At 59.5% G+C, this 57,671-nt stretch carries 40 protein-coding genes (1 of these 40 running past the window's edge); 24 read left to right on the top strand and 16 right to left on the bottom strand.

Annotation, left to right across the window (positions count from 1 at the left end; genetic code table 11):
- Positions 1-1,262: the 3' portion of an amidohydrolase family protein gene (locus NW846_RS05000; RefSeq protein ID WP_301427905.1), read on the top strand. Its footprint begins 709 nt before the window's first position; the window shows 1,262 of its 1,971 coding nt (coding positions 710-1,971); the start codon falls outside the window, past its left edge; its stop codon occupies positions 1,260-1,262.
- Positions 1,259-1,915: a dephospho-CoA kinase gene (coaE, locus tag NW846_RS04995; RefSeq protein WP_301427906.1), complete on the top strand. Its 657-nt coding sequence runs from the start codon at positions 1,259-1,261 to the stop codon at positions 1,913-1,915. The genes NW846_RS05000 and coaE overlap by 4 nt, the downstream gene beginning before the upstream one ends.
- Here coaE and NW846_RS04990 read toward each other — a convergent pair.
- Positions 1,903-4,320 carry a transglycosylase domain-containing protein gene (locus tag NW846_RS04990; protein WP_414515474.1) on the bottom strand — a complete coding sequence of 806 codons (2,418 nt, stop codon included), beginning with the start codon at positions 4,318-4,320 and terminating at the stop codon, positions 1,903-1,905. The genes coaE and NW846_RS04990 overlap by 13 nt on opposite strands.
- Positions 4,321-4,732: 412 nt before the next feature.
- Between NW846_RS04990 and NW846_RS04985 the strand changes: the two genes are divergently transcribed.
- Positions 4,733-7,177: a TIM-barrel domain-containing protein gene (locus tag NW846_RS04985; RefSeq protein WP_414515472.1), complete on the top strand. Its 2,445-nt coding sequence runs from the start codon at positions 4,733-4,735 to the stop codon at positions 7,175-7,177.
- A 252-nt stretch (positions 7,178-7,429) separates the two neighbouring features.
- On the opposite strand, the gene NW846_RS04980 is transcribed toward NW846_RS04985, so the two are convergent.
- Complete coding sequence (locus NW846_RS04980) at positions 7,430-7,816, bottom strand: hypothetical protein (RefSeq protein ID WP_414515470.1); 387 nt, start codon at positions 7,814-7,816, stop codon at positions 7,430-7,432.
- 167 nt (positions 7,817-7,983) lie between these two features.
- Between NW846_RS04980 and NW846_RS04975 the strand changes: the two genes are divergently transcribed.
- Positions 7,984-9,174, top strand: coding sequence for an aminotransferase class I/II-fold pyridoxal phosphate-dependent enzyme (locus NW846_RS04975; protein WP_414515468.1), 1,191 nt, complete (start codon positions 7,984-7,986; stop codon positions 9,172-9,174).
- Positions 9,131-10,702 (top strand): carboxypeptidase M32, encoded by a 1,572-nt coding sequence (locus tag NW846_RS04970; protein ID WP_414515466.1) that lies wholly within the window; start codon positions 9,131-9,133, stop codon positions 10,700-10,702. The genes NW846_RS04975 and NW846_RS04970 overlap by 44 nt, the downstream gene beginning before the upstream one ends.
- A gap of 97 nt (positions 10,703-10,799) precedes the next feature.
- Here NW846_RS04970 and NW846_RS04965 read toward each other — a convergent pair whose 3' ends face one another.
- Complete coding sequence (locus NW846_RS04965; protein ID WP_414515464.1) at positions 10,800-11,165, bottom strand: hypothetical protein; 366 nt, start codon at positions 11,163-11,165, stop codon at positions 10,800-10,802.
- 112 nt (positions 11,166-11,277) lie between these two features.
- On the opposite strand from NW846_RS04965, the gene NW846_RS04960 reads away from it, so the two are divergent.
- From NW846_RS04960 to NW846_RS04900, 13 genes are all read left to right on the top strand, one after another.
- On the top strand, positions 11,278-13,104 hold the full coding sequence (locus NW846_RS04960; protein ID WP_414515462.1) for an ABC1 kinase family protein: 1,827 nt from the start codon (positions 11,278-11,280) through the stop codon (positions 13,102-13,104).
- Positions 13,105-13,497: 393 nt separating this feature from the next.
- Entirely contained in the window at positions 13,498-14,868 is a 1,371-nt protein-coding gene (locus NW846_RS04955) for a GH1 family beta-glucosidase (RefSeq protein ID WP_414515460.1), read from the top strand.
- Positions 14,869-14,892: 24 nt separating this feature from the next.
- Positions 14,893-16,176, top strand: coding sequence for an MFS transporter (locus NW846_RS04950; protein ID WP_051871112.1), 1,284 nt, complete (start codon positions 14,893-14,895; stop codon positions 16,174-16,176).
- A gap of 302 nt (positions 16,177-16,478) precedes the next feature.
- The gene (locus NW846_RS04945) at positions 16,479-17,579 is read left to right on the top strand and encodes a site-specific DNA-methyltransferase (RefSeq protein ID WP_414515458.1); all 1,101 of its coding nucleotides are present in this window, start codon (positions 16,479-16,481) and stop codon (positions 17,577-17,579) included.
- Positions 17,580-18,289: 710 nt separating this feature from the next.
- The gene (locus NW846_RS04940) at positions 18,290-19,576 is read left to right on the top strand and encodes a DNA methyltransferase (RefSeq protein WP_414515456.1); all 1,287 of its coding nucleotides are present in this window, start codon (positions 18,290-18,292) and stop codon (positions 19,574-19,576) included.
- Entirely contained in the window at positions 19,573-20,481 is a 909-nt protein-coding gene (locus NW846_RS04935; RefSeq protein WP_414515454.1) for a Bpu10I family restriction endonuclease, read from the top strand. Before NW846_RS04940 ends, NW846_RS04935 begins: the two co-directional genes overlap by 4 nt.
- 642 nt (positions 20,482-21,123) lie before the next feature.
- On the top strand, positions 21,124-22,188 hold the full coding sequence (locus NW846_RS04930; protein WP_414515452.1) for an NADH:flavin oxidoreductase/NADH oxidase: 1,065 nt from the start codon (positions 21,124-21,126) through the stop codon (positions 22,186-22,188).
- A gap of 17 nt (positions 22,189-22,205) precedes the next feature.
- Positions 22,206-22,574, top strand: a complete 369-nt coding sequence (locus tag NW846_RS04925) for a hypothetical protein (RefSeq protein ID WP_414515450.1) — start codon at positions 22,206-22,208, stop codon at positions 22,572-22,574.
- A complete protein-coding gene (locus NW846_RS04920; protein WP_414515491.1) occupies positions 22,575-25,082 on the top strand; it encodes a helicase-related protein in 2,508 nt (835 codons plus the stop codon).
- Between the two features lie 13 nt (positions 25,083-25,095).
- Positions 25,096-27,522: a DNA methyltransferase gene (locus NW846_RS04915; protein WP_414515448.1), complete on the top strand. Its 2,427-nt coding sequence runs from the start codon at positions 25,096-25,098 to the stop codon at positions 27,520-27,522.
- Positions 27,523-27,848: 326 nt separating this feature from the next.
- Positions 27,849-30,446, top strand: coding sequence for an endonuclease domain-containing protein (locus NW846_RS04910; RefSeq protein WP_414515446.1), 2,598 nt, complete (start codon positions 27,849-27,851; stop codon positions 30,444-30,446).
- Positions 30,447-30,476: 30 nt separating this feature from the next.
- Positions 30,477-30,683, top strand: coding sequence for a type II toxin-antitoxin system VapB family antitoxin (locus NW846_RS04905; RefSeq protein ID WP_011429230.1), 207 nt, complete (start codon positions 30,477-30,479; stop codon positions 30,681-30,683).
- Between the two features lie 92 nt (positions 30,684-30,775).
- Complete coding sequence (locus tag NW846_RS04900) at positions 30,776-35,824, top strand: DEAD/DEAH box helicase (protein ID WP_414515445.1); 5,049 nt, start codon at positions 30,776-30,778, stop codon at positions 35,822-35,824.
- Here the strand turns inward: NW846_RS04900 and NW846_RS04895 are convergent.
- The 3 genes from NW846_RS04895 to pds all read right to left on the bottom strand — a co-directional run bounded on the left by NW846_RS04895 (position 35,821) and on the right by pds (position 39,090).
- Entirely contained in the window at positions 35,821-36,636 is an 816-nt protein-coding gene (locus NW846_RS04895; RefSeq protein ID WP_414348579.1) for an ABC transporter permease, read from the bottom strand. The genes NW846_RS04900 and NW846_RS04895 overlap by 4 nt on opposite strands.
- 23 nt (positions 36,637-36,659) lie before the next feature.
- Positions 36,660-37,547: a phytoene synthase gene (locus NW846_RS04890; protein ID WP_041438059.1), complete on the bottom strand. Its 888-nt coding sequence runs from the start codon at positions 37,545-37,547 to the stop codon at positions 36,660-36,662.
- Between the two features lie 124 nt (positions 37,548-37,671).
- Complete coding sequence (pds, locus tag NW846_RS04885) at positions 37,672-39,090, bottom strand: 15-cis-phytoene desaturase (protein ID WP_414515442.1); 1,419 nt, start codon at positions 39,088-39,090, stop codon at positions 37,672-37,674.
- 207 nt (positions 39,091-39,297) lie between these two features.
- Between pds and NW846_RS04880 the strand changes: the two genes are divergently transcribed.
- On the top strand, positions 39,298-40,536 hold the full coding sequence (locus NW846_RS04880; RefSeq protein ID WP_414515440.1) for a phosphoglycerate kinase: 1,239 nt from the start codon (positions 39,298-39,300) through the stop codon (positions 40,534-40,536).
- Positions 40,537-40,654: 118 nt separating this feature from the next.
- Here NW846_RS04880 and NW846_RS04875 read toward each other — a convergent pair whose 3' ends face one another.
- The 3 genes from NW846_RS04875 to NW846_RS04865 all read right to left on the bottom strand — a co-directional run bounded on the left by NW846_RS04875 (position 40,655) and on the right by NW846_RS04865 (position 43,210).
- Positions 40,655-41,005, bottom strand: a complete 351-nt coding sequence (locus NW846_RS04875) for a DUF1257 domain-containing protein (RefSeq protein ID WP_011429224.1) — start codon at positions 41,003-41,005, stop codon at positions 40,655-40,657.
- Between the two features lie 131 nt (positions 41,006-41,136).
- Entirely contained in the window at positions 41,137-42,648 is a 1,512-nt protein-coding gene (locus tag NW846_RS04870) for an AAA family ATPase (RefSeq protein WP_011429223.1), read from the bottom strand.
- Positions 42,649-42,838: 190 nt separating this feature from the next.
- Positions 42,839-43,210, bottom strand: a complete 372-nt coding sequence (locus tag NW846_RS04865) for a hypothetical protein (protein WP_099812529.1) — start codon at positions 43,208-43,210, stop codon at positions 42,839-42,841.
- 176 nt (positions 43,211-43,386) lie between these two features.
- Between NW846_RS04865 and NW846_RS04860 the strand changes: the two genes are divergently transcribed.
- Positions 43,387-43,593 carry a hypothetical protein gene (locus NW846_RS04860; RefSeq protein ID WP_041438058.1) on the top strand — a complete coding sequence of 69 codons (207 nt, stop codon included), beginning with the start codon at positions 43,387-43,389 and terminating at the stop codon, positions 43,591-43,593.
- On the opposite strand, the gene NW846_RS04855 is transcribed toward NW846_RS04860, so the two are convergent.
- The 3 genes from NW846_RS04855 to pheT all read right to left on the bottom strand — a co-directional run bounded on the left by NW846_RS04855 (position 43,590) and on the right by pheT (position 49,221).
- Positions 43,590-45,428, bottom strand: coding sequence for an ABC transporter ATP-binding protein (locus NW846_RS04855; protein ID WP_414515438.1), 1,839 nt, complete (start codon positions 45,426-45,428; stop codon positions 43,590-43,592). The two genes, NW846_RS04860 and NW846_RS04855, sit on opposite strands and share 4 nt — an antisense overlap.
- A gap of 209 nt (positions 45,429-45,637) precedes the next feature.
- Positions 45,638-46,540, bottom strand: coding sequence for an acetylglutamate kinase (gene argB, locus NW846_RS04850; protein WP_011429220.1), 903 nt, complete (start codon positions 46,538-46,540; stop codon positions 45,638-45,640).
- A gap of 203 nt (positions 46,541-46,743) precedes the next feature.
- Entirely contained in the window at positions 46,744-49,221 is a 2,478-nt protein-coding gene (gene pheT, locus NW846_RS04845) for a phenylalanine--tRNA ligase subunit beta (protein ID WP_011429219.1), read from the bottom strand.
- A 96-nt stretch (positions 49,222-49,317) separates the two neighbouring features.
- Here pheT and NW846_RS04840 point away from each other — a divergent pair, with 96 nt between their 5' ends.
- Positions 49,318-51,105 (top strand): DUF3352 domain-containing protein, encoded by a 1,788-nt coding sequence (locus tag NW846_RS04840; RefSeq protein WP_240530349.1) that lies wholly within the window; start codon positions 49,318-49,320, stop codon positions 51,103-51,105.
- 10 nt (positions 51,106-51,115) lie between these two features.
- Here NW846_RS04840 and NW846_RS04835 read toward each other — a convergent pair whose 3' ends face one another.
- A complete protein-coding gene (locus NW846_RS04835; RefSeq protein ID WP_414346628.1) occupies positions 51,116-51,577 on the bottom strand; it encodes an ATP-binding protein in 462 nt (153 codons plus the stop codon).
- A gap of 155 nt (positions 51,578-51,732) precedes the next feature.
- Between NW846_RS04835 and NW846_RS04830 the strand changes: the two genes are divergently transcribed.
- The 3 genes from NW846_RS04830 (at position 51,733) to NW846_RS04820 (ending at position 53,969) form a co-directional block, all read left to right on the top strand.
- A complete protein-coding gene (locus tag NW846_RS04830; RefSeq protein ID WP_414346629.1) occupies positions 51,733-51,930 on the top strand; it encodes a cytochrome b6f subunit family protein in 198 nt (65 codons plus the stop codon).
- Positions 51,931-52,171: 241 nt separating this feature from the next.
- Positions 52,172-52,501, top strand: coding sequence for an HU family DNA-binding protein (locus NW846_RS04825; protein ID WP_240527754.1), 330 nt, complete (start codon positions 52,172-52,174; stop codon positions 52,499-52,501).
- 1 nt (position 52,502) lies between these two features.
- Positions 52,503-53,969 (top strand): DASH family cryptochrome, encoded by a 1,467-nt coding sequence (locus NW846_RS04820; RefSeq protein WP_414346631.1) that lies wholly within the window; start codon positions 52,503-52,505, stop codon positions 53,967-53,969.
- 29 nt (positions 53,970-53,998) lie between these two features.
- Here the strand turns inward: NW846_RS04820 and NW846_RS04815 are convergent, their stop codons facing one another.
- From NW846_RS04815 to NW846_RS04805, 3 genes are all read right to left on the bottom strand, one after another.
- The gene (locus tag NW846_RS04815) at positions 53,999-55,867 is read right to left on the bottom strand and encodes an NHL repeat-containing protein (protein ID WP_414515435.1); all 1,869 of its coding nucleotides are present in this window, start codon (positions 55,865-55,867) and stop codon (positions 53,999-54,001) included.
- 359 nt (positions 55,868-56,226) lie between these two features.
- The gene (locus NW846_RS04810) at positions 56,227-57,495 is read right to left on the bottom strand and encodes a peptidase C39 family protein (RefSeq protein WP_011429212.1); all 1,269 of its coding nucleotides are present in this window, start codon (positions 57,493-57,495) and stop codon (positions 56,227-56,229) included.
- Between the two features lie 16 nt (positions 57,496-57,511).
- Positions 57,512-57,671, bottom strand: a 160-nt coding sequence (locus NW846_RS04805) for a DNA-3-methyladenine glycosylase (protein WP_414515489.1), incomplete at its 5' end; no start/stop codon positions are given.

Genomic DNA, 57,671 nt, shown 5'->3' with positions numbered 1-57,671 from the left:
CTATCCGTTACGCCAAACGAGTCGGTGCGTTTGATGTTCCGTGTATCGCCGCCCACTGTGTCCACGCAACCGAAGACGATCTGCGACTCTTGCGCGAAGCTCGTGCCGGCGCCGTGCCTTGCCCGACCAGTAATCTCAAACTGGCCAGCGGTGTCGCTCCGTTTCGCCGTATGATCGAGACGGGTGTGCGGGTTGGTCTCGGTACCGATGGACCGGCAAGCAATGACGATCAGGATATGTTTACCGAGATTCAGTTGGCGGCGCTACTCCCCAAGGGTCTCAGTGGCGATCCAACGGCAGTACCGGCCCGTGAGGCGTTTGCTCTCGCCACCTGCTGGGGAGCACGGGCAATTCATCTCGATCACCTGATCGGGTCGTTGGAAGTGGGTAAACGTGCCGATATTGTCGTAGTTGAACTGGATCGCCTACACAGTGCACCACGCTACACCTACGCCCCAGATGCCATCTATTCCCATCTCGTGTACAGCAGTCGGGCCGCCGATGTCCGTGATGTGTTGGTCGATGGCAAATTACTCCTCCGCAATCGCCATCTGCTGACGATTGATGAGAATGAGATTATTGATCGCGCCCAGGCTATCGCGACCCGCATCAACGAGTTTCTCGCCACGCGCGAACGGAACCTGCTTGCCAAGATTCTGGCTCTGGGTGGTGTCCAACAGGCCGAAATCTTTGAGATTCAGGTCAAAGCCCGTCTTGATCCAGGTGATGTTGAACGGGTTCTAGCCCTTCTCAACCATCCGGCTATCACGGTAACCAAGACCAGCGAGCGCACGCAGTACGATACCTACTTTATTTTTGCCAATGGCGAGCGCATTCGGATTCGTGAAGATCATCGTACCGATCCAGGAGCACGACCGCAGCCCAAATATACGCTCACGCTGATGGCCGAAGCACGCCGCTTCGATCATCCCAAAGCAATGATGCTCTCACGCGCACGGTATACTGCACCGGCAGACCACACCGTGCGCTTCTACCGCGAGTATTTTCAACCCGACCGAATTGAAGAGTTGGAAAAGCGACGACGACGCTGGCGTATCCTCTACCGTGATCATGATTTCGCGATCAACCTTGACACCCTGGTTGGTCAGGCTGATAGCGGGCAATTTCTCGAAATCAAGAGTCGGACCTGGAGCCGCCGCGATGCCGAGCAGCGGGCACAGTTGATCAGCGAATTGCTCGAATTGGCCGGTATCACCGATGACGCACTGATATTGCAAGAGTATGTGGAGCTTGTGTCATGAAACATCCCGGCATCTTCTTGATCGGCCTGACCGGAGGTATTGCCTGCGGTAAGAGTACGGTGCTGGCAATGCTGGCCGCACTGGGTGCACGCACAATTGACGCTGATCGGGTAACGCATCGCCTGCAACAGCCGGGAACAGCGGTCTACCAGGCGATTGTCGAGGCTTTTGGACCACACATCTTGAGCGCACCTGGCGGTGCTATTGATCGTCGCAAGCTCGGTAATATCGTCTTCAACGATCCGGCAGCGCTCAAGCGGCTGGAGGCAATCATCCATCCGGCAGTACGGGCCGAGATCAGGCGGTTTCTGGCTGAAGTAGCGAACGCTGGTGGCTACGCGACTCGTCTGCGCCCGGTTGAGCGACCGGTGGTGGTGATCGATGCGATTAAACTCATCGAATCGGGATGGGCCGACGAGTGCGATCAGGTGTGGGTCGTTACCTGCTCACCCGAACAGCAGATCGAGCGTTTGATGACGACTCGTGGCATGTCGCTGGCTGAGGCCCAGGCACGTATTGCAGCTCAACCCCCGCAAGAGAGTCGGCTCAGTCGGGCCGATGTCATCATCGACAATAGCGGTTCGCAGGCCAACACTCGTGCTCAGGTCGAAGCGGCATGGCAGCAGGCCCTGCTTGCCAGTCACGGGCGATAGGTAATGCGTCGGCGCTCCTCGATCACCACACCATCGGCCAGAGTCACGCGCAATCGAATGGTGTAATCGCCTGCCGACCAGGAGCCAGCATTCCACATACCGAGTAATCCCTGTTCAACCGGCTGGCTGCTCTGCCCCAGTACCTGCCAGTCGGTTGGATCGGTGCCGCTGCCCACATCGAGAATAAATGGGCCGCGGGCCGTGCCTTTGATAAAGATCAACGTGTTCGTGATCACACTTTGCTCGGCGAGATCGAGCAACGCTATTGCACGCTCCGGTTCACGCGGCGGCGGGCAATAGCTAGTCGGCGCAACTTTCCCATTGCGACGTGCCCATTCGGCAACTTCGGTTGGATATACTGGGAAAGTAACCAGGCGCACCTCCTCTGGCGGTGTGTACGTGGTCGCCAGACACGAGCCATCACCACCCACCCGCACCGTTTGAAAGCTGAGCGCACTTACCGGACCGCTCCCAACCACAAAGCGTTCGGTAATCACCTGCGGGCACTCAGGGTTAGGTGGGCCACCGGTTTCAACACACACAGGCTGCTCGACAATTCCTGTCGGTGGCACAAATGGCCTGGCTACCCGATTAGCGTGATACCGTAACATCAATTCACGCCAGATCAGACCAGCCCCGTTGGCGCCGGCCACTTCAGCCATTGGCTGATTATCATTATTCCCAACCCAAACCCCAATGATTACGGCATCGGTATAGCCAATCGCCCATGAATCGCGGTAATCGTTACTGGTTCCAGTCTTGACCGCTGCCGGAATACCCGGCAATTCCATCACATTATTGCGGCCAAACACCGGCCAGCGTGCAGCATTGTCGCTGAGAATATCACTGATCAGAAAGGCAATTTGCTCACTCTGTGGGCCGAGCAACGGCTTGCCACGAGTCGGCTGCCACGTTTCAAGAACCTCGCCGCGACTGTTTGTCACTCGCAAGATAGCAACCGGACGCACCTGACGGCCACCGGCCCGCAAACCGGCATAGGCGCCGGTCAATTCGAGCAACCGCACCTCGTTACTACCGAGTGCCATCGCCAATCCGTAGCGAGCGGGATCGGTAAACGACGTTACGCCGAACTGGGTCATCAGATCGACAAATGCCTCAACCCCAACAAATTCCAGCGCCTTTACCGCCGGAATATTGAGCGAATTGGCTAGCGCCAGCCGTAACCGTACCGGACCTCGAAAACGACCATCATAATTGCGCGGCTCATACACAACACCGTTGATTTGCCAGCGCGAAGGAATATCCCACAATATGGTTGCCGGTGTCCAACCACGCTGCAACGCGGCAGCGTAGATAAACGGTTTCAGGGTCGAACCGGGTTGACGCAAAGCAAGAGTGACGTTCACCTGTCCGTCAGGCGCGTTGTAATCAACGCTCCCCACCATCGCCAGAATCTGCCCGTCAGGCGACAGCATCACCACTCCCGCGTTGCTTGCCTTCCGTTCGCGTAAAGTAGCCACCTTCTCGGCAGCCACCTGTTCGGCCTGCATCTGCCACGCCGGGTCAAGCGTGGTAATTACCCGCAACCCGCCACGATTGACCATCTCCTCGCCGAAACGCTGGACAAGCAAATCGTAAACGTAGAAGACAAAATGTGGCGCACTGATCGTTACCGTTGGTGTCACCAGCCGGATCGGTTCGGCGAAGATCGCATCAGCTTCGGCAGCGCTGATGAAACCAGCTTTGACCATCTGGTTCAACACGATACGCTGGCGGGCACGGGCCAGCGGCAAATTTTCAAACGGATTGTAGACAGAAGGAGATTGCGGCAAACCGGCGAGAAGGGTTGCTTCACCGCGACTCAATTCCCAGACATGTTTCCCAAAATAACGGCGTGCTGCTGCCTCGACCCCATACGCCTGCGCACCGTAGTACACCTCGTTGAGGTAGAGCGATAAAATCTGATCTTTACTGTACTCTTGCCCAACGCGAATAGCCAGAATCGCCTCACGAATTTTACGCTCAATTGTTTGTTGTCGGGCTTCTTCAGGAGTCAGCAAAATTGTCCGCACCAACTGCATGGTAATCGTGCTCGCCCCTGAAACCGTCTCACCGGCAGTCAGATTTTGCCAGAAAGCGCGAATGACACTCGGTAAATCAACCCCAGGATTAGTATAGAAATTCGCATCTTCAACGGCTACCGTTGCATCGCGCAATATCTGCGGAATCCGGTCAAGCGCCACCGGAACGCGCACCCCCGGCCCGATAACTTCGTAGAGCAGCGTAATCCCATCACGGGCATAAATGCGCGTGTTCTCGAAGCTGCGGTGCTGATCGATCAGTTCTGGCGGGGGGAGATCACGACCGTAATAGAAGTATAGTCCGATCAGACCAATCAAGCCGCACAATACAAGAACAAGCACGGCAAACAGTAGCCGATTCAACCAGCGCCAAACAAACGCCAGGCCGCGAATAAGCCATGGAGTTGGTGGCGGAGACCGCCGACGAAAGCGGGGTAATGGTGGACGAGGCCGACGTGCCATGGTTGATGCACCTATGATATGCAGCCAAATCTATCGTGCAGAGCGACCTTCGCGTAAGATCGTTCTGTATATACTATAGCGTGGTTGCAGGAACATGATCGGTTATTTCACCATCAGCGGTTATATAAGCGATTGTAGTCGAGATAGAAACCAACGCCCGCCCCCGCAGCCCCTTTCCTCGCCGACCACGAGAGGGAAGGATGAACTGCTCCCTCTTTCTGCGCCAAGCAGTGCCCTGCAACAGAATGATCCCATCCATACCCTATGCTACAATCATCCATCAATATTGCCTTGACATCTTGAGGAGGTTGCCATGACGCAAGCCCCGGCCCGGATCGGCTTGACCGATACCCGTTACTTTACGCCATTATCACGCCTGGGGGCGGTACAGCCCATCGAACGCGGGATACTTGCTGCCCTTGATCACGAGTGGTTACGGGTAGAATGGATCCGTGAGGATATTGTTCGTTTCAAGATCAGTCGCGGTGGACGTTTTGATGAACATCCCACTTACGCTGTCTGTATTGACCTGACAACCGTACCAGTGCCGTCGTTCACCCTTACCGAGACGGACACTTCGCTGATCTTACGCAGTACCCGTCTGGAGATAATCATCGGCCGTGATCCGTTTACGCTTACCGTCCGTCGTTCTGACAACAGTCTCGTCTTAAACACAGCAACCGGTCATGATGGGCGGCCATGGGCGTATGCAACGCTGAACGATGCGTTCGCGTTTCATCGGGTATGTGCCCGCGATGACGCATTTCTCGGTCTGGGTGAGAAGACCGGTCGCCTTAATCGTAAGGGGCGTGATTTTATTCTGTGGAATAACGATGTGTTAAGTCCTCAAGGCGAAGCCGAGTTTGCGGTAGGCCGCGATCCCGCCGATCCACGAACAAAGAATACCAGTACTGAGTTCGATCCCTATTACGTCTCTATCCCATTCTTTTATCATCTCGATCAGGCTGGGAATGCGGCTGGTTTCTTTCTTGATAATGCGTATCGGCAGCATGTCGATTTTTCGCCCGCTGAAACTTACGGGGTCTGTGCGTTGGGTGGTCAGTATACCGAATATGTGTTCGCCGGGCCGCGTATTGCCGATATTCTAGAGGGGTTTACCTGGCTGACCGGTCGTCTGGCGCCACCACCCATCTGGGCCCTCGGCTATCATCAGTGCCGCTGGCACCGTTACCGCCAGGAGGATGTCGTAGCGCTCGCTGTTCGTCATCGCGAACGACGTATTCCTTGTGATACGCTGTGGCTCGATATTGAGCACATGGATGGCTATCGCGTTTTTACCTGGAATCACGAGTTGTTCCCCGATCCGGCAGCGCTGGTGCAACAGTTACAACAGTACGGCTTCCGTCTCATCACGATTGTTGATCCCGGTGTCAAGCTTGACCCCGACTTTGCGTTGTTTCGTGAGGGGCAGGCACACAACTTTTTCTGCCGCACGGCAAGCGGTGAGTTGTACATTGGTCAGGTCTGGCCGGGTCGAACGGTATTTCCCGATTTTGTCAAGCCGGAAGTACGGGCCTGGTGGGGGCAACAGAATGCCAACCTTGCCCGTTTGGGTGTGGCCGGTATCTGGAACGATATGAACGAACCCGCCACCGGTGATATTCCGCCCTATGCAATGCGGTTTAACGGTGGGCAAGAACCACACGAGCGTTATCACAATCAATATGCGCTCTTGATGGCGATGGCGACGGTTGAAGGCTTACAGGCTGCGTTCCCTGATCAACGAACGTTCGTGCTCTCACGGGCAGGCTTTGCTGGCATTCAACGCTATGCGGCGAATTGGATGGGCGATAATTGCCCGCGTTGGGATCATCTCTGGATGAGTATGCCAATGGCGATGGGAATGGGCTTGTCTGGACAGGCATTTATCGGAGCCGACATCGGTGGGTTTGCCGGTGATACACAGCCCGAACTCTTTGCCCGTTGGATGCAGTGTGCGGCCTTGACGCCGTTTTGTCGCAATCATAGCGCCTATGGTCATGTTGACCAGTACGTCTGGTCGTTTGGGCCGGCCATCGAGCAGATTGCCCGGGCTGCCCTTGAGTTGCGCTATCGGTTGATACCTTATCTGGTGACGGCGTTTATGCACACGCTGGAAACGGGCGAACCGGTGCAGCAGCCACTGGTATTTGCTTATCAGACCGACCGCTTGACCCGCGATATTGATGACCAGTTTCTGCTCGGTCGTGATCTCCTCGTTGCGCCAGTTTATGCCCCCGGTGCCGTTGCCCGGCAACTTTACTTACCGGCCGGAGCGTGGTATGACTGGTACAGCGATGAGCAGTTTACCGGTGAGCAGTTTATCAGCGTAGCAGCTCCTCTCAATCGAATCCCGCTCTTCGTGCGAGCCGGAGCAGTCATTCCACTCTGGCCAGAAGTGCCGCCGTCAACGATGAACTATTATCCGCGCACGCTAGAGTTACATCTGTTTGTGCCAACGCACGATGGTGTTTACACCTCAGACCTGCACGAAGATGATGGTTTGACGTTTAGATTTGCACAGGGAGCCTGTTACCGCACGACGTTCCGGATCGAGCGACGTGGCCAGCAGGTGACTGTAACGGCAACGGTGCGCGGTGATGGATTCAGGGAGTTTGCCCGTGAGACGTTGACGCTAGTGATCCACGGTGCCACCCCAGCAGCGCTTGTCGTTAATGGGATGACCCAGCCATTGGTCGCCAACCAGCTCACGTTTGCTAACCGAGGGCAGGGGTTTACGGTCTCGTTTACGGTGTGACACCCTGGGGATAATATCAGCAACGCCAGATAATGGTTGGACTCATTTCGGCGATCCCTGTCACAACCAGATGACAACGGTCAAGCGCATGTCGGTAATCGTCGTCGTTTCTCGTGGTCAACGCCGTCGTCTGTTTTCTTTTTTTGTCGAAATGACCACGTCGTGCGACACCCATCCCTCTAGGAAATCGCAGGGGCGGGTTGCGAACCCGCCCCGCACGATATTTAGCACTCTATCCAACGACGCAGCTCATTATGCCTCGTCGTGCTTCTCGACGATCTGCACCTTGCTACTGGTCGGCGGCGTTGTCGGTTGGCGATTCCAGCTCAACAGTTGACCGAGTAGCGCCCACATTCGTTGTTCGACCTCGGCCTCGCGACCACGCAGCAATAGACTGACGCCACCCAGGATAAGAATACCCGGCCAGAGCAATTTGAACAGCGACAGCAGCGCCAGCCCAACTCCCCACAACAGAGCCTGTACTGCCTCATCGATGCGGCCAAGGTTGCGCTGACGGCGATAGATCACGATGCCACCACCGGCCAGCAGAGCAACCGGTACCAGCCACCACAGCCTGAAAATAGCGACCACACCAATCGTGATCAAGATCAGTCCGATCAAGCGTGTTTGATTGTTCATTGTTTATCTCCTCCGTGATGTACGACCTCTTCGTTTCTATCGCTATGACGTAGCCTCAACTGCAAAAGTTGCAGCAGTCTGTGGTACCATAGTTGAAAGGCAATCGGATTTGCAAGCACATACAAGAAACATCTTCACACGCTGACGTTAGCTTTCAGGGGATCACAATGACTACACCACGCAGCGCCGAGCGGGTTCGTCAGTTTGGCACCACCATCTTCGCCGAAATGAGTGCTCTTGCCGTACAATGTGGCGCCGTCAACCTGGGCCAGGGTTTTCCCGATTTTGCCGGGCCAGAATGGGTTAAGCAAGCCGCAATTGACGCTATTTGCGCCGATGCTAATCAGTACGCGCCTTACATCGGTGTGCCACGCCTGCGTGAAGCGATTGCCACAACCTGGCAGGCTCAGGGGTGGCGCACTGTCGATCCGCAGACGGAGGTCACGGTGACCAGTGGCGCGACCGAAGCTCTCTTCGGGGCCGTGCAGGCACTGATCAATCCCGGTGATGAGGTGATTCTGTTCGAGCCGTTTTACGATGCTTACCTGCCCGATGTAACGATGGCCGGTGGTATTCCCCGCTTCGTGCGCTTGCATCCCCCTGCTAACGGTCAACAGAGCTGGTGGTTTGATCCGGCTGAATTGCAGGCTGTATTCTCGCCACATACCCGTCTACTCATGCTCAACACGCCCCACAATCCGACCGGTAAAGTATTTCGACGTCACGAGCTAGAACAGATCGCCGATCTCTGCCAGACTTACGACGTGATCGTGATTGCCGATGAAGTGTACGATCAACTCGTCTTCGCCGGTGCCGAGCACATTCCGATTGCAACACTGCCCGGTATGTGGGAGCGAACGCTCACCATCAACAGTTTGGGCAAGACATTTAGTCTGACCGGGTGGAAGATCGGTTACGCCGTTGGTGCGGCCCCCCTCATCGCCGCGCTACGGGCTGCACATCAGTGGATTACCTTTGCCACTGCAACCCCTTTACAATATGCGGCAGCAGTGGCGCTGGAAGGAGCGTTGCAGAACGGCTACTATGACCGGTTTCGCGCTGAGTATACGGCACGGTATCGCCTGCTCGAAGAGATTCTGATCAGCGCCGGTCTGCCCGTGTTGCCGACCGAAGGCAGCTATTTCCTGATGGCCGACATTTCGCCGACCGGCTTTCGCGACGATGTGACGTTCTGCCGCTACCTGACTACCGAAGTTGGCGTTGCGGCGATCCCACCTTCTGCCTTTTATGCCCGCCAAACCGATCTCCCGCTGCTTGCCCGCTTCTGTTTTGCCAAACGTGAAGAGACGCTGCGTGCTGCACAACAACGCTTGTTGGCCTGGCGACAGCGAAGCTGAAATCAGAAAGCGAGTGTCAACGATGGAACACCGACTGCAAGAACTACGTGCCCGTTTGCAAGAGATTGATGATTTAAACAGTGCTGCTGCTATCCTCAGTTGGGATCAGAGCACCTACATGCCGCCGGGTGGCGCAGCCGCCCGCGCCCGTCAACTCGCTACGCTTTCGCGGCTGGCTCACGAAAAGAGCACCGATCCCGAGCTAGGCAAGCTGCTGGCAGAACTGATGCCTTATGCCGAAACACTACCGTATGATCATCCCGATGCGGCACTGATCAGAGTGGCCCATCGCAACTACGAGCGGATGACGCGCATACCGACCGATTTGGTGAGTGAAATTGCTGCCCACACGGCGGCGAGTTATCACGCCTGGACCAAAGCACGGCCGGAGAATGATTTTGCAACGATGCTGCCCTACCTCGAACGCACCCTCGAGCTGAGCCGACGGGTAGCTGATTGCTTCCCTGGCTACGATCATCCGGCCGATCCATTGATCGATTTCAGCGATTACGGGATGCGCGCAGCAGTGATCCGTGAGCTGTTTGCCCGCTTGCGTGCTGAACTGACTCCGCTCATTCGGGCCATTGTGGCCCAACCGCCGATTGACGATTCGTGTCTGCGTCAGTATTACCCACGCAACGACCAACTGGCCTTCGGCGAGCACATTATCCGACGCTTTGGCTATGATTTTGAACGAGGTCGGCAAGACCTGACGCATCACCCCTTTATGACCAAGTTTTCGGTCGGCGATGTACGGATTACGACCCGCATCAACGAACATGATCTAGGTGACGGTCTGTTTAGCACGCTGCACGAATCAGGCCATGCCATGTACGAACAGGGAATCGATCCCGCCTTCGAGGCGACACCACTCTGTTCAGGGGTTTCGGCCGGCGTCCACGAGAGCCAATCGCGGCTCTGGGAAAATCTGATCGGACGTTCACTGCCATTCTGGGAGTATTTCTATCCTGAACTACAACAGACATTCCCACAACAGTTGGGTCAGGTGCCACTCGACACCTTCTATCGTGCGATTAATCGGGTGCAACCGTCACTGATCCGCACTGACGCCGATGAGGTTACTTACAACCTGCACGTGATGATACGGTTTGATCTGGAACTGGCTTTACTTGAGGGCAACCTGAAGGTGCGCGATCTGCCAGAGGCGTGGAATGCGCGCTACGCCGAAGATTTGGGTGTGACGGTACCGGACTACCGTGACGGCGTGCTGCAAGATGTCCACTGGTTCGGTGGGTTAATTGGCGGCGCATTCCAGGGTTATACGTTGGGCAACATCCTCAGTGCGCAATTCCTGGCTGCTGCCCGGGCAGCACATCCGACGATTGATGAGGAGATCAGGCAGGGCGAATTCGCTACACTGCACGGCTGGCTGCGCGAGAACATTTATCGTTATGGCAGCATCTTCACGCCGAACGAACTGATCGAGCGCGCATCAGGCACTCCTCTGCGGATCGAGCCGTACATGACGTACCTGCGTGAAAAGTACTCGGCGATCTATAACTTATAGTCAGACAATCAGGTCAGTCGGGGGCGACCATCCAGGCCGCCCCTGTGCTGCTGTATCCTATCACCTCAATCCTCGATCTGCGTTCGTCCCGTAGCGTTCAACAGGGATCCCGACTCGGCGGCGAGCTTTCATCGTCAGGTTCAGCTTCATGAAGTGAAGAAAGCTGAACAGCATCCATAATTAATGCCAGTGCTTGCTCGCGTGAGCGAGTGAGCATCTCGAGTTCAGTTAAGAGAAGGGAGAGGCGACGATAATCACGGCGAATGGCCTGTTCATCGGCAGAGGAGAGACCAGGACGTACCGTTGTGAGCCATTCGTCAAACGACGAGCGCTGAATAAGGAGTTCAGGCGAACCAAACTGACTGAGTCGAAGCCACAGTGTTGCCGCACTATTAGTTAGTAAACGAAGGCTATCAATAGTCATATTGTCAGTGATACCATAACCTATCCAACCCTTTTCCATGGGTATAAGGTACCCTCTGTATGGTAATTGGTCTTTCATTCTCTATGGATCGGTCGTGAGATTGAGTTTCACCTCTGGTATAATTTAAACGAAAGAATACTGGTAGGACATTATGCGTGAACCAATCTCAATTCAGGCAACTGACACCACAACCACTGTTCCCAAGCCGACCGAACCGCCCCGCTTCCGTCCGCGTGAGCGTTTCTTGCGCGTTTCATCATTTTTTCTCGGCGTCGTCATCCATATTTACATCTGGGATATTTTTCTCGCCCGCTTCGCCATCTTTCGCTGGTATGTCCAGCGCACCATGATCCGACGTTGGGTAAACATCGCCCGTCGGTTTCGTATGATGGCTGTTGAATTGGGCGGAATGCAGATTAAGCTCGGTCAGTTCCTTTCCTCGCGTGCCGACATCATTCCTGAAGTGGTACGCCGTGAATTAACCGGTCTCCAGGATGAAGTTCCTCCAGCACCTGCTGGGCATGTGCTGGAGGTCATTCTTGAAGAACTCGGCGCCCCACCCAGCGAAATCTTTCGCAGCTTCGAGACCGAATGCGTTGCGGCAGCGTCGCTCGGCCAGGTGCACTACGCTGTGTTGCACGATGGCCGTGAAGTCGCGGTTAAAGTGCAACGCCCCTGGATCGACAAAATTATCGAAGTTGATCTCAGTGCGGTGACGTGGGTGGTGCGGCTGATCAAGAATTATCCGCCCATCCGCCGACGCGCTGATTTAGAGGCTCTCTTAGCTGAGTTCGCCCGTGTCCTGGTGCAGGAACTGGATTATGTGCAGGAAGCCCGTTCGGCGGCTACTTTTCGGCAGAACTTCGCGAACCATCCGGGGATCTACATTCCTGAACCGATCTTCGAGTTAACCACTCGCCGCGTGCTGGTCATGGAACGGATCAGTGGTGTGAAGATCACCGATCTGCACACCCTCGATCAGTTGGGGGTCAGTCGCCTCGAACTGGCTGCCCGCCTCAACAACTGCTATCTCAAGCAATTCTTCATTGATGGCTTCTTCCACGCCGATCCGCATCCAGGGAATCTCTTTGTGCGCGTCGAGACGGGTCTGACGCCGGGGAAACCGACACTGCCGCCAGTATCGGCCAGTAATAATGGATATCACCCTATCGAGGCTGGATTGCCAATTGATACTGCACCGCCAGATGTACCATCCGGTACACCCTTCACCTTGATCTTCGTTGATTTTGGCATGGTCGGTCGGTTACCACCACAAACGATGGAGGTAATGCGGCAGGGCGTCCTGGGGTTGGCAACGAATGATGCCGATAGGATTCTGAATGCACTCGAACAGCTCAACATGATTTTGCCCGGCGCCGACCGTCGTGCGATCAAGAGTGCCATCGAGACGATGCTGCGTTATTCGTTCAATCGTACCGTGCGCGAGCTGACGAATCTCGATGTTGAGGCCATTATGGCCGAAACCAAAGACTTGATCTACGACCTGCCATTCCAGATTCCGCAAGACTTGCTCTATCTAGGGCGAGCGTTGAGTATGGTCGCCGGTCTGGCAACCGAAATCTACCCTGACATCAATCTGTTTGAAGAGTTACGTCCCTTCGCACGTGCGATGTTGGCGCAAGAGCAGCGCAATGGCAACTGGCTAGAGAAGTTCCAACAAGAGATCACCGAACTGGGTCAGATTCTCTTGGCTTTACCTCGTCAGATGGATGCCTACTACCGGGCGGCAAATCGGGGTGAACTGCAAACTCGTTCCGATTTGAGTCGCTTGGAACGGAGCATGAAACGAGTCGAGCGGGCTACTGACCGTCTGATGGGTGGAATGCTGGCAACTGGTCTGTTCCTCGGCGGGGTGCAGCTTCGCACTCGCGGGCTGGAACGCGAAGCGAAGCGAGCCTGGTGGGCAGCCGCGGCGGCTATTCTGTGGGCGCTCTGGCCACGGAATGATCGCTGGTAGGCCGCCCGGCCTGCTCAAACACCCTGTCTCACGTAACAGTGTACAGCAAGTCATTGCGCACCCGTGTCCACCAACCTTGTAGGGGTGAACTGTCCCCACACATGGCGATCACAGCACCAGACCATCCGCACCGTCGGGTTCTACCCGGCGGCACCGCACCCTACCTGTCGGGATTCAATCGTAGCGTAAGGCGTTCTTTTGCCCACAACCGGTTTCATCTGTTAACCCAGGATGAAGAGCCTCTCCTCTGCCAGGCTCTGACGCTCCCCGCTCCTTCTCACTCCGTCTCTTCAGGTCTGGTAAGATGGTATACAGGAGATCAGTACAAGACACCTTTGCCTCCTGCTACCGTTGCGACAACGGTAACACGATGAAGAGATACGGTAACCTTGTATGAACACGCAAGCCCATTTTCCACCCAATTTTCTCTGGGGCGCAGCGACCGCTGCCTATCAGATCGAAGGCGCATGGAACGAAGACGGTAAAGGTGAAAGTATCTGGGATCGCTTCGTGCGACGACCCGGTGCGATTGCCAATGGCGATACCGGCGATGTTGCCTGTGACCATTACCATCGCTACAAAGAGGATATCGATCACATGGCGGCATTAGGACTAAAGGCCTATCGCTTTAGCATCTCGTGGCCGCGCATCTTTCCTACCGGCGCCGGACAACCCAATCAACGCGGCCTCGACTTCTACCGGCGGCTGATTGATGGTCTCCATCAGCGTAACATTCTACCGGTTGCAACCCTCTATCACTGGGACCTGCCACAAGCGCTCGAAGATCGCGGTGGCTGGATGCAGCGCGACACCGCGTTGCGCTTCGCCGAATACGCCGACTACCTGTTTCGCACGATTGGCGGCGACGTTGCATTATGGGCCACCCACAACGAGCCGTTCATTCAGGCATTTTACGGCTACGGCAACGGCGAAAATGCCCCGGGAAAACGTGTCCCCTGGAAGGTACTGGCCGTCGTTCATCATCTGCTGTTATCGCACGGATTGGCTGTAAGCGCCTTTCGTGCTGTCCGTCCTCGACCGGCACGGAGCGATATGCCGTCACCTCAGATCGGCATCGTGTTGATGATATGGCCACAATATCCGGCCAGTGATCGACCTGCCGACCACAAAGCGGCCCAACGGATCGATGGCATCATGAACCGTCTCTTCCTCGAGCCACTGTTTTGTCGCCGCTACCCGGACGACATCATCAAACACTTCGCTCGTCGGTTTGTTTTTGCCCCGATTCGGCCCGGTGATCTTGAGATTATCGGCCAACCAATTGATTTTCTCGGTATCAATACCTACACCCGTCTTTTCAACACGGTGAATTGGCGTGAGCCGTTCGTAATGGCGAAACAGGTACCGGGGCCGTTACCGAAAACAGCAATGGGTTGGGAGATTTACCCTGATTGTATCATCGAGGCATTGCAAAAAGCCCGTCAATATACTTCCTTACCGCTGTACATCACCGAGAACGGTGCTGCATTCGACGACCCGGCGCCGTCGGGAACGGATCAGGTCGTCGAAGACCCGCAACGGGTAGCGTATTTACAGGCGCACATCGAAGCATGTCGGCGTGCGCTGGCCCTTGGCATTGATCTGCGCGGCTACTTCGTCTGGAGTCTGCTCGACAATTTTGAGTGGGCGAAGGGTTATAGTAAACGCTTCGGCATCATCTACACCGACTACGCGACGCAACGGCGAGTGTGGAAGCGCAGTGCATACGTCTACCGCGATATTATTGCGCATAACGGATTGTAGCCAGCGATGATCGCTCGCGCCGGTATGAACACAGCACAGCGCTACCTGTTGACGGTGGCGATGCTCACCGTTGGTTTGACGGTAGGCTGGCTATTTGCCACCATCGCCTACGCCGATCTCGGCTATGCCGGTTACCGTCTGCATGTGCCGTTATTCGGCGATCTGGCGTTGATCGGTCTGCTCAATAGCGTAGCGGTGCTGGCCGGCGGGTTGAGCGGCCCACCGGCATGGCAGGCAGTACGCTCCCTGGGCGCACGAGCGGCGCTGATCCTCGGTTGTCTCTTGCACAGTCTGGCACTGCTGACCTTAAGCCTGGCACCTGCCGCCGACAGGTTATCGCCGCTTACCGCATGGCTCCTGTTGGCCGGTGTGGCACTGAGCGGGCCGGCCAGTGTGCTGTTTAATCTGGCCGGCCCGCCGCTAATGATGCAACTGAGTGGCGCCGCTGGGCCGGATCGCCTCTTTGCCCGCAGTGCGGCACTGACATTGATCACTAACGGCGCCGCGAGTCTGCTCGGTGGTCAACTGACAACAGGATGGCGCTGGCTCTTCAGCGGCAGCACACCGATCCCCCCTTATCAGCTCAATGCGCTCCTAAGTGCGCTCGTCGTGATCCTGGCTGCTCTCCCGCTGGTGGGGTTGCGCGTGCAGCCTTTGCCGACGGCTACTGTCGTTGCCGGGAACAGATCGTTCAACGCCTTCTGGCGCGCAATCCGTCAGGGCCTGGTCTTTGTACCAGGCCCACTGCTGATTTCGCTGGGCGCTGCGCTCTTCATCCCCTATCTCAGTCTCTTCTTCCGCCAACGCTTTGCCGCATCTGATACCATCATCGGCCTGCTCCTGGCCTTGATCAGCCTGACTACCGGCCTGGCTACATTGCTTGGTCCACGGCTGGCCGCCCGATTCGGTAGACTCCCGGCAGTAGTCCTCACGCAGGCGCTGGCGATCCCGTGTCTAGTCGCACTCGCCTTTGCACCGACCTTACCCCTGGCCGCTCTAATAGCTATCGTGCGCGGAATGTTGATGAATATGGCGACACCGTTGTTTGAAGCAGAAGCCCTGGCCCAGGCCCCCCCTGCCCATCACGCGACGGTAACCGGTATGATCCGGGCTGCCGCATCGGTAGGCTACATCGCCGGCCCAACCCTCAGCGCCGAATTACAGGCGACCGCTGGCTTCACGACTATTTTTCTAATTGCCGCACTGTGCTACACCGCAGCAGTATTGGTAAATGCGGCAATCGTCGTGGGGCGCAGGAGTTCCCATCACTCAGGAATCAACCATCAGTCGGCAGAACATCACCGATGATCAATGACGTTGCTCATCAATCGCTGGCAAAGCGGCGCAGGTTGCAGCTTGCTTGCCTGCCAGTTTTGCGTATACTCTGAGGCAAGTGACGGCACTGCTATGAACAACAGCGACACGGCGACTATGCGACGATGGAAGCGCACCGCAGCATTGCCGTTCCAAGAGATATGGCGTCGGCAGAAGCAGAGCCTCATCCACCATCGCAGAAGTTCAAACCAATGATCAGGTAATCTGAGATGACCTGATCATCAAGCTGTGCATAACAACATGACTCAATAACGCAGGTTTGGAAGTGATCAACCATGACACTACCCTTGAATCAAATCATCGAAGGCGACTGCATCGAAACGCTTTCCACGTTCCCAGAGAAGTCTATTGACTTGATCTTTGCCGATCCACCTTATAATTTACAGTTACAAAACGAATTGCATCGCCCAAATATGACAAAAGTGGACGCAGTAGACGACCAGTGGGACAAGTTCGAGTCTCTACAAGCGTATGATGAATTTACCAGACGATGGCTCACTGCTTGCAAACGAGTTCTGAAACCAACCGGCACCATCTGGGTTATTGGTACCTACCACAATATCTTTCGCGTAGGAGCAATTATGCAAGATTTAGGGTTTTGGATTCTCAATGATGTCATTTGGATAAAAACAAATCCAATGCCCAATTTTCGCGGCGTGCGTTTTACCAATGCCCATGAAACCCTGATCTGGGCAAGTACTGGAAAGGGTGCAACATACACCTTCAATCACCAGGCGATGAAGGGCCTGAATGATGACAAACAAATGCGTTCCGACTGGTGGCTTCTATCCCTGGCAACAGGATCAGAACGAGTAAAAGATGATCATGGCGAGAAAGCCCACTCGACACAGAAACCTGAAGCACTACTGTACCGTGTCATCCTATCTTCCAGTAATCCTGGCGATGTCGTCCTCGATCCATTTTTTGGCAGTGGAACAACGGGAGTCGTAGCAAAACGACTGCATCGAAACTGGATCGGTGTAGAAAGAGAAAAGAAATACATCGAAATTGCCAGAAAACGCATAGACGCCGTTCAACCTGAGGTATTCAACCCCGTTGTGTTTGACGTGCGAAGTAAAGCGAAGACTGCACCGAGAGTTGAGTTCTCCACGCTCGTTGAACACGGGTATGTACAGCCTGGTCAGAAATTATTTTTCAGGAAAGACACGAACAAAGTTGCCTTTATCAAACCTGATGCAAGACTTCGCACAGGCGATGGCTTCGAGGGTAGTATTCATCAAGCAGGCAGTTATTATATGAATAATGCGCCCTGTAACGGCTGGGAGCATTGGTTTGTCCAGGTGAACGGTCATTTCATTAGCCTTGGCGTTCTCCGCGAACAATTTCGCATGGACATGGGTTTATACGACGAGTGATCAGATGCATGCCCCCGCCCCGGATTCAGCGGATCTGAAAGTTGCGTATGACCTGCCCGCCAAAACGCGGCTGTCAGGCGCTACAGCGTACAGTAGCGCTGCGGACACGGCACGCATTATGTCGGAAGTGGGGATGCGGCTGATCCCCCTTGCGCTGCGCAACTACGCCTCCGAATGATGCATGCGCAGACACCACGAACATCCTCGGAGATCATCCTCGGATGGAGCGGCTCAACAGGCAACAAGAAACGATGGATAGATGGAGAGGCGCAGCATACTTCGTCATTACGACGCATACACCAATACTGACTTTGAACGGAAAGGATATGCCTCGCTCATCGCATGATTCTGGGTAGATGTAGCGACCCGCTCTTCCTCTGCGGAGAGGAAAACCCCAACATCGAAGATGCCCATATCACTGGAATGGCATTTGTGTTAGAATAAAATGAACTATTTGGTTAAGTTTACGTAGGTCTTTTCAGTGTGAAATGGAAGTGCATTCAAGACGCAGCGCCTTCCAAACCTATCCTAGTAATTTCCCGGGTTTTGTTTCCATTATTGTCAGTTCATCAGATGACAGACGGCGATTCCTGTGTTATCATTAGCGAGCGAGCGTACAGCGTAGCACATCCGTCGACAGGAATGTCCAGAACAATTTCCGTCCGTGCAACTTCAATAATGTGTCCATCCAGAGAAACCTGGAGAGATATATGACCGAGCGAACGGAAGAAGCCGCCCATGCGGGTACGCAAGCGCAATGCTTGGATCGCAGTACTTACGTGGCTTCCATGAAAGCATTCAGTTCGCCACTACCGGCGTCCACGCTCAACATCGAGGGTAAGTCTCGAAGCAACCTCTTTTCATGGCGGGGACAGTTCTCGCCACAGCTCGTCGAGGCACTGCTTCGTGCATACGCAGCACCAGGGTCTGTCGTTTTGGATCCGTTCATGGGCAGCGGAACAGTTCTCATTGAGTCAGCGCGACTCGGCCTTCCAGTTTACGGTTACGAGGTGAATCCGGCGGCATACCTGCGTGCGAGAATCTACGAATTGTGCTCTCTGACAAAATCTGAGAGGATAGAACTTCTCCAGCGGGCCGAGACGGTTTTGACTCGTCTGCACCCTGCCGCTTTCGAGCTACCCCTTTTCCGCACGGTTTCGACGGACTCGCAGCCCCCTGGCAATATTTTGGACTGGATTAGGAAAACTCCCGACCCACACGTTAAGATGCTCCTTGAGACGTTAGTCGTGCTTCTCGATGATGATGCGGCATCCGACTACTCATACGCCAATAATTGGTCCGTTATCCGAGAGATCGTCACCTATTTACCATTCTCAGAGACTCCGGTGTGTCCTGCATTAGGGGATGCCAGAGCCATGCCGCTTTCGGATGGAACCATCGATTTTGTTTTGTCCTCACCGCCGTACATCAACGTCTTCAACTACCATCACAATTCAAGAACCGGGATCGAATCGCTCGGCTGGAAACCACTCGTCATCGCTCGCTCTGAAATCGGCTCTAATCGCAAGTTCCGCCAGAACCGATTTCTAACAGTAGTTCAGTATTGCATCGATATGGCTCTCGCATTAGCTGAGCTTCGCCGCGTCTGCACAGAAAGCGCCCGCATACTCTTGATCCTTGGGCGAGAGTCAAAAGTCCACAAGACGGCCTTTTACAATAGCCAGATCGTCGAGCGTCTTGCCAGCGAGGTTATTGGTTTCCGGATCCATCTGAAACAGGAGCGCGTATTTACCAACAGGTTCGGGCAGAGGATTTACGAAGATATCCTTCATTTGTCGCCACAGCCAGGTTACTCCCGATCCAAGCAGACGATCGTCGAAGGCGCGAGACATCTCGGCAGGGAGGTTCTTTTGGAGGCAGTTGAGCGCACACCAAGCGATCGAAGGCACTACCTGCGCGACGCAATTGCTGATGTAGATCGGGTCGAAGCATCACCGATCTTGGACCCGGCTCAGGCGATCGGAGGCGCTCCATGATCATGCCCACACCCCATGGTGACAAGCTAAAGGCGTTATTACAGAACGAAAAGCTGCCGAATAGCGATCGCACACGTATCGACAAGGCACTTGAACGCTACCATGATTGGATCGAGGCGCTTAGGCGTCTACCAACAGGTAATAGCGGTATAGCCGAAGCCGTCCGCCTCTTGAACGATTACCGATTGTTTCTTGATCTTGATGTCGTGTTCGATAGCGAGGATGACTTTCTTTACCGACAGAAGGGACAGCTAAAACTTGACAGTACCGTTATCGAGGAATTTTTGCCCCATCTGGTTTCCCTAGCCTTCCCCGATATTTCAGAGAGCTTCTCTATTGGCCCACACTCGTGTTTCGCTGCCCTGTATTTCACATCGACTATTCGGACGTCCATCAGATCGCCTGGTGCGCAAGTGCGGACGAAGAACCAAGATTTCACAATTTCCAAGCGGCTGTACTTACGAGCTTCGTTCCACCCAGATCGCGCTGAAAAGGTGGACACCCTCGAAGCGAATCTCGGATATCTCTGCGCCGAGTGCAAGACGAATCTGGATAAAACGATGTTTCAGGAGGCCTGTGCAACGGCACACGACCTGAAGACAGCCGTCCCTGGCGCGAAGTATCTGCTGCTCTGTGAGTGGCTTGACATGACACCTATTAGCACTGCGGGAACCGACATAGATGAAGTTCTCATTTTGCGAAAGGCAAAGAGGCTTGGGGCACAAATCCGCAGTGCGTTCGCAACACGGGAAGGACGAATCTCACGGCGTGCAGACTTTGCAAAGCATCTCGCAGACCATCCGTTTGCAACCGAAGTGTTCGAGCGGTTTCTGACACACATCAGAGTCTTGCTGGAAGACCGAGATCCGGATGAAGATGATGTCTTGGTTCGAGGCTATTTCTGAGGCGGTCTAAAACCGGTTGCAGTGGATGGTACACTTCGCAACCACCACTGAACCAGAGCATTGAACGGCTAAGCCCGAAGAAGAGTGTGAGCCTTGAAGTATGTAGTTCAGGTTCGCACTGATACGTGCAATGCACGGTGCATGCACCTTTCGTCTCGTCCATATCCAGCATCGGCGCGTGCAGAGCGACCTTCGATGCACTTGTTTTTGGCTAACGGTTGACTGTCTCAATCCAACGACGATATATACCGATGCCGATAGCGTCCATTCTCGAAACGCGCAAGTGCATCGTCGCTAGGTATAGTGAGATCAATCACACCAGCCGTTTTACCCAATCGGCAGCCTGCCCAGAATGAGCGCAACACTACTAAGAGTCGATTTGAATAATCCATCATCAGCCCACCATGAACAAACCTCGGCGATAGATGCAATCCGATTCACGAGATTTACAAGGAGGTGTGAGGCGCTGCCTCGCCCCAAGGGACTACGACGATGGTCACGAAGCGCATCTCCGAATAATCCTGTCGCAGCAGCAGATCGGCTGATCGGAACGCATCGCTACCTTCACCCAACTTGCCCGTACAGCCCGAATAACGGTATACTGACAGCGGAACAGTCGCTTGTGGAATTGGAATCAGCTCTATGCAACCTCATCTGTTTACACCACTAACCATCGGTGATGTCACCTTGCGGAATCGCATCGGTATGTCGCCGATGTGCCAGTACAGCGCCAACGATGGCTTCCCAGGTGATTGGCACGTGATGCACCTGGGTGCGCGCGCTGCCGGTGGCGTCGGTCTGGTCATTCTAGAAGCCACCGCGGTGTCGCCTGAAGGCCGGATTTCGCCCTTCGACCTCGGTATCTGGAGTGATGATCATATTCCGGCGCTTGCTCGCCTGGTACGTCTGATCGAGAGCCTTGGGGCAGTAGCCGGCATTCAGTTAGCCCACGCCGGGCGCAAGGCGAGTATGGGCCGACCGTGGGAAGGGAGTAAGCGTGTGCCACCTGAAGCCGGTGGCTGGTCGGTGGTGGGACCAACCGCCGAGCCGTTTGCCCCCGGCTACCCAACCCCAACGCCGCTCGATGCGCGTGGGATTGCGAAAGTGGTTGATGACTTTGCCGCTGCCACCCGCCGCGCACTGGCCGCCGGTTTTCGTTGGGTCGAACTTCACGCCGCCCATGGCTATCTGTTGCACAATTTCCTCTCACCAATCGGGAATACGCGCAGTGACGCCTATGGTGGCGATCTGCATGGCCGTGCGCGTCTGTTACGCGAAGTAACTGCCGCAGTACGGGCCGTATGGCCGACTCACTTTCCCCTGGCCGTGCGGCTGTCTTGTACCGATTGGACGCCAGCCGGTCTGACGATTGCCGATACAGTGGAAGTAGCCCGCATGCTGCGAGCCGAGGGGGTTGATCTGATCGATTGTAGTTCGGGGGGAATTGCGCCAGGTATTACCATCCCGGTTGGCGAAGGGTATCAGGTACCGTTTGCCGCACAGGTGCGCCGTGAAGCCCACATTGCGACCGCAGCGGTTGGGATGATTACCCGGCCCGAACATGCCGATGCGATTGTGCGTAACGGTGATGCCGATCTGGTCTTGTTGGGGCGCGAGCTGTTGCGCGATCCAAACTGGCCGCTCCGTGCCGCCCGCGCTCTCGGTTATGAACTGGCGCCGCCCCCACAGTATCTGCGGGCTTGGTAAGTTTCGAGGAGAGGTCTATGCCCACACCTGGTTCGATTGTACGCTGTCGAGAACGCGATTGGGTGCTCTTGCCAGGCGCAGATGACGACCGCCTATTGTTGCGTCCGTTGACCGGACGGAGTGATGAGGTGGTAGCGGTATCTCGCACATTGAGTGACCTGCTCGGCTCGACGCTGCCGACCGAGCGGGTGATCGATGCGCGTTTCCCCCTGCCCACCCTGGACGAAATCCAGGATGCGCAGGCGACGATGTTGCTCTGGCAGGCAGCACGCATGGCGCTGCGCGATGGCGCCACGCCGTTGCGTTCGCCGGGGCGGATCTCGATCCGGCCTCGATTGTATCAGTTTGTGCCACTGCTGATGGCGCTACGCCTGCAACCGGTATGACTGCTGATCGCCGATGATGTTGGCGTGGGGAAGACGATTGAAGCCCTGCTGATTGCCCGTGAACTGTGGGATCGGGGTGAGATTCGCCGGCTGGCCGTGCTCTGTCCGCCGTACCTCTGCGAGCAGTGGCAATACGAATTGCAGCAGAAGTTTCAGCTCGATGCAGTTGTGCTACGCCCCGGAACAATTACGCAGCTCGAACGGCAAACACCTCGCGGGCGCGACATCTACCAGCATTTCCCGGTGCAGGTGATTAGCATCGATTGGCTCAAGCTGGATCGGAATCGTTACCGTTTCCTGCAATTTTGTCCTGACCTGGTGATTGTTGATGAAGCCCATAGTGCGGTACCGGCCGCCGAAACGGGACGGCAGTTGCGCTATGAGTTGGTGCGCGAGATTGCTGCTGAACGTAACCGTCATCTGATTCTGCTGACGGCAACGCCGCATAGTGGCGCACCGGCGACGTTCCGTTCACTGATTGGATTGCTCGATCCGGAATTTGCCGATTGGGATGTGAGCAATCTGAACGAAAAACAGCGGCTCCGTCTGGCCCGGCATTTTGTTCAGCGTACCCGCGCCGACATCGAACACGGCTGGGCCGATGGCCTGCCCTGTTTTCCTCAACGTGAGTTGCTCGATGAGCAGTATCAACTCACGCCTGCCTATCACGAACTCTTTCACGATGTGTATGCCTTCTGCGCCGGCCTGGTCAGCAGTGGTACGACATTGCGCGAGTCCCAGCGGCGGGTACGTTACTGGGCAGCGCTTTCCCTGTTACGCTGTGTGATGTCTAGTCCGGCAGCGGCAGTTGCTTCTTTGCGCAATCGATCAATTCGCCTGAACGATGATGATGATGCCGCAGTTGACGATACCTTCTGGCAAGGGTTAGTGTTTGAAGCCGACGAGACCGAGACTGATGATGAGCCACCGACTACGGTGCTCGAACAGGCTGGAACGCTGTTTGATGAGCGTGAACAACGTCGGCTGGTAACATTTGCCGCACGCGCCGAGCAGATCGCACGCGAGGGGCAAGATGCCAAATTGACCGGCGTGATCGCACTTACCCGTCGTCTGCTCAACGATGGCTATGCGCCGATTATCTGGTGTCGCTATGTGGCGACCGCAGAGTATGTGGCTCAGGCGCTGCGCACCCAGCTCCCCGCTGTGCATATAACGCTGGTGACTGGGCGGATGGGTGAAGAGGAGCGTCGGCGAGTGATTGCCGATGTGCCGAACGATCAGAAGCGCGTCCTGGTTGCCACCGATTGCATCTCCGAGGGGATCAACCTTCACGAACGCTACAATGCCGCCATTCACTATGATCTGCCCTGGAATCCGAATCGTCTCGAACAACGCGAAGGCCGCATTGATCGCTATGGTCAGATCGCGCCCAAAGTGGTGACCATCCGCTACTATGGGCTTAACAACGAAGTTGATGGTGTGGTCATTGATGTCTTGTTGCGCAAAGCCCGCGAAATTCGCCGCGCACTCGGCACCCATGTGCCGGTGCCTTCCGAAAGTGTGGTTGAAGCCCTCACGCAGGCGCTTTTCTTGCGCCGGGGAACCCACGCTCAGCAATTGACGCTAGAGCTAGAGGCGCCGGCCACGCAAGAGCTGCATCGGCGTTGGGAAGAAGCGATGACGCGAGAACGTATAACCCGGACGCGCTTTGCCCAACATGCGCTCAAGCTGGCCGACGTACAACCCATTCTGGAAACAACCGACCGCGTGCTCGGCGATCCGGCAGAGGTGTGTTCGTTTGTCCTCACGGCTGCTAAACGTCTCGGTATCGCGATCCGTCAACATCCGCGCCAGGCCGATGTGCTGCTCGTCGAAGCCGCATCCACCACCCCAGACGTTATCCGAAGCGTAATCGCAGACCGCCCACAGCCCTGGCCGATCAGTTTTGTTTCCCCGACGCCAGCCGGTGCTGAGTACGTGGGGCGCAATCACCGGTTGGTCAGCACGTTGAGCAGCTATCTGTTTGAAGTCGCTCTCGTTCGCACCGGTCGCATCAGCAGTGCACCGGCGCCGGTTGCCCGCCTCGGTGTCATTCGCACCAACACTGTGGCCCGGCTGACGGTCTTGCTCTTGCTGCGATCACGCTATCTGGTCAATCTGCCGGCGCGTCAGCATCCACTCCTCGCCGAAGAGGCACTGATCAGTGGATTTGTGTTTGAGGCTGGCAACGAACGCCGCTGGCTCACTGAGGCTGAAGCTCGTCACCTGCTGACGACAGCCCAACCCGACGCGAATCTATCGGCTGACGAAAAACGCGAGCTGGCCGAGATGGTACTAGCCGAATTCGGTGAGGCGCATCAAGACCATCCCCTGTGGGCAGCGTTGCACCACCAAACCCGACAACGGGCCGATGATCTCAGACGTTCGTACCGCGATCTGCGCCAGGCCATTCAGGAATATGTCCAGGGATTACAGGTCACACCAATTTTTCCACCCGATCTACTGGGGATTCTGATCTTGCAGCCGATGCCACGACGGCCAGGATGATTTCTCAACGCCTATGACACCATCGATCCGCATTGAAGGTGGACTATTTTCCTCCGACTTACTCGAACAACTCGACCGGAACGACTTACCCGGTCAGCGGGCCGCTGATTTCGGTCTCTCTGGATCACTGTCCGATGAGGTTGCTGCTGTGTTTAGCGAAGCCCGTGCGCTCTGGGATATGTTTCAGCAACGGCTCCAACGACTTGGCGATCAGTCGTCACCAGCGCAGATTACTCGCGTGACCCGCAATCAGTGGCATATTCCGTTCTTCAGTTTGCTCGGCTATGATCTCCAGCCAAACGCTGAACCCTTACTGATCGGAAACGTTGCCTTCCCGATTTCGCACCGCGCCGGACCAAACCCCGATGCACCACCGGTTCATCTCGTTGCGAAAACCCAGGTGCTGGGTGCGATTGACCAGACAACGCGCCCCCGCCGATCACCGCATGCGCTCCTTCAACAATACCTCAACCAGAGCGATGCCCTGTGGGGGATCGTCACCAATGGCGCGGTCGTGCGCCTACTGCGTAACTCGACCCTGATCAGTCGCCAGTCGTACCTCGAAATCGATCTGGAGGCTATCTTTACCGATAATCGCTTCGACGATTTCTTACGTGCTTATCGCCTGCTGCACCGCTCGCGGCTCCCTCAGGGCCATGCCGACGCCGAACGCTGCCTGCTCGAACAGTATTACCGCACCGCTATCGAGCAAGGTGGGCGGGTGCGTGAACGCTTGCGCGAAGGGGTTGAGCAGGCGATTACTACACTCGCCAGTGGGTTTCTCGCTACTGGGTATCAACCGCCGAGTGCGCTTCAGTTCTACCGGGATCTCTTGCGACTTGTCTATCGCATGCTCTTCCTGCTCGTCGCCGAACACCGTGGTCTGTTTGGCACAACCGACCTGTACCGTGACCATTACAGTATCTCGCGGCTGGTGCATCTGAGCAGCGAACGAAACGCCTACACCGACGATGTTGACCTCTGGCACAGTGTTCGCGCGCTCTGGTACGTGCTGCGCGACGAGAAACTGGCAGAGAAGCTGGGGGTAGCGCCACTCAACGGCGACCTCTTTACCGAACTGCCGCTCGATCATTGTCGGTTGCGCAATCGCGACCTGTTGCATGCAATTTGGCGGTTGGCCTGGTACCGACCAACCGAACGCGAACAGCCCCGCCGGGTCAACTACGCCGCACTGGATACCGAAGAGCTAGGGTCAGTCTACGAGAGCCTACTCGACTATCACCCGGTCATTACGGGTGGAACATTTACGTTATCGCTTGGCTCGGAACGCAAGACCACCGGTTCGTACTACACACCACCGCAACTGGTGCAAGAGCTGGTCACGAGTACCCTCAAGCCGGTGTTAGCGGAACGGCTCCAAGCTGCGCGTACCCAGGAAGCCAAAATCGCTGCCCTCCTGAACCTCAAGGTGCTCGACCCGGCGTGCGGCTCCGGACATTTTCTGCTGGCCGCTGCCCGTTACCTTGGTCGCGAACTGGCCCGTCTCCGTTCCCAGGAGGACGAACCTTCCCCCGATGCCGTGCGCCAAAGCGTGCGCGAGGTGATCGCCCACTGCATCTACGGAGTTGACAAGAACCCGCTGGCAGTGGAGCTAGCCCGTGTTGCACTGTGGATCGAGTCGCACGATGTAGACAAACCACTCACCTTCCTCGACCACCGCATCAAATGCGGAGACTCGCTGGTCGGCATCCTCAACCTCGATGTGCTCAAAACTGGCATCCCAGACGACACCTTCGCTCCATTGAGCACAGACGATAAAGAGATCGCCAATAGTCTAAAAAAGCGGAATCGCAGCGAGTGCCGCAGTCTCGCGAGTGGGCAAATGCGGCTCCCATTCGCGCCTGCGCAAGTGGTAGCGGCCCTGGGCAGCAAGCACCACGATATCGAAGCGATTGCCGACGACTCCCCTGCGGCTGTGCGCGAGAAAAAGAACCGCTACGAACGCTTGTTGGCTGACCCCAAGCGGCTCCGCCTTATCGAAGCATGCGACCTCTGGACTGCCGCGTTCTTTCAGCGCTTTACGCCCGAACTGCTCAAATCTCATGCCGCGATCACTACAGATGTTGTGACCGATCACCTCGCTGAGCTGGCGCATCCCCAAGCCCTTGCCGCTGCTCAAGCCCTCGCCGTCGAGAACCGGTTTTTCCACTGGCCACTGGAGTTCCCGGAGGTGTTTCACCCCTCCCCCCATCGCAGCGGAGGGGAATCGACTCCCCCCTCTCCCCATGCTGGGGGGGTGAGGTTCCTCCCCCCTCTCCCAAAGCCTTGGGAGAGGGGGGGTGGGGGGGTGAGGGCGGCTTCGATGTCATCCTCGGCAATCCACCCTGGGAACGCATCAAGTTGCAGGAAGAAGAGTTCTTTGCCAGCCGCAATACCGCCATTGCTCGGGCTCCGAATGCCGCCGCCCGTAAACGGCTGATCGCCGACCTACCCAAGACCAACCCCGCCCTCTGGCACGACTACCAGCGTGCCCTGCACGCCGCCGAAAGCACTAGCCGCTTCCTTCGTGGCAGTCGGCAATATCCCCATACCGGCCGCGGCGACATCAACACCTACTCCGTGTTCGCCGAGCGCGTCCGTAACCTGCTCAGCCCCCGCGGACGGGCCGGCATCATCGTCCCGACCGGCATCGCCACCGACGCAACCAACCAGTTCTTCTTCGCCGACCTGGTGGAAAAGGGGCAACTGGCCAGTCTGTTTGATTTTGAAAACCGCGACAAACTCTTCCCGGCGGTGGATAGTCGCATGAAATTCTGCCTGCTCACCCTCACCGGCAGAAACGTATCAGCGAGTGCCCCTGCTTTCGCCTTCTTCGCGACCCGCACCGAACACCTGCACGACTCACGCCGAGTGTTCAGCCTGACTGCCGAGGACATCGCCCGCATCAACCCCAACACCCGCACCCTGCCGGTCTTCCGTACCCGCCAGGACGCCGACCTGACGAAGGCTATCTACCAGCGCGTGCCGGTGCTGGTCAATGAAAACTCTCCCCCCTCTCCCAAAGCCTTGGGAGAGGGGGGGTGGGGGGGTGAGGGCGGCTTCGATGTCATCCTCGGCAATCCACCCTGGGAACGCATCAAGTTGCAGGAAGAAGAGTTCTTTGCCAGCCGCAATACCGCCATTGCTCGGGCTCCGAATGCCGCCGCCCGTAAACGGCTGATCGCCGACCTACCCAAGACCAACCCCGCCCTCTGGCACGACTACCAGCGTGCCCTGCACGGCGCCGAAAGCACCAGCCGCTTTTTACGGGGCAGTGGTCAATATCCCCTCACCGGGCGCGGCGACATCAACACCTACTCGGTCTTTGCCGAACGGGTGCGTAGCCTGCTCAATATCCGGGGCCGGGCGGGCATCATCGTCCCTACCGGCATTGCCACCGACGCCACCAACCAGTTCTTCTTCGCCGATCTGGTGGAACAGGGACAACTGGCCAGTCTGTTCGATTTTGAAAACCGTGAAGCGCTCTTTCCCGGCGTACATCGCAGTTACAAATTCTGCCTGCTCACCCTCACTGGCAGCCGTACCCAGACCGACGCCACCACCTTTACCTTCTTCGCCACCCGCACCGAACATCTGCGCGACCCGCGCCGTGCCTTTCGCCTGAGTGCCGCCGACATTGCCCGCATCAACCCCAACACCCGCACCCTGCCCGTCTTCCGTACCCGGCAAGATGCCGACCTGACCAGAGCTATCTACGAGCGCGTGCCGGTACTGGTGAACGAACACACGGGAGAAAACTCTTGGGGCGTGCGCTTCCTGCGCATGTTCGATATGTCCAACGACTCGCACCTCTTCCGCACCCGTGCAGAGCTGGAAAAGCAAGGTTACCGGCTGGTGGGGAACCGGTTTGTGCCCTCACCCCCTAGCCCCCTCTCCCACGCTGCGGGAGAGGGGGGAAGGATCGCAGCCCCCGACCTCTCTTCTCGCGCTGCGGGAGAAGGAGGGTACGAATTACCCAAGGCCAGCCAGGAACTGATTGCCAGGGCGCGGCAGTTGCGTCGCGAGGCGACGACCGCCGAAAGCCTGCTCTGGGAATTGTTGCGTGACCGTCGGCTGCTGGGCCGAAAATTCCGGCGTCAACATCCGATTGGACAATTCATCGCCGACTTCTTCTGTGACGATGCCCGCCTGATCATTGAGATAGATGGCGCCGTGCACCGTGAACCCACTCAGCAGGAACGCGACCGTTTGCGGGAGGAAATCCTGCGCGAACATGGCTTTGCCATGCTGCGCTTTACCAATGAGCAGATATTCAACCACACAGAACAAGTCCTCCAAGAGATTGCTGCCTATGTCACTGCCCATTCCTACGAGCACCCATCCCCCCTTTCACCCCCTCTCCCCAAGCCTGGGGAGAGGGGGCCGGGGGGTGAGGGCCGCTACCTCCCCCTCTACGAAGCCAAGATGATCTGGCACTATGACCACCGCTACGGGACATATGAAGGCGTGCGCGACCGCGCCAGCACCCAACTGCCCACGCCTGATGAGCACCAGCACGCCGACCCGCACTTCGTCGTCCAGCCCTGGTACTGGGTGCCGGCGGAAGAAGTCCGAGCCCGCCTGGGCGATTGGCAGCGCGGCTGGCTGCTGGGCTTCCGCGATGTGACCAACGCCACCAACGAGCGCACCGCCATCTTCAGCCTGCTGCCCAGGGTGGGGGCGGGACATAAAGCACCCCTTATCTTCTCTGAATCCCAATCTGCTGTGCTTGTTACAGCATGGTTGGCAAATTTCAGCAGTCTGGTCTTGGATTTTGTCACTCGCCAGAAAATTGGCGGTACTTCGCTTGGATTCTTCATCCTCCGCCAACTCCCCGTCCTGCCGCCGGATGCCTACACCCCCGAGGATTTGCGCTTCATCGTCCCGCGCGCGCTGGAGCTGGTCTACACCTCCTGGGACATGAAACCCTTCGCCGACGACGTATGGCAAGAGGCAGACGAAGGATTGCGGGCTGTGATTAGACCTCACCCCCCGACCCCCTCGCCCGCAGCACTGGGTGAGGGCTTCCCCTTCCCGCCGTTCACCTGGAACGAGGAACGCCGCGCCATCCTCCGCGCTGAACTGGATGCGTACTACGCCCGGCTCTACGGCCTCACCCGCAAGCAACTGCGCTACATCCTCGACCCGGCAGACCTCACCGAACGCGAACTGGAAGACATACTCGACCCGCGGGAAGAGGTGGCAGACCCGCTCGACCCGGCTGGCTACGCTACCCGCGCTGCTGCTAGCACCTTCCCCGGCGAAACCTTTCGCGTGCTCAAGGAAAAAGAAATCCGCCAATTTGGCGAGTACCGCACCCGGCGGCTGGTGCTAGAGGCATGGGAGAAGCTGGCGCAACACTAATTTCATTATGCGTAAACAGGGGAGCTTCCCATGCGGACTAACGTTGTCTTGGATGACGAGCTGATCGAGTTGATCGAGCGGGCTCGCCAGCTAACCGGCCTCAAGACCAAGCGCGAGATAATTCACGAAGCGCTGCGCACCCTCATTCGGCTCTACGAGCAAGCCGAGATCCGCAACTTACGCGGCAAGTTGAAATGGGAGGGAGATCTGCACGAGCAACGCCTCTCCTCTCCCTAAGATCTCCCAGCCCAAGCCTCAGGGCGATCCTCTTGCAGTCGCTAGAACACCTGCTAGGCTTAACCTAGCCAAAATGGCTTTGGAGAGCCCCGATGGCCACCATTTTTGACCTGCACGAGAGGGTTCTAAAGGACTACGCCAATTTCGTCCGCTCCTTTTTTCTCATTGCCGACCCACGGGCACAGGCGTTTGTAGACCAAGCCCTGGAAGAAGGGATCCACCTCTGGCCAGAGCCGCTTGTGCAGCTTAGCCCTGCCTACGTAGCCGGCCCAACCGTTGATGAGTTGGCTGAAACGGGGCGGATTGCTGAAGAAACAGCCCGCATCTTCCGCTCTGAGGACGGCAGACCCTTTCGTCTCTACCGCCACCAAGAGGAGGCCATCGCCAAAGCCTTGGCCGAGGAAAGCTTTGTGGTAACCAGCGGCACCGGTTCCGGCAAAAGCCTTTGCTACTTCCTGCCCATTCTCGACAACTGGATCCGCCAGGGGGGATCCGTGGGCCAGGTGACGGCCCTAGTGGTCTATCCCATGAACGCGCTGGTGAACTCCCAGTACCAGGCTTTACAGGATCTCCGCCAGCGGTATGAGCGCCGCTACAGTCGCCCCTTTCCGCTGCGCTTTGCCAAGTACACCGGGGAAACTGCAGAAAGCGACCGGGAAGATCTGCGCCGGGATCCACCCCAGCTCCTGCTGACCAACTACGTGATGGCCGAGCTACTGTTGGTGCGCCCCGAAGATCAGCGCTTCCTCAGCCCCAACGGCCTGCGCTTTCTGGTCTTTGACGAGCTGCACACCTACCGGGGTCGGCAGGGGGCCGACGTGGCCATGCTGGTTCGCCGCCTCAAGGGACGCTGCGCCGCCAAGAACCTGGTGCACATTGGCACCAGCGCCACCATGATCTCCCGCCCCGAGGCCAGTGCCCTGGAGCGCCGCCAGACCGTGGCCGACTTCGCCAGCCGCTTCTTTGGCCATCCCTTCACGCCCGAGCAGGTTATCGAGGAAACCCTGGCCCCCTTGAGCGAAGGCGGCCCGCCTTCACCTGAAGAGCTCAAGCCCGCCCTCGATCCCCCCTGGCCTACTGACCTAGCCAGCTTGCGCCGCCATCCCTTGATGCGCTGGTTGGAGTACGAGCTGGGCCTAGAGTTAAGTCCCGACGGCAGCCTCAAGCGCCGCGTGCCCAGGGAGCTCTCCGAGGTGGCCGCCCAACTGGCCCAACTGACCGGCACCGCCAGCGAAAACTGTGCGGCAACGCTGCGCCAGTTCCTTGCCCACGCCAGCAGCCTCAAAGACGACCACAGCCGAGGAGTGGCCTTCAAGCTGCACCAGTTTATCTCCCAAGGCCGCACCCTCTACGCCACCCTGGAGAGTCGGGAAAAGCGGCAATTTTCCCTAGAAGGGCAGATGCAGGCGGGGGAGGGCAAGCTCTTTTTCCCCGTCAAGTTCTGCCGCCAGTGTGGGCAGGACTACTACCACGTCCTCAAGTCCAGGGATCAGTTCCTGCCCTATCCCGTGGGAGAAGAGGTAGAGCAGGACGAAGACCAGCAAGCCGGTTACCTGAGCTTGGATCCTCTTGACAACGAGTGGTCGCTGGAGCAGATCCCCGAAGACTGGTACACCCCTGAGGGCAGACTCAGGCCCGACTGGGGAAAGCGCGTCCCCCAAGCCGTCTGGGTGCGCCCGGATGGCTCCTTTTCCGAGTACCCCCAGGCGGAGGCGCAGAAGATGTGGTGGCAGCCCCACCCCTTTTCCCTGTGCCTGGCCTGCGGCGAGTACTACAGGGGCCGCGAGCGGGAGTTTGTCAAGCTGGCTTCCCTCTCTAGCGAAGGCCGCTCCAGCGCCACCACCATCCTTGCCACCTCCCTGCTGCGCCATGCCGAGCAAACCCAGGCCGCTTGCAGCAAGCTGCTGACTTTTACCGACAACCGCCAGGACGCCTCCCTGCAGGCCGGCCACTTCAACGATTTTGTGCATGTGGCCCTTCTGCGGGCCTCGCTCTATGCTGCCCTCCTCAAGAAAAAAGAGCTGGGCTTTGACGAGGTGGCCCAGGAAGTGGTGCGGGCTTCTGGCCTGGAGCTTGCCGACATTGCCCAAAACCCGGCTTTGGATCCCGACTCGCCCAGTGCCGAGGAAGTGTGGCAGACCTTTAGCGAGCTAACCGAATACCGGCTCTATGAAGATCTGCGGCGCGGCTGGCGGGTTACCCACCCCAACTTGGAACAGGTGGGCCTGCTGAAAATCGAGTACCGCGGCCTCGGGGAGCTCTGCCAAAATTCAGCCCTGGCTTCCCTTCACCCCTGGTTTGCCCAAGCCAGCCCTGAGGAGCAAGAGCAACTGCTGCGGGCTCTGTTGGATCAGTTTCGGCGCAAATTGGCCATCGATGTGCCCGTGCTCAAGGCAGAGCCCCAGAGAAGGCTGCGCCGGCGCGCCCAGCAATATCTCAATGAGTTTTGGGGCCTGGAAGAGCATGAGGAGTTGCGGACGGCTCGCTGCTTTGGCCAGAACCCTTCCCGGGAAAACGGGCAAATGCTCAGCCTGGGCCGCCGCAGCACCATTGGTCGCTTCCTCTGCAGGCGCCTTGATCTGAACCAAGAAGCCTACGACAGGTTTTTGGAGTCCCTGCTGTCTCTCCTGGTCAGACAGGGCCTGCTACGGCGCCACGTGGAAAATGGCCAGGTAGCCTACCAGCTAGACGCCGGCTGTCTGCGCTGGTGTCTGGGGGATGGCCTGCCGCCGCCGGATCCTCTGTATTCCCGCAGCGCCCAGCAGGAGGGCTACACCTCTGTCCGCCGTCCCATCAACCCCTTCTTTCAGGAGCTCTACCGAGCCGGGGCAGCAGGGCTAGGATCCCTGGAAGCCAGAGAGCACACCGCCCAGGTGGTCCAGCCGGGGGAGCGGGAGCGGCGAGAGAGACGCTTCCGCAATGAGCCCGGGGAGCGCCGCCTTCCCTACCTCATTTGCTCTCCCACCCTAGAGCTGGGGGTCGACATTGCCGATCTGGATCTGGTGCACCTGCGCAACGTTCCCCCAACGCCAGCCAACTACGCCCAGCGCAGCGGTCGGGCAGGCCGCCAGGGGCAGCCGGGGCTCATCCTCAGCTACTGCGGCGCCTTCAACAGCCACGACCAGTACTACTTTCGCCGCCGGGCCGAAATGGTGGCTGGACGAGTGCGACCTCCCCGCCTGGACCTGGCCAATGAGTCGCTGCTGCGGGCCCACATCCACGCCGTCTGGCTGGCCAAGGTGCGCCTGCCCTTGGGCAACTCCATCGAAACGGTCATCAACTTGGATCGGCCAGAGTTGCCCCTGCGGGAAGAGGTGGTTGCCTCCATCCAGCTAGGGGAGGCAGCCCGCCAAGAGGTGGCAGAGCGGGTGGAGGCGCTCTTGGCTGCTGACCGGGAAGTGCTAGAGCGCAGCGGCTGGTTTAGCCGGCGCTGGATCCAGCAGGTTATTGAAGAAGCCCCCCGCGCCTTTGACCGCGCTTTTGACCGCTGGCGGGAGCTCTATCGGGCCGCCACGCAACAGCTAGAAGCCGCTAACCAGCAACTGCAGACGGCTCGCCGTCGGGAAGACCAGCAGGAAGCCAGGCGCCGCCAGCAGGAGGCTCTGCGCCAGCGGAACCTACTGTTGCAAATCGATACCCAGCGGGAGGAAAGCGACTTCTACCCCTACCGCTACCTAGCCAGCGAAGGGTTCCTGCCCGGCTACAACTTCCCCGCCTTGCCCGTGCGGGCCTGGGTGCCCCGCGGCAGCGAAGGGGAGTTCATCGCCCGGCCCCGGTTTTTGGCCATTCGCGAGTTTGCCCCCCACAACTTCCTCTACCACGAGGGCTGCCAGTGGGAATCGGTGGCCTTTCAGGCTCCGCCCGGCGGCCTGGAGGAGCGCAAAAGCAGCCACAAGCTCTGCTTTAGCTGTGGGGCCTTTGGGGATCCCTCCTTGGATTGCTGCCCCGTCTGCGGTACCCGCTTCGATGGGCAAAATAGCCTTTTAGCGCAGCTTCTGGAAATGCCTAATGTGCGCATGCGGCGCCGGGATCGCATTACTGCCGACGAAGAAGAGCGGCGGCGCCAGGGATACGAGCTGCAGACTTTCTTTCAGTTTGCTCCCGAAAGTTCGGGCTACCGCGTCCAGGAAGCCGACGTGCTAAGGGGCGAAACTCCCTTGCTGCAGTTGCGCTATGCCCCAGCCGCCACGCTGCTGCGCATCAACTCCGGCTGGCGGGGCAGTGGGGGGCGAGGTTTCCTGGTCAACTTTGACAACGGCGAAGTCCCTTCTCGAGCTCAGCTGGAGGGCCATAGAGCCAGCTCGTCTAGCCAGATGTCCTTGCAGCCCATCCGCCTGGCAGTGCGCGCTACCCAAAACCTCTTGCTGGTGCGGCTGGTTCAGCCCAGCCTGGGGAATCTGCAGGCCCTAGAAACGACCCTGCGCTATGCCCTCAAGCGGGGCATCGAGGAGACCTTTGAGCTGGAGGAGACGGAGCTGGCGGCCGAGTCCATTGGCCAGGGATCCCATCGGGCCCTGCTGTTCTACGAGACGGCAGAAGGGGGAGCCGGCGTCCTGCGGCGGCTGGTGGAGGAACCCCAGGCCCTTGCCGAAGTGGCCCAAGCGGCGCTAGAGATCTGCCACTTCCAGCTTTCGGAAGAGGGGATCCAAGACCGGCGACCGGAGTGCCGGGCAGCCTGCTACGAGTGCCTGCTCAGCTATGCCAACCAAAGGGAGGCGTTGGAACTCGACCGGTACAGGATTCGGGATCTCTTGGGGGCGCTAGCCAACAGCCGCACCGAGCTGCGCTCCCTGGGCCGCTCCCGCCAGGAGCACCTGGAGTGGCTGCGCCAGCTCCTCGACCCTCGCTCCGAATTGGAGCGCCGCTTCCTGGAGCTGCTGGCCGAAGGGGGCTATCGCCTTCCCGATGAGGCCCAGAAAGCCCTCGCCGAGCCCCGCTGCGTGGCCGACTTCTTCTACGATCCCAACATCTGCATCTTCTGCGACGGCGCAGTGCACGACGATCCCGCCCAGGCTGCCCAGGATCGCCAACTGCGCTCTCAGCTTTTGGGGCACGGCTACCGAGTAATTGCCCTGCGCTACGACCAAGACCTGCGGGAGCAACTGGCTCGCTACCCCGAGGTGTTTGGCCAAGGCAACTAGTCTTGCTGGTGGGAAAACAGGTAGGCTCCCACCAGGGCTAGGATGGCCGCTAGGCCCGCTAGCACCACAACCGTGTACCAGGGGAACTGGGAGAGGGGCTGGTAGGCCGCCGCCCGCATGCCAATGCTGGCGTAGGAAAGGGGCAGGCAGTAGACCAAAACCTGCAGGTAGGCGGGCAACTGACTGGGATCGAAAAAGGTGGCCCCCAGGAAGGACATGGGCGTAATCAAAAAGTTGGTGAGCACGCCCACGCTCTCCAGGCTGGGCACCTTCAAGCCAGCGATGACCCCAATGCCGGCAAAGACTGCGCAATCCAAAAGCAGCACCAACAGCGCCAAGGGGTGAAGCAGGCCCCAGGCCCCTGTACCTAGCACCCCCACCGCCAAGACCCCCAAAGCCGTCAGCAAACCCCGGGCAATGCCGGCCAACACCTTGCCCAGGTGCAGCGCCAGCGGATGCACGGGCAAAAGCAGCAGCTCTTCAAAGCTTTTGGTAAATAGCCGCGCTCCACAGATGGAGAAGGTGGTGCCGGCAAAGCTGATGGTCATGGCAGAAAGCGCCACCATCCCCGGCAGAATAAAGCGCAGGTAAGAGCCCGCCGCCGTGGATCCCGCTACATCGGCCAGGGCTTCTGAGCGTAGGGATCCGCCCAGCCCCACCCCAAAGGCGACGATGTAGATGAGGGGGGCCACCAGCCCCGAAGCCACCACCTGCCAGACCCGCCCGCGCAGATCCAGCCAGTCGCGCCAGAAGATGGTTAAACTGTCTTCCCAGATTTGCCGATAGGGTCGGTGCAAGGCCTGGTTCAGCATAGATCTTCCTCTTGCCAGCGCAGCTAGTAGCCGTAGTAGTTGGAGCGCCACGACCGCCACCAGGCCACCGGCAGCGCCAGCGCCTTGCTCAGGGTAGACACATAGGCGCGGGTGCGAAACACCTGGTAGTGGTTGCGCTCAATGGCGTTGAGGATCTGCCGGTAGAGCATCAGAGATGCCGCCACCGGCCAGCGGGAGTCCGGCTGCAGCGTGGGGATCCCCCGTTCCGCTTGGGCATAGAGCTCTCGAGCCCGCCGGATCTCGTAGTCCATCAGGGCCATCCAGCGCTCGTCGATGACGTAGTTAAACAGATCCCGCTCCGAGTAGTTGAAGCGGCGCAGATCCTCTAGAGGGAGGTAGATCCGCCCGCGGCGGGCATCTTCCCCCACATCGCGCAAGATGTTGGTCAGTTGCATGGCGATCCCCAGCGCCACCGCCTCCTCGCGGCCATCCCGGCCCGGCACAAACCCCATGATCTCCGAGCACATCAGGCCCACTACCCCGGCCACCCGGTAGCAGTAGACCCGCAGCTCTTCCCAAGTGGCATAGCGCCGAATGTCCAGATCCATGCTCTGCCCCCGCAGCATCTCGCGGAAGGGCTCAATCGAGAGGCGGTAGGTGCGGATGGTGTGGATGAGGGCCAGGTCGGTGGGAACTTGCGGCTCCCCCCCCTGGAACAAAGATTCCAGGTGGGATCCCCACTGCTCCAGCTTGCTGCGGGTGACCTCCACCTCAGCCTGGCTGGCCTCCAGCCCGTCCAGCAGCTCGTCCGTCTGTCGCAGCCAAGCATAGATAGCCCAGATGGCCCGCCGCTTAGGTCGGGGCAGGAGCAGGGATCCCAAATAGAACGTCTTGGCGTGCTTGGCCGTAATCTGGCGACAGAGGGCAAAAGATTGCTCCAGCGGACTCATCGGGCTTATCTCCAGGGGCGCGGGGCCAGATGGGGACAGCGAGGGCACATCTCAACACTACGGGAAAGCGGACAGGCTGGATAGCCCAGACGCTCAAGTTCCAGGAAATTGCCTTTCGGCGGCATTAAACCCCTGCTGTCGCCAAGCTCGCAGGCGAAGCAGAAGCTGGCTGAGACGGGATCCCTTTGCTGATGGCCTCAGCCGCCCACTTGCCGGAGAGGATAGCCCCCTCCATGCTGCCCAGAAAGGGCTGCAAGGTGTAGCTGCCGGCCAGGAAGAAGTTGGGAATGGGGGTGACTTGGGTGGGGCGGTATTGCTGCCGACCTGGCGTGGCTTTGTAGACCGAGCGCGGCGTTTTCACCACCACCCATTTGCGCACCCGCGCGGGGTTGGGGCCGGTGAGGTGCTGGGGGAAGAGTTTTTTCAGCTCCTCCAGCGTGGCGGCAAAGATCTCCTCATCGCTGCGCTCGATCCACTCGGCAGCCGGGGCCAGCACCAGCTCCAGCATCGAGCGCTTTGGATCCGCATAGGCGCGGCAGGTGTTGCTCATGTCGGCATACACGCTCAATAGCGGCGAGCGGGAAAACAAGGAGTGATCGATGTGAGTAATCTTGCGGTCAAACCAGATCTGCAGGCTAATTACTGGCACCCCCTCCAGTTCACGCAGCTTTTGGAAAAAGGGGATCCCCCACCACTGCGCCGGCAGCAGCTCCTTGAGCGCGTCCACCGAAAGGGCCGAGACATAGGCATCGGCAGTCACCTCCACCGGCCCAGAGGGGGTGGCTAAGCAAAACCCGGCCACGCTGCCGTCAGGGTTGAGACGAATGTCCTGCAACGCCGCGTTTAGATGAACCTCCCCCCCACGGGCGACAATGTAGTCCACCATCGGCTGGCAGAGCCGCTCTGGGGGAGCGCCGTCTAGGTAGGCAATCCTAGAGCCATCTTTTTGCTGCAAAAAGCGGTTCAAGGCCGTCAGGGGCACCATGGCCGAGATCTCCTCCGGGTTGATGAAGGCCAGGGCCTTGGAGACGGCAATGAAAATATCGGTGTTGACCCGCTCGTCAATACCCTGCCGCCGCAGCCATTCCAAGAGGCTATAGCGATCCATCTGCTCCACATAGCGCTGGCCGCGAATCATGGCCGGCACCAGCCCCAGGGCAAACTTCACCTTTTCCCCCCAGGTGAGCATGTCGTTGTTGCGCAAGATGCCGACAATGGCGTTGAAAGGAGCGGGAATATCCGGCAGGTCAAAGCGGGAATAGGTGCCCGGCTTGTCCGGCTGGTTGAAAATCAAGCTGTGTTCCTTCCACTGCAGGCGATCGGAGATGCCCAGCTCCCGGAACAGCTGCAACGTGTTGGGGTAGGCGCCAAAAAAGTTGTGCAGCCCCGTCTCGATCCAGTCGCCGTCGGCATCTTTCCAGGCAGCCACCAGGCCACCCAAAACATCCCGCCGCTCGAAGAGGAGCGGTTGATGCCCGGCATCACAGAGATACTTGGCACAGGCCAGCCCGGCTAGCCCGCCTCCGGCAATGGCAACGCGCATGATGGTAACGGCAAAGCAACACCTTCATTCTATTTGCAAACCGTTACAATTGCCGGGGCCAAGGGTCAGACGGAAGGCCAACCCGGCACCAGCAGCAGGACAAGGGGATCCCTGAGCCCATCGGTCTCGCTGCCGGGATCCCAATCGCTGGTAGGATACATACGGAAGAAAAAATAAAGATTTTCTGCAGTCCGGGGGAAAACAACGATGGCCAAACAAACACTGGGATCCCTGCTGTCATCTGGCTTTGATTTAAACGGCAAGCGCGTGCTGGTGCGCGCCGACTTCAACGTCCCGTTGGATCCCCAGGGCAACATCACCGACGACACCCGCATTCGCGCCTCCCTGCCCACCATCCAGGCCCTCACCCAGGCAGGCGCCAAAGTGATCCTCACCAGCCACCTGGGCCGCCCCATCAAGAAGGACAAAGAGACAGGCGCGGTTAAGGTCGCCCGCGAGGGCAATAGCCTGGCCCCCGTAGCCACCCGTCTTTCTCAATTGCTGGGCCAGCCGGTTGCCTTTGCCCCCGACTGCATCGGCCCTGAGGCCGAGGCGGTAGTGAACCGCCTGGAAAACGGCCAGGTGGCCCTGCTGGAAAACGTCCGCTTCTACCCAGAAGAGGAGGACAACGACCCGGAATTTGCCCGCAAGCTGGCCTCACTGGCCGACCTGTTTGTCAACGACGCCTTTGGCAGCGCCCACCGCGCCCACGCCTCCACTGCCGGCGTCACCGCCTACCTCCAGCCCGCTGTGGCCGGCTACCTGGTGGAAAAGGAGCTGCAATTTTTATCAGGCGCCATCGAGAACCCCCAGCGACCGCTAGCGGCCATCATCGGCGGCTCCAAAGTGTCCAGCAAAATCGGCGTCATTGAGCGGCTCCTGGAAAAAGTGGACAAGCTCCTGCTGGGCGGCGGCATGATCTTCACCTTCTACCAAGCCCAAGGGATCCCAACCGGCAAGTCTTTGGTGGAAACCGACAAGCTGGATCTGGCCCGCTCCCTGATGGAGAAGGCCAAAGCGCGGGGCGTGGAGCTGCTGCTGCCGGTGGACGTGGTGGTCGCCGATAGGTTTGACAAAGACGCCAACGCCCAGACGGTTTCCATCCACGCCATTCCGGAAGACTGGATGGGCCTGGACATCGGCCCCGAATCGGTCAAAGCCTTCCAGGCCGCCCTGCAAGGGTGCAAAACCGTAGTCTGGAACGGGCCGATGGGTGTGTTTGAGTTCGACCGCTTTGCCGCTGGCACAGAAGCCATTGCCCGCGCCCTGGCCGACCTCACCCAGGCCGGTGCCATCACTATTATCGGCGGCGGCGACTCGGTGGCGGCTGTGGAAAAAGTGGGCCTAGCCGACAAAATGACCCACATTTCCACCGGCGGCGGCGCCAGCCTGGAGCTGCTGGAAGGCAAAGAGCTGCCCGGCATCGCCGCCCTTAGCGAAGCGTAGGGTAGCTCGGCTCATTAACCCAAAAGCAGCAAAAAGCAAAAAAGTAGGGGCTGAGTTCAGCCCCTCTTTTAATCTGCTCGGCGCAGATGGCCGCAGCAATGGCGAGACGGGATCCGGCTTAGTGCATCACCACTTTAACGTTGGCGTTGTTCAAGCCAGGGCGCTTCACCTCGGCCAAGGTCTTGTTGACGGCGTACTTCTGGTTGATGGAGTTGATCAACTCGGTTTGGTTGTGCTTCTTGGCCACGCCCCACAGATCGGCGATCAGGTCGTAGGAACCGTCGGGGTTCTTGGACCAGCCCAGATCGTAGTCGCCCTCCAACTGGGCCACGATGTCGGCACGAACACGCTGGCCGTTGTAGCCACGCACATCGGCGTTCAGCTTAACGGTGTAGCCGAGATCGCGCAGGGAGTTAACCAGGATCTGGCCATCGGTGATCTTGGTGCGCAAGGTGCTAAAATGAGACATGGTGTTTCTCTCCTTTGTGTATGTGTAGGGGTTGGAACATCAACACAAACAATGGGCAACGCCTAGCGGGGAAGGTTGAGCTTTAGCCGTCTCTGCCTCTGCCAAGGCGATTCTGGCCTTTCACCCCCCTGCTAGAACTCTAGCCGCTGGTACTCGGCTACAGAGGCTGCTGCAGGCCGAGCCCGCTGCTGGGCCCATTCCCTCAACGCTACCACTTGCTCCGTCATGGTGCGAGATAGCGGTTGAGTTGCTTTCGTTGCTGCCAAAATGTCCAGTTGGGTAAATTCGCGGTTCTGGGCAAACGCTTCGTACATGGCAGCAATCAAAACTTGTTCGATCTCCGCGCCGGAGAAGCCCTCGCAGGCGGCGGCTAGCTGGCGCAGATCAAAGCGGCTGATGTCGCGCCGCCGCTTCTTCAGGTGGATCCGGAAAATCTCCATGCGCTCGTTAATGTTGGGCAGATCCACGAAGAAAATCTCGTCAAAACGGCCTTTGCGCAGGAATTCGCCCGGCAGGCGATCCACGCGGTTGGCCGTGGCCATGACAAACACCGGCGAGCGCTTCTCCTGCATCCAAGTGAGAAAGGAGCCAAAGATACGACTGGAGGTGCCGCCGTCGGAGTCGCTGGAACCTGCCGCTCCGGCGAAGGCTTTGTCCAGCTCGTCGATAAAAAGGATGGCCGGCGCCAGCGATTCAGCAGTGCGCAGGGCGCTGCGCAGGTTGGCCTCCGACTTGCCGACCATAGAGCCATCGTAGACCCGGCCCATATCCAGGCGCAGCAGCGGCAGGCCCCAGAGGCGGGCGGTGGTCTTGGCGATCAAGGACTTACCACAGCCAGGTACGCCCAGAATCAAGAGTCCCTTGGGCTGAGGCAAGCCATAGGCGCGGGCCCGCTCGGTAAAGGCCTCAGAGCGCTGCAGCAGCCAGCGCTTTAACTCCTCTAGGCCGCCGACGGCGTCGATGGTCTCGTCTTCTTCGATGAATTCGAGGATGCCGTTGCGCCGGATCAGCTGCTTTTTCTCAGAGAGGATGATATCCACCTCTGCCTCGCTGAGGCGGCCGTGCATCACCACCGCCTTGCGGTAAACTTTTTCCGCCTCGTCTTGCGTTAGGCCAAGGGCTGCCTTGACCAGCTTTTCCCGCGCCTCAGGGCTCAGGGATCCGCCGCGGGGAAGCTGCTCCAACTGCCGGTTGAGGGTGCGCTCCAGGGTGGCCATGTCCGGCAAGGGAAAGTCCACCACGCAAATGTCTTTTTCCAGCTCGACGGGAATTACCTGCACCGGCGACATCAGCAAGATGGTTTTGTGGGATCCCTTCAAGCTGGCGATGGCATCGCGCAGCCAGCGTTTGACTTCGGTGTTGTCCAAAAAGTCGTGCAGATCTTTGAAGACGCAGATGGCGGGATCTTTTTGCTCCATCACCCACTGAATAGCCGGCTGGGGGGATTGGGTGTTGTGCTGGGTGAGGCTGCGGGGGTTGCCGTATTCAACAATGCCGTGGGTAACCGTCCAGACAAACAGGCGCCGCTGCGGCTTGAGGGTGCGAGCGATCGCCGCCAGAGCTGCCTCCGCCCGTTCTTCCTCTGGAGTGACCAGGTAGAGCAGTGGGTATTGAGCTTGGATGAGAATGCTGAGCTCTTGCATGGGAAACACCAACTGCGCGGAGGGAAATCTAAGCGAAACCGACAGAAAGGAAGGAAAACGGCGTCTGGAGTTTGCCTGTCTTCAAAGTACTTGAGATATCCTGACTTGCTCTTTACTAACCCTTGTTTTATACCCCTCCTGTCTGCTCAAGCTCACAAAGAGGCATACCTTTGAAACAGCGCAAAAAGCCTTAGCAGGGCACCAGCTCGTCTTGTCGTTGCTCTTCGGAGGCCGAGGCCGCTCCCCAGTATTCCGGCTCCACCTCTTCGAGGATGGCTTCAGAAGCGGACTGCTGGTGAAGCGAAACCACCTCCCCATTGCGGATGACAAACGGATGGCCGCACTCAGGGCAGCGGTGGACGCGGTAGGCGCTGCCTTGCACCCCTTCGATGACCTCCGGGTGAAGCAGGTAGAAGGTGAGGGCCTTCTCCGCTACTGCCGACATCGGCTCCCGCTCCACGGCAGCCCGAATCTTCAGATTCCGGTGCAACTCGGGTGGGAGATACAACGTCACCTTTTGCTTGGCCTCTGCGCCTTCCACAACCTCTGGCCGCTGACTCATGGCTAACTGTTTCTCGTTGTATGCCGGACTTGCGGTTCATGATAGCTAGTCTGCCGCCTTGACAGCAAGTTTTTAATAATCTGTAACAATTTTCTCGGGAATTGCTCAGGCTTGCGGAGATCGCTTGCCGGCGGAGTAGGCTAAGTAGGAGACTCAAAGCGGAACGAGCAGTCCCCATGGAACGCCTGATCAACACCTTCAGCAAAAACTTCTCCACCTGGAGCCGTCGGTTTCTGGTGCAGGCCGGCGACGGTTTGGCCAGCCTGAAAGACACGGCTTTAGATAATGGCAATCTGCTCCTCTGCAAAGCCCGCATCGCGCTTGCGGATGCCAGCTTCACCACCCTGCGGGCGCTTCGGTCTCGCTTTGGTTCTGGTCGCTAGCTGCCCAAATCTTGCAGCCGGTAGAGGTGGGCGTAGAGCCCGTTGAGGGCCATGAGCTCGGCGTGGGATCCCTGTTCTTTCAGTTCCCCTCGCTGCAGCACGAGGATGCGATCCACGTGGCGGATGGTGGAGAGGCGGTGGGCGATGATCAGGGCGGTGCGATCCCGCAGCAGGGTTTCCAGGGCGGATTGGATCAGGGCCTCGGTGCCCACATCTAGGCTGGCGGTGGCCTCGTCCAAGACCAAGATTTTCGGATCCCGCCACAGGGCCCGCACAAAGCTGATGAGCTGTTTTTGGCCGCTGGAGAGGTTGCTGCCCCGCTCCCGCACGGGGGTGGCGTAGCCCTGGGGCAGATCGCGGATGAGCTCGTGCAGGTGGAGTTGACGGGCCACCCGCTCCACTTCTGCCAGCTCGCCCTCCTCTCCTAGAGTGATGTTTTGCTGGATATCTCCAGAGAACAAGAATCCATCTTGCAGGATCACGCCCAGGTGACGGTGCAGCTCGGCCTGAGGCAGGTGGCGAATGTCCACGCCGTCGATGCGGATGCAGCCGCGAGTTACTTCGTAAAGGCGGCAAAGTAGGCGAATGATGGAGCTTTTGCCAGCGCCGGTGGGCCCCACGAGGGCGACCTTTTCGCCGGGGCGGATGGTGAAGCTGAGGTCTTTGAGCACCCACTCGCCGGGGTTGTAGGCAAACCAAACATGCTCGAACTGCACCTCTCCTTTGGCGGTTGGGGGCAGGTGGCGGGGGCTGACGGGATCCCGGATGGCGACGGGCAGGCGGAGGATGTGGTCGATGCGTTCCACGGCGGTGAACCCCGCCTGCAGGGCGGTAAACTTTTCCGCCAACTGGCGCAGCGGGTTGAAAAAGCGCTGGGAAAAGAGGATGAAGGCGTAGAGGCTGCCGAAGGTGAGAGGTTCTCGGGGCAGGGATCCCAGCCACTCCCCCCTGCCGGCTGCCAGCACCTGCTGCCCGCCCACCCAGAGGAGAGCGGCCACCGCCAGCCAGGCAACCCACTCCAAAACGGCGGAAAGGGCAGCGTCGTAGAGGATGGTCTGATCCACCTCTTGGATGTAGCGGCGGTTGATGGTTTGAAAAATCTCGCTGTTGAGCCGCTCCCGCCGAAACAGTTGCACCACGGCAATGCCCAAGACGTTTTCCTGGATCCAGGCGTTGAGCTTAGAGAGCTCTTCCCGCACGCGAAAGTTGGCATCGCGAAAGCGGCGCTGCAGCTCGACCACTACAGCGCTGGCTGGCAGGACGATGAGGATCAGCAGCAGGCCCAGATCCCAGCGCTGGCTGAGCATCACCACCCCGATTACCAGCAGGGTAAAGAGGTCGCTGACGATGCCGACCGCGCCGGTGGAAAACACATCTCCCAAGGCCTCCACATCGCTGGTGATGCGGGTGATCAACTTGCCCACCGGGGTGCGATCGAAAAATTGGGCCGGCAGGGCCAGCACGTGGGCGAAGAGATCGTTGCGGATGTCGCGGGTTATCAACTGCCCCAGCTTCTGGCTGCTATACCCTTCCAGGGCCTGAAAAACCCAGCGGGCCAGCAGGGTGAGGATCAACAGGCCCGCGTAGGGCCAGAGGCCGGCGAGGATCCCACTGTCGCCTTGGGCAAGCGCTTGGGCGATGGGGCCGTCCAGGGCCCGCTGCAGGATCAACGGCTGCACCGCATCGGCTAGGGCCAGGGGCGGCAAAAAGGCCAAGGCCGCCAACAACAGCTTCAGGTGCCGACGGGCATAGGGCCAGAGCAGCCGCAGCAGCCGCCAGTCGCTGCGGGGATCCCTACTCAAATCGGCATCGGGGGAAGAGGTGGCAAGGCTCACGGACTTACACCCAAAAAGATGAAGACGACTCATGGAGAGCCCTGATCTACTCTAAGCTCTCTCCCTGATGAGGCTTGGCCCTCACCCCCGTCCCCTCTCCCTCTGGGAGAGGGGGGTTGGGGGCGCCGCTTGTTGCTGGGGGACAGATGGAAAACCGGCGGTTTCAGGGCCTGCCGGGGCAGGTTTCAAAGAGGCCTAGAAGACAAGCCTTAGCGGAAGCCGTTGCTCTGCTCCCGCAACTGGGCAGAAAACTGAGAGGGGATCAGCTTAGTGCCCACCCCGGCATCGGTCAGTAGCTCCAACAACAAAGAGTGGGGGGATCCCCCGTCCAGAATGTGGGCAGCCCGCACCCCCTGCGCTAGAGCGCGAATGCAACACTGCACCTTGGGGATCATGCCCCCTCTGACCACCCCTGTCTGGATAAGCTGGCGGGCCGTCTCGATATCCAGGAGCGTAATCAGGGAGCTGGGATCCTCAGGGTCTCTGAGAATGCCAGGGGTGTCGGTGAGAAGGATCAGCTTTTCTGCCCCCAGAGAGGCCGCCAGCTCTCCCGCCACAGTATCGGCGTTGATGTTGTAGGCTTGGCCTGTCTCGTCGGCGGCCACGCTGGAGATCACCGGGATCTGGCCGCCCTCCAACAGAGTTTGCACCAACTGGGGGTTGATGCTGCTGACTTCCCCCACAAAGCCGATTTCCGCCCGGCCCTGGGAGCGGGCTCGAATCAAATTGCCGTCCCGCCCGCACAGCCCCACCGCCGAGCCGCCGGCCAGGCTGATGAGCTGCACGATCTGTTTGTTGACTTTGCCCACCAGCACCATCTCCACCACCTCCATGGTGGCCGCATCGGTCACCCGCAGGCCGTCCACAAACTTGAAGGGGATGTCCAGCTTCTGGAGCCAACTGTTGATCTCCGGCCCCCCGCCGTGCACCAGCACCGGCCGAATGCCGACACAGGCCAGAAAAACAATATCCCGCAGCACCTCGGCCCGCCGCTCCTGGTGCACCATGGCGGCGCCCCCGTACTTGATGACAATGACACGGCCCTGGTACTGCTGGATGTAGGGCAGAGCCTCGATGAGGATCTGCGCCCGCGTCAGGGGATCACAGGCCACAGCCTGCGAACCGGTCGCCGCGGGAAGAGAAGCGTTGGTCTGCACTGCCGGACGTCCCTCACAACACGAAACCTTGACCCAGAAGATCGTAATATTGCCTGCAGACAAACGTCGGGCTCCGGGTTAGGTTTTTTGCAAGCGGCAGCCCCTCTCTTTGCCAAACAGCAAGGCGCTCGCCGGCCACTGCCAAAAACAGCAAGCCATTAGCTGCGCAGGGTAACGGGAAAGTGTTTTTCTAGCTGCGCCCTCACCTGGTTTTGCGCAGCTTCCACCTCGGCATCGGTGAGGGTGCGATCCGGAGCGCGGTACACCAGTCGGAAGGCGAGGCTGCGCTGCCCCGGCGGTACCCCTTGGCCGCGGTACTCGTCGAAAAGCTGTACCGACTGCAGCAGAGGGCCTGCCGCCTGGCGGATTACTTTCTCGATGTCTGCCACCGACAGCTCCAGCGGCGCAAAGAAGGCGATATCCCGATCCGAGGCCGGAAAAGGCGAAAAGGGGGAAAATTGCACTAGGCCCCGCTTCTCCAGGCTGGCCAACAAGGGATCCAGATCCACCTCAAACCCATAGACCTCCTCCGGCAAATCCTTCTCCTGGCAAAGGCGGGGGTGCAACTGCCCAAATAGGCCAATGCGGGATCCCTCGATCCAGATGCCGGCCTGGCGACCGGGGTGCAACAGCGGCGATTGCGCCTCGGGGGGATCGGGGCGAAACTCAGAAGTAAACCCCAGCCGCTCCAGCGCCGAGACCAAGAGCCCCTTAGCCTCAAACCAGTCCATGGGCCGGCTGTGGTGCCGCCAGTCATTGGGGTTGAGATCCCCGCCCAGGATGCCGCCCAAGTGCTCCGCCTCCTGATAGGGCTCAGGGCTGGAGGGAGGGGCATAGGCAAAGACGTGGCCAATCTCAAAAGCCTGCAGCGGGCCGTTGCCCTGATCCCAGTTGAAGCGAAAAGCCTCCACCAAGCCCGGCAACAGCGCCTTGCGCACAGCGGAGTACTCGGGGGAAAGCGGATTGGCGATTTTGACCAAGGAGCTGTCCTCCTCTGCCGGACAGAGGGAGATGTGGTACACCTCCGTCAGGCCGATGCCCCGCATCACCTCGCGAATTTGCCGGGTCAAAGTTTCCCGTGCAGAGAGGGATCCCACCTGCGGCTCCGTGGGCAGGGTTTCCGAGAAGCGGTCGTAGCCGTAGAGACGGGCAAATTCCTCAATCAAGTCGATCTCCCGTTCGACATCCCGCAGGCGGTAGGGGGGAACAGACACCTGCCAAACGCAGCCGGCCACGCCTGCTGTCTCCGTAGCAGGGAGGGGGGGAGCCTCCGGGGCAACTGCCTGACAGCGGGAAAGCTGAAAGCCCAAGGCCGGCAAGATCTCCTCCACATCCTCTGGCCGCACCTCTTCCCCCAACACGTCGATGAGGCGCGACAGCCGCAGCTTCAGCGTCCGCTCCAGCGGTGGCCGTTGGTCAAAGGTGGTGAGGCCAACCACCGATCCTCCCGCCAGCTCCAAAATCAACTGCACCGCCCGATCCCGCGCCAGGTCGAGGGTGGCAAAATTAACCCCCCGCTCATAGCGGGCCGAGGCTTCCGTGCGCAGTCCCTGCGAGCGGGCCGAGCGGCGCGTCACCACCGGGTCGAAGAGGGCGGCCTCCAAAAAAATGCTGGTGGTGGCCGAGCTCACTTCTGTCTCTTCTCCCCCCATCACACCTGCTAGGGCTACCGGCTGGCCGCCGGCCACGATGAGATGGCTTTCAGGGTGCAAGGTGCGGGTTTGGCCGTCCAGGGTTTTCAGGGTTTCTCCCGCCTGGGCAAAGCGCACCTCAATAGTGGGCTTCTTCTTGCCCATGACCTGCAGCAGGCGATCCCAATCGAAGGCGTGCAGGGGCTGGCCCCATTCCAGCAAGATCAAGTTGGTAACATCGACAACATTGTTGATGGAGCGCATGCCAGCGGCGGCCAGGCGATGCTTGAGCCAGTCGGGAGAAGGGCCGACCTTCACTCCCTCGATCAACACGCCACTGTAGGCGGGGCAGGCCTTGGCGTCGGCAATGCGCAGGTTGAAGTTGGGGATGGGCTTGGCCTGTAGGGGCTGAACCGGCGGCAGGCGCAGCGGGTTGCGGGTGAGGGCGGCCACCTCGCGGGCGATCCCCACCATGCTCAGAGCATCGGCGCGGTTGGCGGTGGAAGTGAGATCCAACACCACATCGTCCAGGCCTAGCAGCGGGCGGGCGTCAGACCCCAGCGGGTGGGCCTTGAGATCCAAATCAGGCGGAAATTCGTGGATCCCTTCCGAAGCCCTCTCCAGCCCCAGCTCGGCCAAAGAGCAGATCATGCCTTCCGAGAGCACTCCCCGTTTCTCCGCTTTGGCAATGGTCAGGTTCACAGCGGGCAGATGAGTGCCCGGCGTGGCCACAGGAACCAGCAAGCCGGCGCGGGCGTTGGCCGCTCCGCAGACGATGGTGGCCGGTTGCTCAGATCCCAAGTCCACCTGGCAAACGCGCAGCTTGTCAGCATTGGGATGGGGCTCGGCGGCTAGGATCCTGCCCAGCACCACCCCTTCTGCCCAACTGCGGCGATCTTCAATCTCCTCCACCTCAAACCCCACCAGAGTGAGGGCTTCTGCCAATTCTTCCGGGGAAAGCTCAAAGTCCACCAATTCCCGCAGCCACTTCAAGGAAATGCGCATCGCTGAGCCATCGCTGCAAACGCCGCACCCATTATCGCTCACTCCGAGTTCGGGCCAAAGGCAAGCAAGGCGCGCAAACTTCCCCTCGCAGGTAAGATGGTTACGCCGTGCCGAGGTACTGGCATCGAGGCAAGACGGCGCGTCTTTCAGGCTGTGGATGTGGGTATGGGACAACGGCAACTCTTGCGCGGGATCCTGATCGGTCTGGGCCTTCTGGCTGCCCTGGTGGTGTGGGCTATCACCTGGCTGCTCACCCAAAGCCCTCTGGCTTTGTTGCTATCTCGCCCGGCGCTGCCGCCGATTGTGGGCCTAGCTCCCCGTTCCACCCAGGCGCTGTTGCTGCTGGCCGCCCCTCTCGAGGATTTGCAGGCATTTTGGCAAGCGGCAACCCCCGCTTCCCAGCGACGCGCCACTCGTCAGCAGTGGCGGAAGTTTTTCTCCGGCGCAGGCCCGGGCTGGTTGGGAGCCATGCTGGCCGGGGGAGCCCTGGATTTCGAGCGGGAGGTGCAGCCCTGGCTGGGGAAAAGCACCCTCTTGGCCAGCTTGCCGGAGTGGGGCACCTTGGTTGCCTTGGAAACTCGCGACGCGGCGCTTGCCCAATTCGAGCTGAACCTGTTGTGGGAGCGGCAGAGCTTGGCCGGCTTGCCAGTGCAGGTGGATACCTACAAGGGCATTCAGGTGGTGTCCAGCCCGCTTCCGGAGTTGCAGGGGTTCACGGCAGCCCTTTTCGGCGAGCGCTATGTGCTGCTGGCAGAACAGGCTGCTGCCATTCGCGCCGCCATCGATGCGTGGCAGTTGCCGCAGTTGTCGTTGGTGAGCAAGCCGCAGTTTCGGCAGGTGATCCAGCCGCTACAGGAGGCGCATGTGGGTTGGGCTTTCTGGCAAAATCCGGAATCGCCCTCTCCCGACGCTCTGGCGTTGCAGGCAGTGGGGCTGGGGCTAGGGGTCAACTTTCGGGGGTTGGTGGCCGAAACTGCCGCCCTTTGGCATACGCCTGCTGAGTTCGCTTTGCCGACGGTAGAAGCTTTTCATCCGCAGGTTATTCGGCATCTGCCCGACGAGACGCTAGCGCTAATTTCCGGACAGAACTGGGCCAACCTTTGGCAGAGCTTGGGGCGGATGCAACCCCTGAGCCTCTTCGGCCTGCGGCTGGATCCCGGCCAATGGCTGCAGCAGTTGCAATTGCAGGTGGAGCTGGACTGGCAGCACTTGTTGCCGGAAAGGGGAGAGTTCGCCCTTGCCTTTTTGCCCACGGATGGGGAACTGGCCTGGCTGTGGGTTGGCAAGAGGCCGGATGCGCCAACGCTGGATGAGCGGGCAATCGCCCAGGGCTGGCAGGTGGTGTCGATTGCAACTAAGCATGGCACCGCCACTGTCTGGAGCAAGCCGGCGGCCCAGCCGCAACCCCAGCCAAGCCACTCCACGCCGCGAGAAGACATCCCCCTCTTGGCCGGTGGGCTGCTGCAGGTCAGCGGCAGGGGAGGCTCTCCCCGGGTGCAGGCGGCAGAGGCTCTTCCCCAAGCCCTGCCCGCCATCCCGGAAGCATCGCCTCTCTCGGCCCAGGTGTACCACACCGACCGGGAAGGCTACTCCTACCTGGCTTCTTCTTTGGCGGCTTTGGAAGCGGCCCTGGCGGATCCTCCCTTGAGCGCCAGCCGCGCCTGGCGCAGCCTGGTGGCCCCCCTGCCCCACCGCAACCTGGGCTATGGGTACGGATCCCTGGGGGTTCTACCGGAAACTTGGCTGCCCCAACTGCAGGGATCCCGCTGGTCGTCCACGCGCCTGGCCTTCGCCACCACTGCCCTGACGCTGTCCGAGGCTCCCTATCCGGATCGGGGGCACTGGCTCCTCCAGAGGGGCAAGCTATTTTGGCAGTGGTACTGAGTGGAGCCCGTCAAATTATCCAGGGATCCCGGCAGCCGGGGTGAATGTACTTGCCCAAGTAGAGCTGGTTGCCCGTCTCGTTCCACTGCACAAAGTCGAAAATTTGGGTGAGCAGGAGCATTCCCCGCCCTGACTCTTCCGTTTCCAGGATGCCGCAGCGGCAGCGGTTTAGCTCCTCCTGGGGACGAAAGCCGGATCCCTGATCCCGCACCAGCCACTGATAAAACGGCTCGGAGCTGGCGTATTCGACGATCACCCTCTTGTTGGGATCCAGGCCATTGCCGTGGCGAACGGCATTGATGATCGCCTCTTGCAGGCCCAAACGCACCTCCGCCCTCCAGGGGGGGGGAACTTTGGCAATCAACAAATCCAGAACCGGCTGGGTATAGAGGGTGGAGGGAAAGCTGATAACGCTCCAGGAGCAGTGGGCTGGCTTGAGGGAGAGGGCAATCACAGGGGCAGTCGGGGGCACAACGCTCTTTTTCCATCCTAGCCAATCCCCGTTGGCCTCAGCCCGGTCGGGCCAGATTCCGGCAGGGATCCTTTTTGGCGTACCATCTTGAGTGGTAAAGCTCTTCGCGGTTACCCTGATCGACTATGGTGATCAAAGTTGGGGATAAGGTTAGGGTGCGCTCTATTCAGGATCGCGGACAAGAAGAGGTGAGCGCGCTGGTGGGCAAGGAGGCTGTGGTGCTGGCACGGCGGGTGGTCGATGGCAGTGGCATCGGCTACATTTTGGAATTTCCCGATCGCTCCCGGCACTGGTTTTTCGAGAGCGAGCTGGAAGTGGTCGATTCCGGCCACGCCAAGGATGAGCCGAGTTGAGCAGTCTGGCTACCGGCTAGACAGTGGATTAGTGGCAGTTGCGGTGTCGGATCCTCTCTGCGTGTAAGTTGCCGCAAGGTGGCCGCCCCAGCTCTCAGTTTCCTCAAGCCTACATTTCAGCTTCAGGTAGCCGGCCTGGGAGATGCCGTTCTCTTTTCCGATGGAGTTCTCGCCATATCAGGTTGGGAGCATCAAGCTCAGGGCCGCTGTTGTCCCGTTGCCGTTGTCTGGATAAGTGGTCGTGGCTTCTCTTCCCCATTTGAATCGTCGTTTGCTGGCCCGCCAGATGGCCGCCCAGGTGGATGGCCTGACCGTCAAAATGGCTGCCGCTGCTCTGGAGGCAATGCTAGACAGCATCAGCCAATGTCTGGCGGAAGGAGGATCGGTGCGGCTGGCGCGCTTTGGCACCTTCTCGTTGCGCTACCGCCCGGCCCGGCAAACCTATCACCCGCGCACCAAGGCCCCCATCCACATCCCCGCTGCCCAGGTGCCCCATTTCGTCCCCAGCCCGGAACTGGGGCGACCCAGGAGGGATCCCCAAGAAGAAGCGGAAGCGCTGGCATCCGTCTAGAATGGCCGTTTTGCTCTGGTTTCGCACCGATTTGCGCCTGCTAGATCACCAGCCGCTGACGCGGGCTTGCCAGCAGGGATCTCTCCTCATTCCCCTCTATTGCCTAGATCCGCGCCACTTTGGACAGACGGCCTTTGGCTTTCCCAAGACCGGCTCTTTCCGCGCCCAGTTCCTGCTGGAGAGCCTGGCCGACCTGCGGCAGCAGCTCCGGGCCCGCGGCTCTGACCTAGTCATTCGCCAAGGCCAGCCGGAGCAGGTGATCCCGGCCCTGGCGCGGGAGTGGGGGGTGGAGGCCGTCTATGCCCACGAAGAGGTGGGCACCGAGGAGGAGGCGGTTGCTGAGGCCCTGCAGCAAGCGCTGCAGCCCTTGGGGATCCGGCTCCATCTGGACTGGGGTCACACCCTCTACCACCCCGAAGATCTCCCCTTTGCCCTGGCAGACCTGCCGGAGGTGTTTACCCGCTTTCGCCAGCAGGTGGAAGCCAAGGCCGAGGTTCGCGCTCCCCTGCCCATCCCCTCCCTGCCGCCCCTGCCGCCAGGGCTGGACCCTGGCCCTCTGCCCACTCTGGCGGAGCTGGGGTTGAGCTTGCCGCCGCCGGATCCCCGCGCCCGCTTTGTCTATACCGGCGGCAGCACCGCTGCCCAGGCGCGCCTGCAGATCTACATCTGGGATCTGGATCGGCTGCGCGTCTACAAAGAAACCCGCAACGGCATGCTGGATCCCAACGACAGCTCGCGCCTTTCTGCCTGGTTGACGTTGGGTTGCCTTTCTCCTCGCACGGTGTATGCCGAAGTCAAGCGCTACGAGGAGGAGCGGGTGCGCAACGAATCCACCTACTGGCTGGTCTTCGAGCTGCTGTGGCGGGATTACTTTCGCTTCATCCTGGCCAAGCATGGCGCCAAGCTGTTTCGTCCCTCGGGGATCCAAGGGATCCCCATCCCCTGGCAGCAGGACTGGGACCGCTTTCAGGCTTGGTGCCGCGGCGAGACCGGCTACCCTCTGGTGGATGCCAACATGCGGGAGCTGGCCGCCACTGGCTTTATGTCCAACCGCGGGCGGCAGAATGTGGCCAGCTTTCTCACCAAGAACCTGGGGATCGACTGGCGCTTGGGGGCGGAATGGTTTGAATCGCTGCTGATTGACTACGACGTGGCCAGCAACTACGGCAACTGGAACTACACCGCCGGCGTGGGCAACGATGCCCGCGGCTTTCGCTACTTCCACATTCCCAAGCAATCCCGCGACTACGATCCCCAGGGCCACTACTTACGCCACTGGCTGCCGGAGCTGGCCGGGATCCCGGGGGACAAGATCCACGAGCCCTACCGCCTCAGCGCTGCTGAGCAAAAGCAGTTTGGCGTGCGGCTGGGGGTAGACTATCCCCGCCCCGTGGTGGATTTGGGAAAGTCCCTGCAGGCCAGTCGGCGGGCTTACGAAGCGGCCCTGGCCCGCCACCGTGGCGGCTAGGAGGATCCCCTCGAAACGGGAGTGGCGGGCTAGGGGACGACGCGGCTAAGACGCCGCAAGCCAGGCAGGCCAGCATCCGCCACCACCAAGCTGCCGTCTGGCAAGGCAAGCAGAGAGCCAGGCCGCTGGAAGCGAGCTGAGACCACCGGGCCATCCTGCCAGCCCGGCTCATCCCCCCCGGCCAGGGTAGAGACCTGCCCGCTGGGCTGAAGACGGCGAATGCGGCGGTTGTCTTGGTCGGCCAGCCAGAGGACCCCCGCACTGTCGAAGGCCAGCCCCGCAAGGGTTTGAAAACGGGCCTCCGCCAGAGGGCCATCGCGGTAGCCTGCTTCCGCCTGGGAGAGGGTGGTCAGGTGTCCGTTGGCAGAGAGCCGGCGCAGGCGATGCCTATCGGCAATCCAGAGGTTACCCGCCTTGTCCACTGCCAGAGCTGTCGGCTCCAGAAGCTGGGCTTGCTCTGCCGGCCCATCGGCGGATCCCGGCTGGCCGGTGCCAGCCGCTGTGGTGACCTCGCCAGCGGGGCTGATGCGGCGGATGCGACGGTTGGCGCGATCGGCCACGTAAAGGCTGCCGTCTAGACCCAAGGCCAGGCCAAAGGGCTCGCGAAACTGCGCCTCGTCGCGCTCCCCGTCGCGGTAGCCGGCTACACAAGTGCCGGCAAAGGTGGTGACCTGTCGCTGGCGGCTGATGTGGCGTAGGCAGTGGTTGCCGCTGTCGGCCACCCACAATCCTCCCTTGGGATCCCAAAGTAGCCCTTGGGGGGAGTGAAACTGGGCCTGCTCCGCCACCCCATCCCGGTGGCCGGCCTTGCCGCTGCCCGCCCACACCTCCAGTTCCCCTTCGGGGGAAAGCCGGAAAATGCGGTGCTGGGCCGGGTCGGCTAAGTAAAAGAACCCCTCGGGGTCTGCGGCAATGCCGCCGATCTGCTGCAGGAAGATCCCGGCCTCCCCTTCGTTATCGGAGCTGCTGCCCTCCGGCTTGGCTGCCGCAGCGGTGCGGCCATCGAGGAGGGTCTCCACTCGCCAGCCCAAGGCCGCCGTAGGAGTGGGGGTGGGAGTGGGCCACTCGTAAACCCAGGTTCCTAGTCCTTGTCCTTCAGCGTCGGCCACCGCCACCCAAACGGTGCCGGAAAGGGAGGCTGGCGGCATCACCGTCAGACTGTTGCGGCTGCGCGAGCGAATTTCCCCCCTCAGGATGCGCTCCGGATTGGCGGCTGAGGCAAAAAGAACGCTTTCCACCCGCTCCAGATTTTCCCCCGACAGCAACAACGGCTGGCCAGGCGCCGGCACCCCTGCCCCTGCGTGCAGCAGCGGCACTTCCACCTCGGAGAGCACCAGCAGGCTCAGGCGGCGACTGCTGCTGTCAGCGCTTCCAGAGCGGGCAGAAAGAGTCAGGGATCCCTTTCCTTGTGCCAAGGTGGTGGATCCCCGGTAGGCAATGGCGCTGAGCTCCGCTTCCCCGGCAGGTGGGTTGGTAAAAGTGAAGGTGGCCGGCTGCCCTAGGCGCAGGGGCGCGTTGGCGGTCTGGCGATAGCTGCCCAGGGTAATGCTGAGATCGATCCCCTCCACCCCCGGCCAGGTGGGGGTACGAGCCAGCCAGCGATCCACCTCGGAGGCAGGGAGCTGGGCCACCAGATCGGATCCTTGTTCCTGGAGGAGCAGGACGATGCGGTTGTTGGGCACCGCCAAACCCGATTGGCGGGCCTGTTCGAGTGTGAGAGCGGCGGGGGCGAGGGGAGTTGGGGTGGAAACCGGCTGCAGGGCAGAAGGGGAAACGACGCTGGGAGACAAATTAGAGGAAGAGAGCTCGCCGCAGGCCGAGAGGGCCAGCACCAGAGCACTCAGCGCCGGCAAAGATAGCGGTGCAGGGGAAGCCCGTCGTGGCATGATGCAGCTCATCCTCTCCCACAAACTGGGAAGCGGCGGGAACCCAAACCTCCATGTCGATAGCAACTCACGTAAAAGCCGGCAGAAATTGCCCCGCTACTTTTTCTGCGGACAGCCGCGCCCCACCGCCTGCTCGGCATAGGGAAACCCCTCAGCCAGCCTCGCAGGCCTTGAACCCTAACCCTATCCATGCTTAAGCCGTCTCACCCAAGGGTGAGTTGCACTCCTCACTTCTTAATATCCTTACTCAAATCCCCGTCGAAAAGCCAGATGGCAATCGGATGCTCGCCAAGCCATGTTCGTTTTTGTCCGCTCGATATCCCAGCCTCTTCGAGCAGAAGCCTCCAGCCCGGTGGAAGGCCGGGGCTAACCTATGGGTCCGGAATTGGCCACCCTCGCGGATAGATCAAATAGACGGTACCCCCGGAGTGGGCCAACCACAAAGGCTCTAGCTGGTCGCGGCGGTAGGTGCGGCGAACTTCTTCGTTGGTCTTGGCCGCCGGATCGTGGAGGATGGGATCCCCTTGGCGGTCAAACCCCACCAGCACCGCCAGATGGCCGTTGCTTTTGGGGATCGGCGCCCCCTCCAGCTCGCCCTCGCCCCAGGCATAGCTGAGGATAGCCGGCACGCCGGCCGCGATCCAGGCTTCTGCCTGGGCCAGGCTCTGCAGCCGCGCCACCACGCCGGCCAAACCCCGCTCGGCGGCATGAGCCACGTTGAAGGCCCAGTTGCCGTGGCCCTGGTAAACCCGGTCGTACACCCCGGCCGCCGCGGCGCGCACCAACGGCTCACAGGGGGGGGGATCCCGCTGCCAGTAGGCCATCACCATCGCCAAGGCAGTGGGGCTGCACCAAGCTGCTCCCCCGTCGGCATAGACCATTTGGGAACACAAGGGCAGCTCCAAGACCTGGCCCCAGCGGCTGGGATCCCCAGGGGAGAGGCGGTCGGGCTGGGCCGGCTGGTTGGAAAAGGCAACCGCCACCTGATCCACCAGGGGAGAGCGGCCCGCCTCTTGCGTGAACAGGCGCACCCTGACTTGGAAAGCCTCTGCCCCGTTGTGGGTATCCTTGAGCACCAACAAGTCCGTGTGCAGGTTGCCATCTGCGTCTTCCTGCCCGCGCACGGAGTGGCTGGCCAGGGTGGGCGGATCGGCAGCCCACACGCCGGCGTGATACCACTTCGTCCAGCGCCCCGCAAGCTTGGCCCGGATCTCCACTTCTAGCCAGGTGCCGGGAGGGGTGGTGGCATTCCAGGAGACGATTGCTTCCACCAGAGGAAAGCTGGCGGGAACTTCCGGGCTGATGGCTTCTCCCACCCAATAGCTGCCGGGGGGATGAAAAGGACGTCCGCGCAATGGCGACTGCGGCTCCTCAAGGCTGACTTCTTGCCGCCAGCTCTCTGGATCTAAGACCAATTGCCCTTGGGCGTTCAGCCGGATCCCGCGGGCTGACCAGCCCTGAAAACCTTGGGGGGCATGCCAGCGCTGCAACCTGGTGCGATAGGGGGAGTGGCGCTGGGCTTGCATTGTCAAGAGTCCTGGAGAAGTTGCAACCGGCTGGGCCAACGCGGGCAGGAGCAGCACAACGCCGCTGACCAGCCCAGACAGCCTTTGCCAGGAGTCTTTGCCTTGCGGCAGCATTGTCGGCTTGCCCCCACTAATAGTGCGACACCGCCGGATGCCCCTTAATGTACCAGCGCCAGGGAAGCTCTACCCCGCGGGTAATGCCGATGCGGGTAGTTTGGACAATGGGGAACTGTGCCTCCCAAGCAGGGGATCCCTCTAGCCAAATGCCTTCCTGGCCGGCTTCCGCCCGC

The sequence above is a fragment of the Synechococcus sp. W60.3 genome (genome assembly GCF_047502615.1).
Lineage (GTDB): Bacteria > Cyanobacteriota > Cyanobacteriia > Thermostichales > Thermostichaceae > Thermostichus.
Note: the sequence above shows the minus strand (reverse complement) of the source record. Positions and strands in the feature narration are given on the sequence as shown.

What these genes read in the sequence shown, in the direction of transcription:
- NW846_RS04965 (WP_414515464.1), bottom strand. Translation starts at nt 11,165, where the DNA reads ATGGAAAAGGGTTGGATAGGTTATGGTATCACTGACAATATGACTATT.
- NW846_RS04925 (WP_414515450.1), top strand. Translation starts at nt 22,206, where the DNA reads ATGCCCACACCTGGTTCGATTGTACGCTGTCGAGAACGCGATTGGGTG.
- NW846_RS04860 (WP_041438058.1), top strand. Translation starts at nt 43,387, where the DNA reads ATGGAACGCCTGATCAACACCTTCAGCAAAAACTTCTCCACCTGGAGC.
- NW846_RS04865 (WP_099812529.1), bottom strand. Translation starts at nt 43,210, where the DNA reads ATGAGTCAGCGGCCAGAGGTTGTGGAAGGCGCAGAGGCCAAGCAAAAG.
- NW846_RS04840 (WP_240530349.1), top strand. Translation starts at nt 49,318, where the DNA reads ATGGTTACGCCGTGCCGAGGTACTGGCATCGAGGCAAGACGGCGCGTC.
- NW846_RS04910 (WP_414515446.1), top strand. Translation starts at nt 27,849, where the DNA reads ATGAAATTCTGCCTGCTCACCCTCACCGGCAGAAACGTATCAGCGAGT.
- NW846_RS04900 (WP_414515445.1), top strand. Translation starts at nt 30,776, where the DNA reads ATGGCCACCATTTTTGACCTGCACGAGAGGGTTCTAAAGGACTACGCC.
- NW846_RS04915 (WP_414515448.1), top strand. Translation starts at nt 25,096, where the DNA reads ATGACACCATCGATCCGCATTGAAGGTGGACTATTTTCCTCCGACTTA.
- NW846_RS04935 (WP_414515454.1), top strand. Translation starts at nt 19,573, where the DNA reads ATGATCATGCCCACACCCCATGGTGACAAGCTAAAGGCGTTATTACAG.
- NW846_RS04930 (WP_414515452.1), top strand. Translation starts at nt 21,124, where the DNA reads ATGCAACCTCATCTGTTTACACCACTAACCATCGGTGATGTCACCTTG.
- NW846_RS04985 (WP_414515472.1), top strand. Translation starts at nt 4,733, where the DNA reads ATGACGCAAGCCCCGGCCCGGATCGGCTTGACCGATACCCGTTACTTT.
- NW846_RS04940 (WP_414515456.1), top strand. Translation starts at nt 18,290, where the DNA reads ATGACCGAGCGAACGGAAGAAGCCGCCCATGCGGGTACGCAAGCGCAA.
- NW846_RS04880 (WP_414515440.1), top strand. Translation starts at nt 39,298, where the DNA reads ATGGCCAAACAAACACTGGGATCCCTGCTGTCATCTGGCTTTGATTTA.
- NW846_RS04815 (WP_414515435.1), bottom strand. Translation starts at nt 55,867, where the DNA reads ATGAGCTGCATCATGCCACGACGGGCTTCCCCTGCACCGCTATCTTTG.
- NW846_RS04955 (WP_414515460.1), top strand. Translation starts at nt 13,498, where the DNA reads ATGAACACGCAAGCCCATTTTCCACCCAATTTTCTCTGGGGCGCAGCG.
- NW846_RS04890 (WP_041438059.1), bottom strand. Translation starts at nt 37,547, where the DNA reads ATGAGTCCGCTGGAGCAATCTTTTGCCCTCTGTCGCCAGATTACGGCC.
- pds (WP_414515442.1), bottom strand. Translation starts at nt 39,090, where the DNA reads ATGCGCGTTGCCATTGCCGGAGGCGGGCTAGCCGGGCTGGCCTGTGCC.
- NW846_RS04905 (WP_011429230.1), top strand. Translation starts at nt 30,477, where the DNA reads ATGCGGACTAACGTTGTCTTGGATGACGAGCTGATCGAGTTGATCGAG.
- NW846_RS04960 (WP_414515462.1), top strand. Translation starts at nt 11,278, where the DNA reads ATGCGTGAACCAATCTCAATTCAGGCAACTGACACCACAACCACTGTT.
- NW846_RS04975 (WP_414515468.1), top strand. Translation starts at nt 7,984, where the DNA reads ATGACTACACCACGCAGCGCCGAGCGGGTTCGTCAGTTTGGCACCACC.
- NW846_RS04820 (WP_414346631.1), top strand. Translation starts at nt 52,503, where the DNA reads ATGGCCGTTTTGCTCTGGTTTCGCACCGATTTGCGCCTGCTAGATCAC.
- NW846_RS04895 (WP_414348579.1), bottom strand. Translation starts at nt 36,636, where the DNA reads ATGCTGAACCAGGCCTTGCACCGACCCTATCGGCAAATCTGGGAAGAC.
- NW846_RS04810 (WP_011429212.1), bottom strand. Translation starts at nt 57,495, where the DNA reads ATGCTGCCGCAAGGCAAAGACTCCTGGCAAAGGCTGTCTGGGCTGGTC.
- NW846_RS04870 (WP_011429223.1), bottom strand. Translation starts at nt 42,648, where the DNA reads ATGCAAGAGCTCAGCATTCTCATCCAAGCTCAATACCCACTGCTCTAC.
- pheT (WP_011429219.1), bottom strand. Translation starts at nt 49,221, where the DNA reads ATGCGCATTTCCTTGAAGTGGCTGCGGGAATTGGTGGACTTTGAGCTT.
- NW846_RS04875 (WP_011429224.1), bottom strand. Translation starts at nt 41,005, where the DNA reads ATGTCTCATTTTAGCACCTTGCGCACCAAGATCACCGATGGCCAGATC.
- NW846_RS04950 (WP_051871112.1), top strand. Translation starts at nt 14,893, where the DNA reads ATGAACACAGCACAGCGCTACCTGTTGACGGTGGCGATGCTCACCGTT.
- NW846_RS04945 (WP_414515458.1), top strand. Translation starts at nt 16,479, where the DNA reads ATGACACTACCCTTGAATCAAATCATCGAAGGCGACTGCATCGAAACG.
- NW846_RS04980 (WP_414515470.1), bottom strand. Translation starts at nt 7,816, where the DNA reads ATGAACAATCAAACACGCTTGATCGGACTGATCTTGATCACGATTGGT.
- coaE (WP_301427906.1), top strand. Translation starts at nt 1,259, where the DNA reads ATGAAACATCCCGGCATCTTCTTGATCGGCCTGACCGGAGGTATTGCC.